The organism is Actinomyces johnsonii (assembly GCF_006546835.1).
GTDB lineage: Bacteria > Actinomycetota > Actinomycetes > Actinomycetales > Actinomycetaceae > Actinomyces > Actinomyces johnsonii.
In genome coordinates this window covers 1-57,139 of record NZ_VICB01000022.1, presented here as the reverse complement: position 1 = coordinate 57,139, position 57,139 = coordinate 1, and the positions used below count along the sequence as shown (strand labels likewise).

Genomic DNA, 57,139 nt, shown 5'->3' with positions numbered 1-57,139 from the left:
GGCTCCTGATGTTGACGCGACCAGCCGGGACGACGTCGTCGCCGGCCAGCGTCGCGAGGTCCGCGTGGTCTCCCAGATCCTGAAGATCATCACCAGCTACCTCGACGGTGACAACCTGAACCGTGACGGTATCGACGAGCTTGCCGGCCAGGGAGTCCAGTTCACCGCCCGCACCCTGCACACGCCGATGGCCGGCGCCGCCGGCATCACCGACGCACCGATCTGGTATGACCGGCAGCAGGACGGCGACCTGACCGCCCTGGACCTCGTGGACAGCCACGCTTCCCCAGCTAACGGGCTGGTTCTGGTCGAGGTCTACACCACCCAGGGTCACGAGGCGTGCCGGGCAACTGCCCGCCTCCTGGGCGAGGAGGGCATCGCATTCACCGAGATGTCCGCCGAGAGCCACCAGAGCCTGCTGCACTCCCGGGGCATCACCACCACGCCGGCGGTTGTCCTGCGGGCGCCGAGCTCAAGGCGGATCATCACCTCCTGGCAGGGCCATCGCCCAGACCTCATCACCCGCTACCTCACCGATGACGAGGGCCCGTTCGGGGGTGACGCGGCATGAGGATCACTATCCGTGTCGAGCTCGATCACCAGGACGGGATCGAAGCCACCCTGATCGCTCCCGCACACCCCATTGACGCCTCCTCCTGCTCCGACGTCGTGGACACCAAGGCCTGCGAGGTCGCCCAGGCATTCACCTTCCTCGGGTTCCTAACTGACGCGTTCCGGGGATATGTCCGGGGCGGTGACTCCATGGGGCAGTGGCTGCGCGACAACGGCATCCGGCTCGGTTTCAGCTCACTCAAGCCGGCCTCCACGAGTCAGGAGCAGCAGGAGGTGTCCTTATGAGCCCGGCACCTGTCTGGAAGGCGGTGATCCGCCTGGCCGCCAGCGACGTGCTGAACCTCAACGACCGGAACCACTGGTCGAAGGCCGCCTCCAAGCGCAGAACCATCCGTCAGCTCGCCGAGCAGACCGCACGGTTCTCTCGCACACCGCACCTTGAGCGCGCCCGCCTCGTCGTCGAGATTGCCTTCCCCGACCGCCGTCGGCGGGACCCGCACAACTACATGGCCACGGTCAAGCCCATCGTCGATGGCCTGGTCGACGCTGGCGTCCTGCCCGACGACGACGCCAAGCACCTGCTCGGCCCGGACCTACGCCGCCACCCAGCGGTTGCCGGGAAGCGAATGGGCAGCCCGATGTACGAGTTTCACCTCGCCCTCTACGACCGGGGAGGCACCACATGAGCACCACCTGGGCGCCAGTGACCTTCTACGAGATCCGCGTCGGCGACACCGTCAGGACCCTGGATCACCGCACCGGCGAAGTGATCGCCGCCGGACAGGTGGACCACATCATCCACTGCAAGGACCACGACCGCGCCGTCAGCCACTCCATGGGCCTGCTGGCCCGCTCCGACTACCCACACATTGAAAGGAGGGCTTCATGGTCACCAGTACAGCCCACCGCGCCCAACGGGTCCTGATCGATTTCTCCTCAGGACCGGTCCACTGCCGCTCCTGCGGCGCCGTCATGCGCCCCGTCGAGGGCATCACCAACGGATGGCCGGCCTCGACCATTCCCTACGGACGCGCCGGTGAGTGCAAGAGCTGCGCCACCCCAACGAAGGACGAAGGCAGATCTACTGGCGAGGGGGAGGCTGCCGTCGCCGTCGAGCAGCCCCTCTCCCCCACCAAAGCCGCTCCGACACCCAACGCGGTTCCTCGGCGTCGACCGCGCCACCGTTTCGACTACCGGCCCCCGACGGAGAACCTCTGCTTCTCCTGCGGACACCCCATCAACCCCCTCACCGGCGAGTGCCGGTGCTCCGACTGACCAGACAAGGAGACCTTCATGTCCACCTTCACCATCGAGACCATCAGCGCTACCGAGGTCCGCCCCGGTGACACCGTCCTCGCCGGAGGAGTTCCCGAGAAAATCAACCGTATTGCGGAGGTCGATGCCGCCGCGAACAACCTCCTCATGATGGGCAAGTCCACCCGGATCCGCCTCTACTCCAGGAAGGACCTAATCGCCGAGGTTCCGCTGTCGACGACCGTGTGCCGGCTCGTTGAGGACGTGGTCTGCGTCCCGGGGGCCGACATCGAGTACCTCCGCGACGCGCACCGCAAGATCACGGCCAAAAGTCCGGCACCGGAGCGAGCACTGGCGGCCGCCGTCTGGGAGTTTCTCCACGCCGCCGGCGCTGAGGACAAGGACAGCAAGGCGGAGGGCGAGGAGGAGACAGAGAAGGACGAGAAGGCATGAGCGTCGCCGTCATCGTCGCAGCCGTGGTCGTCCTGGGTCGCCGCCTCGCCCACCACCACATGAAGGGGCGCAGCTGATGGCCGGTGAGACCGTGCTGACTCTGGTCGGGAACCTCACCGCGGATCCCGAGATGCGCTTCACGCCCTCCGGGGCGGCGGTGGCCTCCTTCACGGTCGCCTCCACGCCGCGCACCTTCGACCGCCAGGCCGGCGAGTGGAAGGACGGCCAGACCCTGTTCATGCGCTGCTCGATCTGGCGCGACGCCGCGGAGAACGTGGCCGAGTCGCTGACCAAGGGCACGCGCGTCATCGTCCAGGGCCGACTGGTCCAGCGCTCCTACACCACCCGTGAGGGAGAGAACCGCACGGTGGTGGAGATGCAGGTCGATGAGATCGGCCCCTCTCTGCGCTACGCCAAGGCCCAGGTCACCCGCCAGCCGCGCGGCGGCGGCCAGGCCGGTCCCATGGCCTTCGGCTCCGGCATCGGCCAGCCCCAGCAGCAGGCCCCAGCCCAACCGCCAGCGACCGAAACCTGGCAGGCACCCCAAGGCGGCGCCCCGAACGACCCGTGGGCCACGGGCGGGCAAGCAGCCTTCCGAGACGAGCCTCCGTTCTGAGTGGAGTTCCCATGAGACGCCATCACGCTCGCGGCCGGGATCCGCCTGGTGCTGTAGATGTCCTGTTGTTTTGTGAGTAGAGAGAGCCCCGTTCCATGCCTTGGGCACGTTTGACTGATACTGCGGCCACGCACCCGATCGTGCTGGCAGTCGCGGAGCACCCGGATGCCGACGACAGGTCGGTCAACGAGGTGTTCGGGTTCATGCTGCGTCTGGCGGCGATGAGCGCGCAGTACCTGACGGACTACGTGTTCTGGTACTCGTCGGCGGTGCAGATGGCCGGCTCGAAGTCACAGGCCGATCACCTGCTCGAGCTGGCGGCCTTCGCCGGCTACGGAGTCCAGGACGTTGAGCCAGGGACTGGCAGGAGGTTCTTCCGTCTCGTGGCGGACCCGGACTTCATCCATATTAAGACCGCCGAGGAGGTCGCGTGGGAGCGCGACCGTAAGGCGAACAACGGGGATGTGTCGATCATCGTGCCGGTGCGCTGGCGCGATGGAGACGCGTGCCGCTACTGCGGGAAGGTCGTCAACTGGGCCGATCGCAAGGGCGGCAAGGGTGGTACCTACGACCATCGCCTGCCTGGCCAGTCGGGCACGTGGCACAGCGAGGTCGTGGCCTGCCGTTCGTGCAACTCGATCCGGGGCAACGCCTCCAAGGGACTGCCCTCATCGGAGGGAATGGCGGCGGCCGACCGTGTCCGACCGCTGCTGACTCCTCCGGACCGCCCGTATTACTCGCCTCGGACCCGGGAGTGGCTCAACAGCCATGCCGACGTCTTGGCGCTTCACGACATGCGCCCGCCTGAGCTCGCCGCGGAGGGGACCAAGCCTCTGCGTGCGGGTAGCGACGTGCGGACGTCCTCGCAGACCGTCGACGGAGTCGGGGCTGGCAGCCAGTCGCCCCGGCCTGGACCCGTCTCCGCATCCAGCCTGCCCGGCAGCCAGCCGGACCAGGCAGCTCATCACCGGCTCCCCGGGCGCGCCGACAGCCAGTCGGACCGCGTTGGTCGGGTTGAGCCCCTCACCGCCGGTGAGGAGAGGCCCGCCCAAGCGGCCGAGGCCTCCCGCGCGCCAGACACGTTCCCCAGCCGACCTGCCAGCCAGGTAGGGACACGGCCGGGTCGAGCGCCCCAGCTCCACTGGGGCAGGCCGTCCAGCAGCCAGTTGGGCAGCCCGTCAGCGCGCGGTGATGATGAGGCACACGTGGAGCCGGTTGACCCCGCCGGCGGGCCGCAGGACGCCGCACGCGCGGCCCCCGGGGCGCGGTCGGTCCCCTCGATCTGTCCGGATCTGCCAGATCAGGTCAGATCCGGACAGATCGAGACAGATCCGCCGGGTACGGAATCTGGATATGCCGGGTCGGGTAGGGACGGGCCGGGACGGGCCTCAGGTCCTGGGACGGGTCCTGGGAGGGGGCTGGCCGGGACTGGGCACGGGCTGGGAGGCGCTCCCCCTGGCACTGGTCGGAGAAGAGCACGACGACGGCGAAGGGCCAGAAGATGAACCGATTACTGAGCGTCCTCAAGGAGGGCTGGGCCGGGTTCCGTCGGGATCTGCGGCGGATACGGGATGACCAGAACCTCTCCGTGTCGGGTTCTCTCGAGGAAGCGGATCGTGAGCTGCGTCGAGCGTGGGCGGTGCTGGTGCTCACGGTGATCGGAGATGAGGTGATCCACCGATGAGTGCGTCGACGAAGCGAGTGCTTGAGGAGGCAATCGCTGCGCACGTGGCTGATGAGATGCCCGGGTCCCTGGGTGGTGCGTGGCTTGTGGCTGTCCAGCTGATCGACACGGCGGATGCTTCCGACCCTGGTAACGGTTTCTTGTTCGCGTCCAGTGGGTCGGTCATTACTCAGGCGGGGTTGGCTGCCGCGTTCATGATGAAGCTGCAAGGAGATATGCGATGAGTGAGTGCGCGTCGGGGTGTTCGATTCGCGGCCATCACCTGGCCGAATGTGACGGCTGGGCCTGGGGTAGGGGTGAGTGCGGGGAGCCGGAGAAGGTTGAGTGCACTGGGTGCTTGCCCCGTCGGGCTGAGTTCGGGGTGTTGTGTTCCTGGTGCTGGGGGCGCCTTCAGTCCTCGGTCCGTACCCTGCCATCCCTGGTTGAACACCTGTTCGACATGGGGACTCCCTCGCTGAGGAGCCCGCTCGGCCGGCCTGGTGGTGGCCGGTCGACGCCGGAGCCTGGGTGCTTGTACTCCGATGCGCTGGTGGCGGCCGATGAGCTGCACGCGATCCTGGGTACCTGGGCCCAGGAGGTCGCGGTGGAGCACCCGACTGCGGGCAGCCTGCCGGTGGGGCTGTGCCGATGGTCGGAAGGGCGTCCGGTGGCCGGGCCGTTGGACTGGGCTGACGTCGCTGACGGCGGCGCTGACCCGGTGATCCTTGGTCCCCGGGAGCCGGAGGACACGCGTCGTCTCGTTGCCTGGCTGGCCCCGCACCTGGAGTGGGTCGCCTCCCAGCACTGGGCCGCGGACATGATCGCCGACCTGGCCCCGGCTACTGGTAGGGCTCTGGCTCGTTGGCCGGTCCAGGAGCCGGAGCGCAGGGTCACCGATGTGCGCTGCCCGTCGTGCGGCGCCTGGTCGCTGGTGATCGTCCCGCCCTCGGTACCGGGAGCCGATCGCCTGGTGCGCTGCACTCTGCCTGCTTGTGGGAGCGTGCTCACCGAGGAGGACTGGGAGAGGACCCGGAGCTGGGCGCTGGCTGTCGCTCGGTCTGCTCAGGCCGAGGCGGCCGCGTCATGAGCGTGACCGGACCTGACGGGGTGGAGTGGGTGACTGCGGCTGAGGTCCGGGAGCGGATGCCGGGTCTGAGCTACCGCACTCTTCAGTCTTGGCGGCGTCGGAAGAGGGTGAGGAGTCTGCGCTCTGCGGGACAGGTGTGGGTGGCCTGGCCCGACGTCCTCGAGCGCGAGGCGGCCGCGAACTGTGCGGGCTGGAGGCGCGGCCGTCGCGCTACTTGTAGTCGATAGCCTGTGCTCGATATACGGTCCCCATGGCAGATGCAACGCCAGGGGACCGTGGTGTTTGAGGGCGAGAGGTCAGGGTCGGCGTCGCTGCTGCTCGATGTCGCCGATGAATCGCTGCGCCGCGCCGATGTTCTTCCGGGGGATCTCGATCGTCCAGAAGATGTCGGGGCTCTCGATGGTCAGGAACTTCTCGCCCCCGGTCTTCTTCTTGGCCGCCAGGGCGAATACCCCGAGGGTGACCAGCCGGGTCATCGTGACCCGGGAGGATAGCTCCTCCCCGTCTTCAAGACGTACCCCCTCCAGTTGGCTGAGGGGGAGGGTCTCAACGGACCCACCCCCCTTCTTCTCCAGCCGGTCGGGGTAGAGATGCAAGGCACCGTCCTTCACTGAGAAGAAGCTGCTGATAGGTCGTTCCTTCTTACGTCCGAACATTGTTGTTCCTTTCTCACCATTGAGCGGACCGGATGATTTTACGCTGCGCCTTGCGGCAGCACAGCGCTCCTTTGGTCTTGGTGTGACACGCCGTCCGCGCCACCGTCTGGACAGGCGTTCGATCGTATTGCATCCTTGGTGTCAGCGGGACACTTGCGCCCAGCCGCTTCAACCGAAGGAGGTTGTCATGGTGGCATGGCAGAGCAGTGACCGCTCTTCACGTCTTCCCGATGACTGGCAGTTGCGTCGCGCCTTCGTCGCTCAGCGCGCAGGCGGTCAGTGCGAAGGTGTCATGGGCGATGGAACAAGGTGCGTCGAGCCTGGCAGAGAGTGCGACCATATCGAGCGCGGAGACGATCACGATGTCTCCAATTTGCAGTGGTTGTGCTCGTGGCATCACAAGCGCAAGACGCAGCAGGAGTCGCGCGCCGACCTCGCGGCGCTGCGCGCGGCCCGAGCGCCACGCCGGCCACCGCATCCAGGGCTCATCCCGACCGTCGACGGGGGTGGGGACCCCGTACCCCGCCCGGCCCCAGCACCGTGAGATGCTGTCGTTTTTTCTGTGTACGGGTCTGGGGATTCTGGGAACGCGACTTTCTGCTGTGATTGCAACGAAATATGGCACCCTTGCCGCGTGGCTGGGAGGCCTTTGAGGCTGCGTGTGAGGCCGTTCAGAGGGGCAGCAGCGCCCCGGGGCGGAAAACTCGCCCGGTGACCGTCACGTAGCGGTCCTGGGAGTAGAACTCCACCGCTTGCCCCTTCCAGGTGCGTCGGAAACCGCGGCGCTCCGGGGCTGTGCCCCACACGTGTAACCCGTCTCCCGACGGCGAGACTTCGACGTAGGAGCCGGCGTAGAACTCGAGCAGCTCGGCCACCGCCTCGCTCGGGTGCCCATACGCGTCCAGGCAGTGGTCCAGGTCGATACACCCAATACCCCCGCCGAGCACGAAGCCGATTCGGCTGTCGCGCTTGCTCGCAGCCTCCCAGGTGTCCCAGGTCGATGGGTCGGTCACTGACGCCCACCGGCCGGTGGACGGGCAGATGGGGCGCTTGCGCTCGTCGTGATTGACCCACCGCGGCATCGTCAGCATCTCAGCGGGCACGGGACAGGCCTTGGCGGCGCGGCGGCGCTCGCGGTGCGCGGCCACGCGGCAGCGTGTCGAGCAGAAGCGGGTATCGGCCCGCTTCGAGCCGCTGATCTGGCGGCCGCACCCCGGCCTACTGCATGTCCTCATAGACTCAAGTGTAACGGATAATTCGTTGGAATAACAGGAATTCGGGGGTGTAGTGAGGTGGCAGGCAGGGGGCCGCAGCCCAAGGACCCGTCCAAGCGGGCGCGCCGTAACAAAGATCCGGAGCCGCTCAAGGTCCTACCCGCTGTGCCGGTCACCCAGCCGAGGTTGCCGACCATCTACGTCGACGTCACCGACGACGACGGGACGGTCCACAAGAAGCGCTTCCACTGGCCGGCCATCACCGAGCGCTGGTGGCGCATGTGGGCCGAGTCGCCGCTGTCGACTGACTACACCGACGTCGACTGGGCGTTCCTGATGGATACGGCTCTGCTCCACGCCCGCTACTGGAAGGGCGATGTCAGGCTCGGCCCCGAGCTGCGCCTGCGCGTCGCCAAGTTCGGCGCCACCCCCGAAGACCGCGCCCGCCTGCGCATCACCTTCGCTGTCGCCGACAGCGCCGAGGCCGGAGGCACTGTTGAGGTCGCAGAGCCCGCCGCCACTTCGGGATCGCGCTCGCGGGCTCGCTCGAAGGTGCTGCGCGTCGTCGACTGATAGAGGGGGTGCGGCCGGTGCCGTGGTCCCCGCTGGATGAGGATGATGAGTTCCCGACTCTGGGGTACGACGTCGCCGACTGGATGACTGCCTTTCTCCTGCAGCCTGACTGCGATGATGTGCTGCCCTTCGTCCCGACGCAGGAGCAGCTGGACTTCCTGGTGCGGCTCTACGAGCTCGACCCGCTTACGGGCAGGCGGGTGAAGTCCCGCGCGGTCATCTCTCGTCCTCGTGGATGGGGTAAGAGCCCGCTCCTGGCCGCGATCTGCTGCGCTGAGGCCATGGGGCCCGTGCTGTGCGATGGGTGGGATGCCGCCGGCCAGCCGGTGGGCGTCCCGTGGGCGACCAGACGGACTCCGCTGGTGCAGGTCACGGCCACCACCGATGACCAGACCGCGAACACTTGGATGCCGCTGCTGGAGATGCTGCGGGGCTCACCGGCCCAGGATGCCTACGACGTCGACCCGCTGGACTCCTTCGTCACGATGCGCTCCGGCAAGATCGAGAAGCGAACATCGTCGGCGACCTCGGTCAAAGGCGCCCGCGCCGTCATGGCTGTTCTGGACCAGACCGAGACCTGGGTGCCCAGCAACGGCGGCCCCAAACTCGCCAAGACGCTGCGCAACAACGCCACCAAGGTCGGCGGCGTCACGATCGAGACCCCCAACGCCCATACGATCGGCGAGAACTCGGTCGCCGAGACGACGGCCCGCTACGCCGAGCAGATCAAGGCCGGCAAGGTCAAGGAAGCCGCTGCCAGGCGCCTTCTATACGACCACAGGGCCGCGCCGCTGGACACCGACATCTCCGACCGCGACAGCCTCATCGAGGGCCTGCGCATCGCCTACGGCGACGCCTCAGCGGACCCCCGCGGGTGCGCCATCCACGAACCTCCCTGCTCACCGGGCTGGGTCGACATCGAGCGCACCGCCGACGACTTCTGGGAGACGGACAACGACCCCGCCGAGATGTGCGCCGATTTCCTCAACCAGGTCGGCGCCGCCTCCGACGCCTGGCTGACCATGCCCGAGCTGCGCGCCATCGAGGACCACAGCAAGACCGTCACCACCAACGAGCCCATCACCCTCGGCTTCGACGGCTCCGAGGGCCGCAAGATCGGCATCGCCGACTCCACGGTCCTCATCGGCTACTCAGTCACCCAGCAGCACCTGTTCAAGATCGGCATCTGGTCCCAGCCCGACGGCCCCAAGGGCGAGGGCTGGCAGCCACCGCGCCTCGAGATCGAGCAGACCGTCCGGGAGACCTTCGAGCGCTACAACGTCGTCGGCTTCTACGCCGACCCCTCAGCCGGGTGGGCGCAGGACGTCAAGACCTGGGAGGCCGCCTACTCGCGCCGCCTGCGTGCCCGCATCAGCGCCGCCGAGCCCATCCGCTACCCCCAGCGCAACGTCTCAGCCACCTGCGAGTCCTTCGCCCAGCTGCTCTCCGCCATCCAGCAGGGCCGTCTCACCTACGACGGTGACCCGCAGATGACCGCTCACTTCCTCAACGCCCGGCGCTCACCACGCCAGGCCGGCTACGTACTCACCAAGCCAGCCGACGACCAGGACTACTCCAAGATCGACGCCACCTGGGGCGCCATGTTCGCCTACCGAGCGGGCCTGGACGCCGTCGGCAAAGGCGCCACCCGCCCGCAGCGACGACGCAAACCCCGCCGGCTCTACGGATAGGGAGGACCATGAGCAAGACGCTCGACCAGTGGGTCACCTTCCTGACCTCCCGGATGGACGCCGCACGCCCCCGCGTGGACCGTCTACGCGGCTACACCAACGGGCACGCGCCCCTGCCGGAGATGGGCCCCAACCTGCGCAAGTCCTGGGAGGCCTTCCAACGACGCGCCCTGGCCAACGCCGGCGCACTCATCGTCGACACCCTCGTCGAGCGCCTCATCCCCAACGGGATCCTGATCGGAGAGTCCCCCGACGGGCCCCGAGCCGTCCAGGCCCGCCGCATCTGGCGGGATAACCGCCTCGACGTCGCCTTCAAGGACGCCGCCCGCGACGCCTTCACCGTCGGCACCGGCTACCTCCTAGTCACCCGCGACGACAACGGCGAGGCCGTCATCACCAGGGAAATGCCCGAGCAGCTCTACGCCGAGCCCGACCCCGTCCGCCCGTGGAAGGCGCTCGCGGCCGTCAAGGTCTGGCGGTCCGTGTCCGAGGGCGCCGACCACATGATCGTCTGGGTCGACGGCGTCAAGGCCACCTACTCCCGCAGCGTCTACAACGAGCGCAATCAGCTCATCAGCCGTGTGCAGGGTAAGTGGGACCTGGACGGCCTCGACGTCTACGACGGTGACCCGCCCATCGTGCTGCTGGGCAACAAGGACAGCATGGGGGAGTTCGAGGCTCACACCGGCCTCATAGACCGCATCAACACCGGGATCCTCTACCGCCTGGTCACGATGGCGATGCAGACCTACCGGCAGCGGGCCCTGCGGACCACCTCCACGGATCCTGGTACGGGACTGCCCGAGGAGGGGCCCGACGGCGACGACATCGACTACCAAGAGATGTTCGAGCCGGGCCCGGGGGCGCTGTGGGAGCTGCCTCCCGGCGTCGAGATCTGGGAGTCGCAGACCGTTGACCTGACCCCGATGCTCAGCGCGGTGAGGAACGACTGGCGCGAGCTCGCTGCCGAGACCCACACCCCGGTCTCGGCGATGCTTCCGGACGCCGCCAACCAGTCCGCCTCCGGCGCCGAGCAGCCTATGCAGCAGCTCGTCTTCAAGGCCCAGGACCGCATCCTGCGGTTCAAACCGGCCCTGGCGGTGATGCTCGTCAAGGCCCTGCAGGTCGAGGGCGAGTCCCTGGACGGTGACACGACGATCGAGGTCGCCTTCGCGCCGCCGGCCACCGTGACCATGACCGAGCGGTACGCGGCCGCGGCGCAGGCCAAGGCCGCCGGCGAGGCCCTGGAGACGATCCAGGAGAACATCCTGGGATACAGCCCCGAGCAGATCGCCCAGGACAAGCAGAGACGCGCTGAGGAGCAGCTCGCGCTGGCACTCAATCTGACCACCCAGCCGCCACCGACGACGTCGGAGGAGATGCAGCCGGTCGGGAACGCGGACACGCCCGGCACCCAGGACCGGCGAACCGCCTGAGCGACGACGTAGGGGGCGGGCATGGCTGACCTGGACCGCCTCGACGCTCTGGCACGCGCCTACGACACCGCGGTCCACAAGATCCGTCAGGACCTGACGGCCTTCGCCTCCCAGATGTGGGCGTCCATGCCCGACTACCGGGACGAGGCCGTCGAGACCATGGCGCGGGCCCTGGCCCCCAGGGTCCTCGCCGGCCAGCTCCAGACCGCCGAGCTGACCCGCGCCTATCTCCTCAGCTGCGCCAGCGAGCTCGGGCTCACGACCAGCGTGCCCGCGGTCAACCGTGAGGCGGTCACCAGGATGCGCGGTGTGGACCCGCTGACGGTCTACCAGCGTCCGGGCATGACCACGTGGACGGCACTGTCCAGGGGCAAGACACTCGACCAGGCCGTCTCAGCCGGCGGGCTGCGGCTGACGCAGCTCATCGGAGGGGATCTCCAGAACGCCAAACGCGTCCAGGCCCGCGACACGATGCAAGCCACCGGCGGCCGGTACTACCGGCGCATCCTGACCGGCCGGGAGAACTGCGCCCTATGCGTCATCGCCTCCACTCAGCGCTATCACGTCGAGAACCTGCTCCCCATCCACCCGGGGTGCGACTGCAACGTCGGCCCCCTGCCCGCGGGCATGGCCGTGGAACAGGTCATCGACGAAAAGACCCTGGAGGCCGCCCACAAGGCTGTCGAGGCCCGCACCGGAGCCTCCGACCGGGCTGGCCGCTTACCGGAGTACAAGGACATCATCCTGACCACCGAGCACGGCGAGTACGGGCCGGTCATCTCCTTCAAGGAGACGAGACAGGACCATCGCAGGGCCTCGGCACCGAAGGCGTCGACGACGGTCGCGCACGCCAGTCCCCGCGACGCCGGGGAGCCCAGGTGGCTTCGCCCCGGAGGCAGCGGGAAGGTCGACGTCCCGGAAGGAACGATCCTCCAGGACCACGAGGTACGCACTGCCCAGGCCCTGGCCGACCTCGGCCACACAGTTCGATTCCGCGTGGTCGACCACACCCCTGGGGTCAAGAACCCCGACGTCGAGATAGACGGCGAGATCTGGGAGTTCAAGGCCCCCAGGGGCGCCTCCGAGAAGAACACGATCTCCGACCAGTTCAAGAAGGCACGCAAGCAGGCGTCCCGCCTCGTCATCGACCTGCGCCGCTGCGGCCTCTCCGATGAGGTCGCGATCGAGCAGATCGAGCGCCGTTTTCGCGGGCAGACACGAATCACCCGCGTCATCGTCATCAGCCACGACGGCACGGTGGCGGCCTTCGAGCACCGGTGATATTCTGCTGCTGAAGGCGACAGGCGTCCCACCAGGGTGCGAAAGCACTGCGGGTCTCCCAGTCGCCTTCGTCGCCGCCTTGAGGCAACGCCGCCTCCAGCCGCTGAGCTCCATCTCGGCCCACAAGCTTGCCCGCGCTCGCGGGCGCCCACTACCGGCCCCTACCGAAACGGCAGGGGCCTTTGTCATGCCCGAAACGGGAAGGAACCACCATGCACGTCACCACCCCCACCCCACCTGCTGGTCAGACCACTAACGGCACGACCACGGAGCCCGCCGTCCAGAGCTCCGGCGAGACCACCGGCACCAGCTCCTCCGCTCAGGCGCCCCAGGAGACCGAAACGGTCGATTGGAAGGCCGAGGCGGAGAAGTGGAAGGCCCTGTCCCGACAGAACGAAGACCGGGCGAAGGCCAACGCGGACAAGGCCAAGCGCCTCGACGCGATCGAGGAGCAGTCCAAGAGCGAGATGCAGAAGCTCCTGGAGGCCAAGGAGGCCGCTGAGAAGCGAGCTGCCGCCGCTGAGACCGCTTCCCTCAAGGCCCGTATCGCGGCTTCCAAGGGCGTTGACGTGGATCTGCTTACCGGAACCACGCAGGAGGAGATCACCGCCTCCGCTGACCGTCTGCTCGCCTGGCGCGGCCCCGTCACCCCGCCGGCCTCCACGTCCTCGGCGGACGCCGGCCAGCGCGGGGATAACGTCGCCGGGCCCCGTCAGCTGACGCGCGAGGACCTCAAGGCGATGACGCCGGCCCAGATCAACAAGGCCCGCCGCGACGGGCAGCTCAACCAGATCATGGGCGTCTCCTGACGCCCCCCTTCCCGATAAAGGAGCCACAGTGTCCACCAGCCACTTCATCCCTGAGGTATGGGCGGCCTCCATCCTCGAAAACCTCCGCAACAAGGCGGTTCTGACCGGCCTGGCCAACCGCGACTACGAGGGCGATCTCAAGGCCGGAAACACCGTCCACATCCCCGGCATCGTCGACATCCAGGTCAAGGACTACAAGACGGGTGTGGTCACCAAGCCCGGTGGAGGCGGCACACTGCCGCGCACGACCGCGCCGGACGAGGTCTCCGACACCGGCATCGAGATCAAGGTCGACCAGGAGAAGTCCTTCGACTTCATCGTCGACGACATCGACGCCGCCCAGGCCAACCAGCCGGTCATGGACAAGTACTCCGAGTCCGCGGCCGCCGGCCTGGTCGAGGACGCCGAGACCTTCCTGACGACCATGACCCTGACCGGCGGCACCGCCGCCACCGGCCTGACCGCGCCGACCAACTGGGAGACAGCCTACGACGTCGTCCGTGGCCTGCGCCGCCGGCTGACGTCGGCCAAGGTCCCCCAGGCCAACCGGACCCTGCTGGTCAACGCTGCCTTCGAGGAGTTCCTCCTCTCCGACGGCTCGAAGCTCACCGCCTTCGACAAGTCCAACACCACCGAGGGACTGCGCGAGGCGATCATCGGCCGTCTCCTCGGCTTCGACGTGGTCGTCTCCCCCTGGGTCGACGACTCCAAGCCCACCGCGGCCGGCATCTACACGCCGGCGTTGGCCTTCATCTCACAGGTCAACAAGACCGAGTCCATGCGGGCGGAGAACAAGTTCGCCGACCGCGTCCGTGGCCTGCACGTCTACGGAGGCAAGATCACGCGCCCCACCGCCGTCCAGGTCTTCAAGGCGGCGTGATATGCGAGTCAAAGGAGACAACGGACTGACCTTCGACGTCGTCGACACCGTAGCCACTGGCCTCATCGCCGCCGGCTACGTCGAACAGGTCCCCGACGAGCAGGCGCAGTCCACCACCCCGGCCAGCGAGGACGAGCCCCCACCCGACGACCCAGACGCTGGCACCGACCCGGCCCCGCAGAAGCCGCCCAAGGGCGGCAAGACGACCTAACGAGGAGACGACGGAGAGGGGGCGGGGAAACCGTGAAGCTCGCGACCACCCAGGCCGTGGCCCAGGCACTCGGGCGGGACCTGACCGACGAGGAGAACAAGCGGGCCGAGCACCTGCTGACCATCCTGTCGGCCAAGTTCTGCCAGGAGGCCCGGACCACCTTCACCCCGGTCACCTACACCCACCGGGTCAAGGTCAACGGCCGTCACGCCCGCCCCCAACGACTCCCGCTCATCACCGTCACCTCCGTCATCGACGACGACGCCCAGCCCGTACCGTTCACCCTCCGCCACGGCTACGTCGACGTCGACCTCCCCTCGGACCGGTTCGTCACCATGACCTACCAGGCCGGCCACACCGAGGTCCCCGACGTCGTCGCTGCCCAGATCGCCGACTCCGTCGCCCGGATCCTCAAGATCGATCCCAAGGCCGCCGCCGGAGCCACCCAGGCCTCCACCACCACCGGCCCCTTCTCCCAGTCCGCGACCTTCGCGTCCTGGACCATCGGCGGCCAGGCGATGCTCTCCCCCGATGACATCGCCCTGGCCCGCCAGTACCGCCCCCGCCGAAACGGCAACGTCTGGGTGGCAGGCACACGATGAGCATCATCGACGCCTTCCCCCGCAGCTGGGTCGTCGATATCCAGGTCACCGGCCCCACCCACCGCGACGCCGACGGCTACCTGACCACCACGGGCGACCCGGTCACCATCGAAGGCTGCCTCCTGGCCCCCGGCACCTCCGACGCCACCGGCATGACCGACAGGGCAACCGTCGAGGCCCCCGACGACACCGCCACCCTCTACACCCCGCCAGGCGCCCGGATCCGCCAACGGGACACCGTCACCGTCCCCACCGCCCACGCGCTCGCGGGCAGGTGGACGGTCGAGGCGACCCCGGCCCCCTACCCCCTGGGCCTGGCCGTCCCCCTCGCAAGGAGATGACCCCGCCGTGGCCACCAGCTTCAAACCCAACAGCGCAGGCATCGCCGCCCTCCTGGTCTCCGGGCCGATGCAGGCAGCCATGCTCGCCGCCGGCCAGGACGTCGCCGCCGAGGCCGCCCGCCGCGCCCCCAGGGCCTCAGGAGCCCTAGCCGCCTCCTTCCACACCGAGCCCACAACCGCCACCATCAAGACCAGAGGCGGCACCAGCCGCCGCGCCTCCGGCCGAGTCATCGCCGACGTCCCCCACGCCGCCGCCACCGAGTTCGGCCACGCCACCCCGGCTGGCACCCCCGTACCCGGCGCCCACACGCTCGGCCTCCTCGCAGCCGCCAAGTCCGCCCGAGGCAGGAGACGCAGATGACCACCTTCACCGACCCCGTCGCCGTCCTACGAGCCGCCACCACCCAGGCCACCGCAGCCCCCACCACCAGGATCCTGGACGCCGCCTTCACCACCGGCCCCATGCCCCTAGCCCACGTCCACCTCCTCAACACAGGCCCCACCGACGACGTCGACCGCACCGACACCATCGGCATCGACATCTACGCCACCACCCCCACCAGCCCCCACCAGGAAGGCGCCACCGCGCTCGCGGAGCGTCTGCTGTCCGCCCTGGGTGAGTCGCCGGTGGTGAGTGGTGAGGGCTTCGTGGACTCCGTGGAGGTGACGAGCTGCTTGGGAGTGCGCCCTTACTTCGAGGCGGTCGAGGTCGTCTCGATGATCCTGTCCGTCACTCACCGTCCGCTCACCTGAACCCGCTCCGAAAGGAACCCGCCTCATGGCAACCACCACCATCGCCGCGCTGAAGAAGAAGCACAACCGGCGCGGCAATGTCCGCAAGGGTCTGAACGCCGTCTCATTCCTGGCTCCCACCTCCGTCGACCTGCCCGAGGCCCTGACCGATGCCGGTGGTCAGCTCAAGGAGCTCCCCGCCGGCTGGTTGCCGGTCGGCCTGTTGTCCAAGGACGGCGTGACGTTCTCCGCCGACGCCAGCGTTGAGGAGGTCGAGGCGCTCGGCTACGTCGAGTCCGTGCGCACTGACCTGGTCAAGGCGCCCAAGACCGTCAAGCTCAGTGTGCTCGAGCCCTACCGCAAGCACCTGCAGCAGCTCGTCTACGGCGTCGACCTCTCCCAGGTCAAGGCCAACAAGGACACCGGCGAGATTGTCTTTGATGAGGCCCCGCTGCCACTGCTCGAGGAGTTCCGGCTGCTCACCATCATGTCCGATGGCCCTGCCGACGACGAGTGGCTTGTCGGCCGAGGCTTCCCCCGCGTCAAGCTCGGCACGATCCCCGAGGAGGCGTGGAAGTCGTCCGACCCGGTCCAGTTCGACCTGGAGTTCTCCGTGTTCTCTGATGAGGTCCTTGGCACGCCCTGCCGCCACTACCTGGGCGGCACTGGTGCGATCAAGCACCTGGACGCCATTGGCTTCGAGAAGGCCGCCTGAGCTCGGTCTCTCGCCTCATCGTCGAGCCGGCGGCCGCTGATCTCCCCGGCCGCCGGCTCGACCACCACCCCACAGGGGAGATCCCGCACGCAAGGAGGACTCCGTGCCCACACTGACCAAGACCATCACGACCGACGACGGCGCTGACATCACCCTCGAGCGCGTCACCGACGACCCCGCCGAGATCACCACTCTGCGCGCCTCGGGCTGGGAGCAGGTCTCCGGCAACACCGATGACGCGGCCGGATCAGGCCCCAAGCCCACTCCGCCCGTACCGCCCGTGCCGGCAGCTCCGACCAAGGCCCTCACCACGCTGTCCTGACCACCAACCACACCAAGGGAGATCACCCATGACCACGAAGCCGACCCTGACCCTATCCGCCCTGGAGAAGATCGACGGCGCCGCCGACCCGGAACCCTTCACCCTCGGGCTCAAGTCCAAGGTCGTCACCTTTCCTGACCCTTTCGCGCTGAGCGTCGAGGAGAGCGAGAGGCTCATGGCCGACCTTGAGGGGACCACGTCGATCAAGGAGACCCTGAACCGGTGGCTCAGCCAGGAGGACGCCGAGCTCATCGTCAAGAGCCTCAGCGTCCGCAAGGTCCGTGTACTACTCGCGCAGGTCAAGAAGCACTACGCGGCATTCCTGGGCGACGAGGGGGAAGGCAACGCCTCCGCGACCGCCTGACCCGGTACCGGAGGCCCATCACCCAGGACCTCGCGGAACAGGGCTGGGACATGCCGGCCCTGTTCCGTGCGCGGCGCTGGACCTTCCTGCTCGACCTCATCGACGGACTGCCCAGCCACTCGCGCACCATCTCAGCCATCCTCAACGACACCGACCGGGCCGAGCTGATGGCCGAGGCCATCCTCGCCCAGGAGGACGAGGACGACGCCGAGGAGGAGAGCGCCTCTTTGGTCGGCCAGACCCCCGAGGTCCGCATCCTCCAGGACATCGCCGACATCCTCATCTCCACAGCCGGAGGCAAGGAGACCTACCCCCGGCCCGTCCCCGTCGTGACCGCTGTCGTCGAGGAGATGCGCACTTCCCAGACCCTGGCGGCCGCGAACGATGTCATCGCCGTCCTAACCCCCTGGGCACTCGAGTAACCCGCCCCATGGGGCACCACACAGCTCACGAGAGGTGGTGGTGCCCCATGGCAGGCTTCCAGGCAGGCACCGTCTTCGTCGACGTTGTCCCCTCCATGAAGGGCTTCCTCAAGGAGATCAACGCTGACGTTAAGTCTCAGATGCCCACAGCCGGCAATGAGGCGGCTCGTTCCTTCGCCGACGCCTTCAAGAAGACCACCTCCTCCACCGGCGCTGACATCGCCAACTCCTTCGCCGACCCGCTCGGCAAGACCACCGCCCGTCTCAAGCAGGAGGCCACCACCGCCGGTCAGGCGCTCGCCTCCGCCCAGAAGGAGGTCGCCGCCTCCTCGGGCAACCTGGCACAGGCCCGTAGCCGTGAGGAGGCCGCCGCCAAGTCCCTGGTCACCGCGGAGAACAGCCTCAACCAGGCCCGCGCCTCGGGAAACGCCGCCCAGATCGCGCGCGCCGAGGAGGGCTACGCCCAGGCCCTGGACCGCTCCAAGGCGGCCAACAAGGCTGCGGACCAGGCCGCAGCCGACCACTCCCGGGCCATGGGCAAGGCCGCCACCGCCGCCCGCGACACGGACCAGGCCGTCGGCGCTCTGGCTTCCAAGACGGGCCGGACCAAGCGTGAGGTCGCTGAGGCCAACCCCGCGCTGAAGACATACGCCACCAATCTCGGCCAGGTCGACGTAGCCGCGGAGAAAGCCGGCGTGGCCACCGCTCAGACGGGCGCCAAGGTCTCCTCCGTCGGCGCCCTGGCCCGCTCGGCGATCGCTCCTGTGCTCGCCCTCGGCGCGGCTGTCGGCATCGGAGGCTTTGCCTCGGAGGCTATTGAGGCGTCCGACGCCACCGACAAGTTCGTCTCGACGCTTCGGTTCTCCGGCCTGGACACCTCGACTATTGACCGGCTCAAGGAGTCGGCCCAGAAGTACGCCGACGAAACCGTTTACGATCTAGCGGATATTCAGCAGATCACCGCACAGCTGGCGTCAAATGGCGTCGATGGATTCGATAAGCTGGCAGAGGCGGCAGGCAATTTAAATGCTGTCGCAGGCGGGAATGCGGACACTTTCAGGTCCGTCGGAATGGTTATGACCCAGACCGCCGGTCAAGGAAAGTTGACGACGGAAAATTTTAATCAACTTTCCGATGCCATTCCTGGCGCTTCTGGGAAGATTCAGAAGGCTTTGCTCGATATGGGCGCCTACACCGGAAACTTTAGGGATGCGATGCAAAAGGGGGAGATTTCGGCTGACGAGTTCAACGCCGCGATCCTCCAGCTCGGCTCTGATGAGACGGCGGTCGCGGCCGCCAGGTCCACCAAAACGATCGAGGGCGCCGCAGGCAACCTTCAGGCCACCGTCGTCGGCGCGATCAAGGACCTCATTGACTATGTCAAGCCCGCCATCACAGGCCTGATGGGGTGGATGGCCGACGCCATCGGCGGCTCCGTCACCTGGATCAAGCAGCACAAGGACGAGATGCAGGCTCTCGCCATCGGCGTGGGCGTCGCCGTCGCCGCGTACGCGGGCTTCTCCATCCTCACCTCGGTCATCACCTGGATCAGAAACACCACCTTAGCCCAGCACGGTCTCAACGCCGCCATGAGGGCCAATCCGATCGGCTTCGTCATCACTGCGATCGCCCTACTGGTCACCGGCTTGGTGCTCCTGTACAAGAAGAATGAGGCATTCCGTCTCAAGGTGCAGGAGCTCGGCAGGACTGTCGTCGAGATATGGCAACAGCACATTCAGCCAGCCATCTCGGCTGTCTGGGACTGGATCTCCGGGACTCTGCTTCCTGGTATCCAGTCGGTCTGGAATCTTCTGACGAAGGGGGATTTCGACGGGAACCTGTTCGGCTTGGAGGAGGACTCCGCGTTCGTCGACTTCCTCCTTACCCTGCGGGAGGGGGCTATCGCAACCGGGGAGGCGATCTCGAACGCCTGGACCAACGTCATCCAGCCGGCCCTGTCCGCTCTCTGGTCGTGGGTCACGGGCACGCTAGCACCAGCGCTGGCGGACTTCTGGACTGGCGTGGTCCAGCCGGTCTGGAGCGGGTTCGCCACCGTGGTCTCCACGGCATGGACGAACGTCATCTCGCCGGTGCTGAGCGGCCTGTGGTCGTTCATCTCGAACGTGCTGATCCCGGTGCTCCAGTTCCTCTGGGTGAACGTGGTCCAGCCGGTCTGGAGTGGGTTCGGCGCCGTGGTCTCCACGGCGTGGAACTCTGTGATCTACCCAGCCTTGTCCGCCCTGTGGGGTTGGCTGACGACCTCTCTGGTGCCAGCGCTCCAGGGCCTGTGGAACACGGTGCAGCCCGTCTGGCAGTCGATCTCCTCGGTGATATCAGACGCATGGAACTCTGTGATCTACCCAGCCTTGGTGGCGTTCTGGGGGTGGATCAAGAACACGCTGGCGCCCGCGCTTCAGGAGTTCTGGACCACCGTGGTCCAGCCGGTGTGGACGTCCATCTCCACCTTCATCGCCTCGGCCTGGACCAACGTCATCCAGCCGGCCCTGTCGGCCCTGTGGTCGTTCATCACCGGGGTGCTCGTGCCGATCATCCAGTTCCTCTGGGTGAACGTGGTCCAGCCAACCTTTCAGCTCATTGGCGCTGCGATCCAGACCGCGTGGGAGTGGGTCATCAAGCCCGCACTCATGGGCCTGTGGATGTTCATCTCGACCGTCTTGGCCCCGATCTTCATGTTCCTGTGGACCAACGTCGTCAAGCCGGTCTGGCAGGGCATCTCCACGACCATCTCCACGGTCGTGGACTTTCTGTCCGGTACCGTCTTCCCGAAGATCAAGACTGCGATCGACAACGCCAAGTCCGGATTCGAGACCTTCAAGTCCGGCGTGCAGACCGCGATGAACGCCATCAAGGGTGCCGCCGCCACCCCGATCAATTTCGTGATCAACACCGTTTACACCGGGGGCATCAAGAAGATGTTCGACACGGTTGCGGAGAAGGTGGGCCTGTCCCTGCGCTTGCCGAGTGTCAGTGCAATCCCGGGGTACGCCTCGGGCGGCCAGTGGCGGACCATGATGCCCGGGTACACCCCTGGCAAGGACGTGTTTCACTTCTACTCGCCTGACGGCGGCGGCGCTATCCGCTTGTCGGGCGGCGAGGGGATCATCCGCCCGGACTCATTGCGGGCCCTGGGCGGCAAGGACTGGCTGGACCGGGTCAACGCCTCCAGGGGGCGGGGACTAGCTGACGTTGGCGACACCGGCACGAGGCGCGGCCAGGTCTCCTTCGCCAAGGGAGGCATCTGGGAGCGTGCGAAGGGATCGGTGTCGTCGGCTGCCAGTTGGGTGGCGAATGCGGCCTCTGCGGTCGCGGACATCGTTTCCGATCCGATCGGCGCGATCACCGACCTGGTGATCTCCCCGGCCAAGGCCCTTCTCAGTTCCACCGGCTCCAGCTTCTGGGCGCAGGCGGCGGCCGCGATACCGCCCCTGTGGTTCGAGTCGCTGAAGAACATCTTCAAGTCCAAGACCGAGGAGTCGGGCCTGTCCGGAGGCTCCGGCCTGGTCGGCGCCGCCCGCAAGGCGATCGGTGTCCCCTATGTCTGGGGAGGCAGCTCGATCCCGCCAGGCCTGGACTGCAGCGGCTTAGTGTACTGGGCCGCGCAGCAGCTCGGCCTGGGGTGGCCCCGGTTGACGGCGGCCGGATACCAGTCCGGGTCGACGCCGATCTCATGGAATGCGGCCGTGCCCGGCGATCTCCTGTTCTGGGGCTCGCCGGCGCATCACGTCGCCATCTTCGCCGGTGGCGGCAAGATGGTTGAGGAGCCCCGGGAGGGGCTGTCCGGTCGTGAGGTCTCCATCTGGGGCTCACCCACGGTGGGCCGCTACGGGGGTGCCCGGAAGTACGACGCCGGTGGCTGGCTGCCTCCGGGTGTGAGCACCGCGGTCAACCAGACCCGTAGCCGGGAGGCGGTCCTGACCTCACGGCAGTGGTCGGATGTCTCCGCTCTCGCCGTTCAGGGGGCCTCGAACGAGGCTCTGCTGGCAGGTCTGGATGGAACGGAGGTCCGCCTCGTGGTCGATGACTCCACAGCGCTGGACGCACATGTTGAGGTTATCGCCGCCGGGGTCCTGGATCGCCGCGCACGGACTCTGGGAAGGGGACGACGCTGATGGCACGGACGAACCTTTTGAAGAATGGAGCGTTCAATAGCCTGGCCGGGTGGGCCGCCGGCCAGGCCGCGCTCTCCGTGGACTCCGGGCAAGCGCGGGTGATCCCGTCATCGAGCAAGTGGACGCTGTCTTCCTCACAGCCGGAGGTGAAGCCGGGCCAGTGGGTTTCTTTCGCAGCGGATGTCACCACTGGCGGCTCCCCGGTAGACCTGTGCTTGTGGATCGTTGCCAACGCCGCGATGGAGGCGAGGGTCTCGGCTCCGGCTAGGAGCGCGGGCCGCGTCGTCGTCACTGCGCAGGCCCCGGCCGGCGCCAGCGTGGTACGGCCCGGCCTGGCCGCACCAGCTAGCGGGATCGCAGCCTATCCGCCGATGTCCTCCACGGACGCGTGGAAGTTGGGGGCGGCTGTCTCCTCGGCGGCGGGCTCGTGGACGGTGCCCACCGGAGCAGACGTGTCAGATGGGAGGGCGACCGTCACTGGGACCCTCCACCGGGGCATCCCAGCTGCGTCCGTCGCCGGTCACACCCTGACCCTGTCATGGAGCGCCGTATCGACCGTGGCCGGCACCCTCATCCAGAGGGGCGGCTTCCACGGCGTCACCAGTGACGGCGTCCTGAAGAAGGCCTACCTCGGGAGGGGATTCCAGAGCCTGACGGGCTCGCCAGCCGCCGACAAGGCCACCGTCACCATCCCGTCGGCCCAGACCCTGGCCGCTGACGGCATTGAGGTCCTCTATCCTGTCTTCTTCCTGGCCGCCGGGGTCAGAGCCACCCATGTCGAGGTAGTCGACGAGACAGCCCAGACCCTCTGGGTCGACAACGCGATCCTCCAGATCGGGGATACGCGGGAAGACGTGTCCAACACTGCGTTCTTCGACGGCGATACCCCTCCGGTCAGGATTGGCGACTCCGGGCGGGCTCTGGTCCACTCCTGGACCGGCGTCCCGGGAAGCTCCTCCTCGCGCGAGGAGGTCGGTCGGTGGCCGATCTTCACCCTGACCGCGATCATCCCCGACGGCGACGGCCCAGTCGTGCAGGTAGTCGTGCCGCCTTTACTCGCGCGCTCGGGGACCACGGTAAAAGTTACCGGTCACACACCGGACGGATTCTCCTGGACGGTGCGCGGCAGTGGCCGCATGGGCGAGAACTCTCAACTGGTGCTCGGTGACGCGTTGGCCCCCGTCAACACGCCACTGACGTACCGCATCGTGCAGTCCTGGGATGGGCAGACGGTCGAGTCAACGCCAGTCACGCGCCCTTGGTCGGGGCGATCCCTGATGACCGACGCCATCGGAGCCAGCCGCCTAGACCTGATTTGGCAGGGGGACGACGCCCGGACCCCGGACCAGCGGATCACCGCTCATGAGATCCCGGGACGCTCGACCCCGGTTATGGTTTTTGCGCCGGTCATGGGTGCAGGCACGGTCTCGCTGACGGCCCGTACGAGCGGGGCGCACACGCAGACGATGACGGCACTGGCGGCCCGCCCGACCGTCGCGCTCCTGTTCCACAACCCCGCTCACTGCGTCCAGTGCCGCCGCGGTGCCTGCGACGTGCCACTGACGACGGTCATGGCTCTGACCTCGATATCCCAAGCCCGCACATCCCGCCAAGACCGGGCGGAGCGGGCCTGGACCATCAAAGGCACCATCTGCTCGATCCCGGAGCCGCAGCGCATCGTCGGGGTCTCCACCTGGGACGACTTCGACGCAGCGTCCCTGACCTGGGCACGGCTCGATGCCATGGGCCTGGACTGGGACGACTTCGACACCACGATCTGGCAGGAGGTCAGGTAACCGTGCTCCAACGCCCCGACATCCCCGCCGACGCCATGACCAGCGTGTTCTCCTGGGAGGCCCGCGTGGACTCATGGCTCGGCGGGGCCTGGCTGGGGCGAGTGCCCGTCAAGGCCGGCTCAGTCACCTGGACGACAAGTCAGCAGGTCCAAGGCACCCTGAGCCTGACAGTCCCCAGGGTCGGGGCCGCCGACCAGGACGAGAACTCCCGCGACTGGACCCCGCTCGCACCAGACTCGCCGCTGGCGACCATGGGACAGGTACTCCACGTGCAGGTCACCGTCTCCTCCCTCGTCTCCACCGACCGGTGGGACGTCCCTCTTGGGCGTTTCCTCATCACCCAGTGGGAGGTCGGTGCCACAGATATCCGCGTCACGGGCAAGTCCCTACTCCACCGACTGGAGGAGGATCGCCTCACCTCCCCGACCGTCCCCTACTCGCGCGGCACGCTCGCCTCCGAGCTGCGCCGCCTGACCGGCGGCCACATGGGCGTCGTCATCAGCGACGACCTCATCAACCGTCCCTGCCCCTCCATGTCCTGGGGAGAGTCCCGAATCGACGCGATCTACGAGATCGCCGACGCATGGCCAGCACGACTGCGCGAAGGCCCCGACGGCGTCCTCTACGCCCTCCCACCCGTCCCAGCCATCACCGAGCGCCCCAAGACGACCCTAACCGACGGCGAGAACGGCACCGTCATCGGTATCACCCGCCATGGCTCCCGGAACGGGGTCTACAACCGCATCGTCGCCCGAGGCCAGGACCAGAACGACGCCGGGCAGCCCCGCTTCCAGGCCACCGTCGACCAAGCCGACGGCCCCCTACGGACCTCCGGCCCCTACGGCATCTCCACCAAGTTCTTCAGCTCTCCCCTCATCACCTCCACCACCGCAGCCTTCCACGCTGCCTCCGCGATGCTCGCCACTTCGGTCAGGCAGAAGACCACAGTCCCCGTCACCCACGTCCCCAATCCGAACCTCACCCTGGACACCCCCGTCGAGCTCACCGCCTCCAATGTTGACGGCGCGGCCACCATCAACCAGTGGGGAATCATTTCCTCCACCGAGATCCCCCTCATCTACAGCGGCACATCCCGCTCCGACGTCGAGGTGGCGACCACGACATGAACCTGCCCATCCTCGACCTCCTTAGCACCGCTCCAGCCGACGAGAGCCCCCGCACCGGCTCCGACCGCACCATGGTCGCCGTCGCCCGCGTCCTCGACGTCGCCGACGGCGGCACCACCGTCACCGTCTCTCTCCTCGGCTCTGCAGGCATCAGCCTGCCAGCCACCGCCTCCACCTGGACCGGCGTCGCCACCGCACACGTCCTCCTCGACCCCGACACTGGACGACCCATCCACGTCCTCGGCCCAGCCCCAGCCCCCAAAACCGCCCCACCCACATTCAAACCCCCCACACCCACCACACACACCATCACCTGCACCGCCCACCCCGCCTGGACCGGCACCCACGCCCCCACCGGCTGGGGCCGATTCAACGCCGCCGTCGTCGGCCACCCCCGCGACCTCAGCCAAGGAAACGCAGGAACCGGCACCCTGACCGGTCTGGCCACCTACGGCCAGCAGATCCCCGCCATCGGCGCCACAAAAATCACCCGAGCCACCCTCACCGCCACAGGAAACGCCGCCAACCCCGGCAACTGGAGCGCAGTCCTCCAGTGCGCCACCTACACCGACGCCGGTCCCCAACCCACCGGCCCCCAGACAGCGGCGATCATCGCCAACAACCAGACCACCACAATCGACGTCACCGCGCTCGCGGCTGGCCTTCTTGATGGTCAGGGGATTGCCCTGGTGGGCACGGTCTACGGCGGTCTCCGTGGCCTGGGGGACTCGATGGTGCTGTCCCTGGAGTGCGAGGTGCAGCTATGAGCGGAGGGTGGTCGGTGTGCGGCCTGTGTGGTGCCGTGATCGCGGATATACCCGGCCATGTTTATTGGCATGAGACGGGTGCGCTTGAGTTCATCTCCGAAATAGTTGATGAGCTCAGACGGACATCGCAATCCGGTCCTGGCCCAGGTGAGGCCGAGTCAACCGCCCTTAAGGCCGCTTCCGCGGCAGGAGAGGAGTAATCACATGCCTTCCATTGATGTTAGAGGTCATCAGGTGCCAAATGGGAGCGAGCCTGCGTCCAGGCAATCTATTCTGGAGTTCTCGCGCTCGGTCCCGTCAGTCAAAGCGTGCGCGTCAGAGGCTGCCGCAATCCAGCATGTCGCCGCTCTCAAGGCCGCGGGGGTCAAGATCTCTGAGGTCTACCCAGTGTTCGTGTGGCGCACGGATATCCATGCACTTCTGGTGTGGGATGGCCTCCATTGGTCAGGGACGAGCCGGCTCCGCATGGAGGCCCAGCAGTCCGGGGACCTGGGGCTCACATACACGCCACAAGGACCTCATGACCTCAGCATGTTCAAGATCGGTCGTATCGCCGGGTTCACCGACAGCCTGGAGTACGGCTCGGGTTGGCTGCCGTTCCAGACATTTGCCGAGCCGTTCCCAAATTCGTGCGTGGCGGTTGTCTTCCAGCCGATTTGGAACAACTCTGTGAAGTGGCAGTTCACGTCAATGACTCCGCCAGCGGTCTACGACCTCGATCGGACGGGATTCCGGGTCATGTTCCCTAATGAGAATGACAAGTCTCGCGCGCATGCACTTATGTACATCGCTGTCGGATTCTGACCATCCACCTTTCATGCTCCCCCCATTGGTGGGGTTTTTTTATACCTGAATATGGAAAGGAAACAACAGGCATGTCTGTTGCAACTGTTGCGGCTGGGCAAGCTCGCTACTGGGCCGAGGCCGGTCCGGAGAAGGCGCAGGGCGGCCCGTTCAGCGTGGGCTATTCGCAGCCTGCCAGGTGCACTGTCTTCAAGTACAGCGACGAGAAGGGGTGGCTGACTGCCGATGCGGCCGCCGACTGCTCCAGTCTCGTGTGCGGTGCCCTTAACTACGGGTTGCACGCCGTCTGCGGTGTCCCTTGGGGGCATCCCGCGCTGCTCGAAATCGATGCGTTCTGGACCGGGAATCTACGCGCCGGGATGGAGGCGCGGGGTCTTGAGGAGGTCCCCTGGGCTGACTCGGACCTGTACCCCGCCGGTGGTTTTCGAACCGGTGATGTGCTCCTGTCCTCCAAGCCCGAGGGTGGCGTCGGCCATGTCGTCATGATTACCGACGCCGCTGGCGGCATCTTGTCTGAGGCGTGGGAGGACTCTCAGGGCTCCGACGGGTGGGACGACCCGGATGAGCCCGTGGGCGACCAGACCGGGGGCGAGACCCGAAGTGTGGACTACGCTTCCCACCCGTATACGCAGCGGGGCGTCTGGACATCCTGTCATAGGTTCAATCCGGCTAAGTTCGCCCAGCAGTGGTCTGAGTTCGCCTCCACCACCCCGGTACCGGAGCCCCAACCCGCGCCTGCCGCGCCGTCCTCGAGCGCACTTACTCACGGCGTCGACGTCTCGAGCCACCAAGCCGGTATCAGCTTCTCTGCGACCCCCGCCGACTTCGTCATTGTCAAGGTCAGTGAGGATGATTTCTATGTCAATCCATCGCTGAACGACCAGGCGGCCAGCGCCGTGGAGAATGGGCGGCGGCTCGGGCTCTACCACTTCGCCCGCCCCGGCGATGCTGTCGCCCAAGCGGATTACTTCCTGGACAACGCCGGCGGTTGGGTCAGCGAGGCCACCCTCTGGCTCGACTTCGAGGACAACGCACTACCCCAGGGGCCCGGCTGGGCGCTCACCTGGCTCGAGCGGGTCAAGGTCCGCACCGGCAAGACCCCCGGCATCTACCTGAACGGGAATGGCTTGAACAGCAGCGACTGGTCCTCCGCCGCTGCTCAGTACCCCCTCTGGTATGCGGACGGCCGCTACTACAGCGACCGACACGACGGGTACGCGCCCCCGGATAACCCGGCCCTTCCCTACTGGGGCACCTGCCTGTGCCACCAGTACACCGATATGGGCTACCTGCCCGGCTGGGGCGGGAACCTCGACCTCAACCGCTGGAACGGCACGGCCGCCCAGTGGGACGCCATGGCCGGCACCCCGGCCGCAACCCCTACAGATACAGATGAGGAAGACAACATGAAGATTCTTGGCTTGGATTTCGGAGACGGCACCTACGGATATGCCCGTCTCACCCCCGGTCTGGGCGCTCATTCCATGACGCAGTCCACGGCCGATGCGTTCTACCGCGCCGGTTACCGGACAGTATGGGTCTCCGGCGAAGACTTCAACACTTTGGTGAAGGACTCGTGGGCTCAGTACAACGTATTGTTCGGCGGCCTGGCGGGCAAAAAGGATATTGAGGCGGCCACTGCGGCTGTTTTGGAAGCAGTCAAGGCGGCCGCTACGACCGAGAAGCCCGAGCCACAGGGAGGCGTCCTGTGAGCACGCTAGTCTCAGACCCTTTCGTCACTACCGTTGTCCTGGGGATCCTGTGGCCTCTGGTGCAGGCGGCGCTGGACCGTCCCTGGTGGACCCGGGGACGCCGCGTCGCCCTCGTGGTCGCTGCCGCCGTCGTCCTCACGGCTGGCGCGTGGGCCATCAGCGCCTACCCCCTGGCCGCCGAGACGCTGTCCGCCCAGGCTGTTCAGTTCCTCGGCTTCGCTTGGCTTGCTTTCCAGGCCTTGTCCCGCATCAAGATCGGTGGCGTTTCCATCCTGAGCTGGGCCGGGATCCTTACTCCCGGCGGTGAGACCCGGGAGGACTACACCCCCAGCCACGGGGACGACACCCGGAGCGGGACGGGACTCTGATGAGCACCGTCATGCCGTCGCACCCCCTCGTGGAGGTCTTCTCCTCGCAGGAGGTCGCGGCGGCAGCGGGGGTCTTCCTCTTGGCTGTCATCGGTCTGGCCACAATGGGCGTGCGCTGGGCGCGCGCCTGGGTCGAGTCCCAGATCGGGGCCCTGCACTCGCAAGTCGCTGAGGTCGGAGACCGAGCCAAAGGAGCCAGAGAGGCGGCAGAGCAGGCAGTGGATGCCACCACCAACAGTCACGGCACCCACATCCGTGACGACCTCGACGAAGTCCGAGCTGCAGTGGATACGATCCTCAAGCGAATGGATGCCGCCGAGCTCGCCCGCATTCAGGAGCGTGACACCCGTGAGAGACGGGACCGCCGCGCCGAGGACCAGATCGACGGGATGCGCGACGACATCCGCGCCCTGACAGCCTCGGCCGAGCATGCCCACACCCGTCTCGACGAGCGGATCGCAGCGTTGGAGACGGCCAGATGATCGCCGACGTCGTCGCCCGCACACTCGCCCAATGGACGCCAGAGGATCCGGCCTCCTGCGACCCTGCGTGGGCCGAGACTATGCGCCAAGACCTCGAGCAGGCCCAGGACCTGCTCACCGAGGCCATCGCCAGCCTCAGCCAGTCGGCCTCGATGGGCGGCTGACGCAGCGACACGATGGCGCCCCACCACCCTCGCTGGGTGGTGGGGCGCCATTCTGCGTTCCCAAGTACTGTACCCATCCTGTACCCGCAGCAGGCAATGATAGGAACTTTTCGTTGGAAAATCAGTTGCTTGTGGAGATGGGGGGAATCGAACCCCCGTCCGACGGACGCACAACAGGACTTCTCCGGGTGCAGCTCGCTAGCGATTTTCTCGGCCCCGGCATCTCACGCGAGCAAGGACGCCGACGGGCTCAGTCGATGAGAAGTCCCAAGAGCCCTACCGACACGGGCTCTCAGCAGTGGCTTCCTAGATGACGTCAGGAACCGGGGCGGAAGCGCTCCCCGGGCTGACGGACTTCGAGGCTCGCTCAGGCGGCGAGGGCGAAGTCGGTGCGAGTGTTATCGGCACCTATTGGTTCGCGCAGAGCGTTGACGAGATGACTGCGCATCCTCGACCCGCTTCTCCTGAACCTACGACCGTCGTCGAAACCGATCATCCCCTGTGGAGTTGTCACCGGTCTGCCGAAGCCTGACCGGAACGTGCTCTCAGCGAAGCCAGATGATCCTAGCAGACAGAGAGCGATCACCGTCGGAGGACTACACCACACAATATCTCGGCAACCTGGTCACCTGCGGCGATGGTGGGTCAGTGACTCGAACGAATATCATGACAGAACAGACCGGTTGCCTCGTGGTGGCCTCGGTCCTCCTCTGCACAGCGTCAAGGAGAGTGTCATGGACACACGCCTGTTTCCTGCCCTGGGCCGCGAGATCCGAGTCATCGGCACTGGTACGTGGCAACTGGGCATTGATCTGAGCGAAGTCGATCCTTCTCATGCCTTCAGCAATCTTGATGCTGCGTGCGCCTCGGGGGTCACCTTCATCGATACGGCCGACGCCTATGACCACGGCGCCTCAGAGAGGTTCCTCGGCGAGTTCTTCTCCGCTCGTCCTCGCACCGGACTCACGGTGGCCACGAAGATGGGGAGGAGCAGTGGAGAGAAGACGTATCCCACCGACGCCTTCAGTCGAGACCGTGTTCTTCACTGGAACGACCGCTCCCGGAAAAATCTCGGCACCGAGACCATCGACATTGTCCATCTGCATGCTCCTCCCATCGAGCTACTTCAACGCCAGCACCTGTGGGAGCTCCTCGACGAGCTGGTCGAGACCGAGCGGATACGCTGCTACGGAGTGAGCGTCCTCACCTGCGCCGAGGCTCTCGAGGCGATCCGGCACCCGGGTTGCGCGAGCGTGGAGATCATCGTGAACGTCTTCCGGCACAAGCCCCTGGAGGAAGTTCTCCCCGCTGCGCGCGAGTCCGGGACCGCAGTGATCGCGAGGGTTCCGCTACCTGATGGGCTGCTGTCCCATAACCGTCGTCGTGGTAGTACGCCCGCACCGCCCGGATCAGTGGCGGCCCTCGACGCCGGCTGGATCTACTCCGTGGTCCCCGACGAGGTGGGAATGCAAGCCGCCCACGAGTTCTCCGGCCTGTGCCGCCGGCTCGGCCCCGAGCATGTTCCACCGGTCCAGGTCGCCCTGCGGTGGCTCCTGGATCAGGAGGGCATCACCTGCATCCTGCCTGACGCTCATAGTCTCAATCAGATACGCTCCAACGCCCGTGCAGCCGAGCTGCCACCGCTGAGTCAGGAGATGCACACTGCGGTGAGAGAGCTCTACAACCGTCTCATCAGGCCCTACGTACACCAGCACTGGTAGGACCGGACGACACGAGGGAGGGCCGCGCAGGCTATACAAGCCGTGCGGATGATCACGGCGGTCTCAGCCCCGACGTCGGTTCGCGGCCGCCATGGCCCTGGCCGCCTCCCGCTTGTCCTGAGCCTCGCGCAGCGCCTGACGCTTGTCCCAGTCCTGCTTACCCCGGGCCAGGGCGATCTCCAGCTTGGCGCGCCCGCCGATGAAGTACAGCTCCAGCGGAACTACGGTATAGCCCTTGGCCTGAACCCGGCCGGCAAGACGCTCGAGCTCGCTTCGGTGCAGGAGCAGCTTGCGCTTGCGACGCGGGGAGTGATTGTTCCAGGTTCCCTGCAGGTACTCGGGAATGTGGGCGCCCTGGAGCCATGCTTCGCCGTGACGGTCGATCTCGATCCAGGCTTCGGTCAAAGAGGCCCGCCCCATGCGCAGTGCCTTAACCTCTGTGCCGGTGAGAACCAGCCCCGCCTCATAGCGGTCCTCGATGAAGTAGTCGTGGGTCGCCTTCCGGTTACGGGCCACCGTCTTGTGGGCGTCGGAGGCGGCCTTGGCCCTCTGCCCGGCAGTGGGCTTGGCGGCCCGGGCGGACTTCCCGGCGGGTGTCATCGGCCTGTCCTTTCACGAGTGCGAGCTGTTGGCGTGCACGACGACGCGCAGGAACAGGAGTCTACGGGGCCCGTCAAGGGCGACTCGACTAGAATCCGGGCAGGGACATCGGATCGATGTAGACCCCGTCCTGAGCCACCTGGAAGTGGACATGCGGCCCGGTTGCGTAACCGGTCGATCCGGTCGAGCCGACTACGTCGCCGCGATTGACGTACTGGCCGTCGGCGATGGTCCGCCCCGAAAGGTGGCACAGGGTGATGACATAGGAGTGTCCGTCGATGATGCCGCCGTTGATGTCGATGCCGATGCCGCAGGACTCGGAGTTCCAGTAAGTGGCCACCCCGGAGACGGCGGCGTACTGCGGCGTGCCCTCGCTCGCGGCGAAGTCAACCCCCTGGTGCCCGGTTCCGGTGCCGGTGACCGGGTGAACGCGGTAGCCGAAGGGCGAGGTCACCTCCAGCGGACCGGTGATCGGGTGGCCGATGTACCCGTCCCCTAGAGAGTCCGAGGCTATCGAGCTGGAGGGGACAGATGGCATCGTGCCGGCGCTGGCCGCAGCCCGGTTGGCAGCGTCGATCTCCGCGATGCGAGCCGCAGCGGCCGCCGCGTCGGCGTTGGCCTGGTCGAGCTGTGTCTGCAGGTCGCTCTTGCGGTTCTCCAGCTCTGTGGCGGCGGTCTGCTTCTCAGCGGTCAACTTGGCGACTTCATCCCGCTTGGTCTGGGCCGAGTCCCGGGCGGACTTGGCGTTCGTCTCAGCGGTATCGGCCTCGGTCTTGAGCGTGCCGACCCGAGTGGTGGCTGCGTTCTGCCTGGCCTCGCGGTTGGCGTTCTGAGCGCGCTCAACCTCAGCGGCGGAGAGTACCGCCTCCTGAACCCCGGAGCCGATCTCGACGGCAGAGGCGCGTTGGTTGAGATCCTCGACGTCCTGCGAGGCGAGAACGTAGCTCCATGAAGTAACCGAGTTGTCTCCCTGGTAGGTGGATACCACGATCTCCGCCACGGAGTCCGAGGTCTCGGAGGCGGACTTCTTGGATGCGTCGGACTCTTGCTTGACCGTGTTGAGGCTGTTCTGCGCAGTAGTCAGGCGGTCACTGGCGATCTGCTGCTCACGCTCCTTCTCGGCCAGCGTCGCCTCAGCACCGGTCAACTCGGTCTCCGCCTCGCTCAAGGAGGTCTGGGCGTTTTGCAGCGCGATGTAGGCCTGCCCCAGATCGGCACTGACCCCCTCGAGGGAGGAGATCACCTCCTGCTGCTTGCGCTGCGCCTCATTCTGGTTCGCAACGGCGTCATCACGTTCATCGGCCAGGGAGACGTCACCCGAGTAGAAGAAGGCCAGGCTGACGGCGGCGAGTGCGCATACCGCGGCGCGCCGACGTGAGCGGCGGAGGAGCAGACGAGACAACATGTGAGATCAGACCCTCGTGTACTTGGACAAGGAGAAGGCGGACGAGACCGCGGCCAGGGCAATGGCGGCCAGGATGAGCCAGGGCGATAGGAGGAGGACGTCCCTGGTGCTGATGAAGGCACTCGTGAAGGAGATCGAGGAGGCGAGCCATCCCTCCACGACATAACGGACCCCTACCCACAGGGTGACCACGGCGAGGATCGCGCCGGCGAGGGCAGCGATCACTCCTTCCAGGATGAAGGGCAGCTGGATGAAGAGGTTCGAGGCGCCCACCAGGCGCATGATCCCCGTCTGCCGGGAGCGGGACATGGCCGACAGCCTGATGGTCGTTGAGATGAGCAGGACAGCGGCCACCGCCATAATGGTCGCCAGTCCTCCTGTGATCCAGGAGGCCCGGTTCATCACGAGGAAGAGGGGCTCCAGGGTGGATCGCTGGTCGACCACACGTTCCACGCCGCTGTGTCCCTCGAACTGTTCGGCCACCAGTTTGTAGTTCTCCGCGTCCTTGAGCTTGATGCGGAAGGAGACGGGCATCATGTCCTCGGTGGCGTTGCGTCCCACGGCGGACTTGGCGTAGGCCTTCATGAAGTTCTTGTAGGCCTGGGCCTTGGTCTCCATCTGATAGGACTTGACGTAGCCGGAGGGGGCGCCGCTGGTGATGAGCCTCTGGACCTCACTGATCTGTGCAGCGGTGGCCTCACCGTTGGCGCAGTTGGAGGAGGCCGACGACTTCGGGCACATGTAGACCGAGACCTCGACCTTGTCGTACCAGTCGCCCTTCATAGTCGATATCTGGCTCTGCAGCAGCGATGAGGCGCCTACGAAGAGGAGGGACACGAAGGCAACAAGTATGACGGATACCGTCATTGCCAGATTGCGGGACATGCCCTTGGCGGTCTCCGAGAGGATGAAACGCAGTCTCACAGTTCTTCTCCTTCAGCGGTCCGAGCCGTAGACACCACGGTCCTGGTCGCGCACGACCTCGCCGCCCTTGAGCTCGATGACGCGCTTACGCATCTGGTCGACGATTTCGTCGTCGTGCGTCGCCATGACGACCGTGGTCCCCTGCCGGTTGATGCGGTCGAGCAGACGCATGATCCCGACTGAGGTTGAGGGGTCCAGGTTCCCGGTCGGCTCATCGGCCAGGAGAAGCTTGGGCCGATTGACCATGGCACGGGCGATCGCGACGCGTTGCTGTTCGCCTCCGGAGAGCTCGTGCGGGAGGCGCTTCTCCTTGCCCGCCAGCCCCACGAGATCAAGGGCCTCCGGCACGGCAGAGAGGATGTAGTGGCGGGGCTTACCGATGACCTGGGACGCCAGCGCCACGTTCTCCAGGACGTTCTTGTTCTCCAGGAGCCGGAAGTCCTGGAAGACGAAGCCGATCTCTCGGCGCAGCTGGGGCACCTTCCACGAAGAGATCTGCGACAGGTCACGCCCCAGGACGTGGATACGGCCCTTGGTGGGCCGCTCCTCCCGCAGGACCAGACGCAGGAAGGTCGACTTCCCGGAACCCGAGGCACCCACGAGGAACACGAACTCATCGCGGTTGACCTTGATGTCGACGTCGTCAAGCGCCGGACGCGCCCCGCGTTTATATACCTTCGAGACGTGGTCGAAGCGGATCATCTGCTCGTTGCTCCCCTGCTGCGCCCCGAGCACGGCGCCCGGGTTCATGGCGATATGGCCACCGTATGCGCCGACACGCCATTTTCCGTCCGTGACACGCCCAGCATCGATGTGGCTTGTTCTGGCAACGACAAGGTGTGATCCTCCTGTGATCGAAAGGCTCGTGGGCGACCACGTTCCAACAGCTCGCCGACCATGCGGCCTAGGCTTGCGCACATGAGTGAGATCTCCTTGTCCCACGCGTTGTCACGGACCTTCGAGGAACGCGTCGATCTGGGGTCCTGGGCGCGCTTCACGCCGTCGCTGGCCGGGTTCCTAGATGAGGTGTGCATGCCGGCTTCGAGGTCCGCCGCGCAGCGGGGAGAAGCACCCGAGTCCGTTGCCGAAGCCGTCTTCGATCCGGCAGGAGGGACCCTGCTGCTAACCGCCCCGACCCCCATCGTCAAGGCCGAGGAGCTGACCCAGGAGGGGAGATGGACACGACTGCTGTCACGGCTGACAATGGCCGCTCCCCCGACTCCTTCACCCGACTTGCCGGGCGTCGTCCTCGTCGGTCGCTCCGACGGGGTCGAGGTGTCTCTCCCGGAGCTCGATGCGCAGGGGCGAGTGCTCCTCGGCCCTACCGAGCGAAGAATCCTGGGAAGGATCGGATGGCAGGAAACCGGGCACGTCTTCAGCCGGTTACTGACCGACAACGATGAGACCGCCGAGTTGGTGACCCGCATTCTCATTGAGGTGCTCGAGGTCGCCCACCCCGCAGATCTCGACTATCTCCTTCGCGCACATTCCGACGTCAGCTGATCGGCGCCGCCTGTTCTACGAGGTCGTCGGCGAGCTCATACGCGGGCCACTGCTCCTCGGTCCGAGGGGAGACCGGGCCGACGACGAAGGGCTCGGGGCCCTCTGGCAGCGTCCCGCAGGAGTCGGGTGGGCTTGCAGGGGCTCCAACCTCCTGAGCGACGGATGCCACAATGCCGTCGGCTGTGGCCGGGGTCTCCCAGTGATCTGATGCAACGTGGTACTCGGGATCCGCCTCGGGCCCGGTAGAACCGGTACCGGCTGCCGAGGGGGCAGAAGGCGCTGACTCCGAGGCCCGGACTCGCGCGAAACGCGACTCTCCCCTAGTCAGATCGTGACCCGCAGCCTGCAGCGTGATGACGTTGGTCTCGTGCTTCCTGCCGTCGCTCTCCCATGACTCCTGAGAGAAGCGTCCAGTGAGCAGAACCGCATCGCCTTTGCGCACCGAGTGACTCAGATTAGCGGCGAGGCGGCCCCAAGCCTTGGCTGTGAACCAGATCGTTTCGGCGTTGTTCCACCCCTGATCGGTGCGGTAGGTCGGTGTAACGGCGACGCGAAAGCGGCAGTAGGGACGGGCCTTGTCCCCGACACGGGACAGGACCGGATTCGTTCCGACGACGCCTTGAACGGTGAGGTCGAGCTGACGAGTCATGAGAAGGCTCCTTGGTCGTGGGCGGGCGACTCTCTGCCGCCCCTGCACCACCACCGTGCTCGCTTCACCCCTCGGGTGCCCAGCGGTCCCTGCTCCCAGTCCCCGCCCGAATGCCGGTGAGTGCAGGACCGTCGCCTGTGGCCACCGGAAGGCTGCGGAGTCCCAGGGGCTACAACCCCAGGGAGGCCTGCAGCATCCGGTGCTTCTCCAGAACTCTGGCGGCAGGCCTGCTCAGCCCTCGCTCGACCACGGACTCCAGGCGGGCGCGCACCTGCTGCCCATAGCGTTCGGCCTCGCGACGCGCCCTGGAGCGACGGCGGACAGTGGCCACAAGCGCGGCCATGATCCCGAGGACGATGAGGCAGGCGGAGACGATCTCAACACTGTGACTCAGCGCCTCGATCCCCTCCCGGACCACAGAGGCGACCAGCCACGACACCCCGCCGATCACCAGGAGCAGACCGCCCCACCACAACAGATCGATCACCGGCTGGCGATGCCCCGGCAGCGGAACGGAGCCGACCGCCTCAGCGGTCTGTCCCGCCAGGGTCTCGGGCGGGATCACGGATGACTCCATGCTTCGCGCCCAGGCGGGCGGCAATCCCTGCGAGGTGCGGTGAACCCAGGTCGAGTGGGCCGAGGCCACGGCAGTGCGCGAAGGCGGCTCGGGGCGGGCCAGCGCCCTGGGCAGGACCTTGGACAGGCCGGCTCTGACCGAGTCCTCCACCGCCTGGGCACCGGAGGCCTGCAGCAGCACCTTGGTAGCGTCCTCGGTGAGGTCGGCATTGAGCTCCACCTTGTCCTTGGCCACCGTGGGACGCAGGCGACGAGTGATCGCATCGAGCTCGGCCGACGCCGTACGAGCCGCGTTGGACTCCCGTGCGACGCGCTGGCGCAGCAGGCCGCGCATGACGTCGAGATTGTCGCCGCGCACCGCCGATACCGGAAGCACCTGGACCCGGCTGAGGCCGTCCTCCTTGAGCAAGGATCCGACGTCGTCGAGCAGGCTCGCCAACCCGCTCTCCGGAAGGGTGTCCACCTGGTTGACCAAGACGAGCATGTCCTCCTGGCGGGCGCCGAGCCCGCGCAGGTAGCCGTCGTGAAGGGCGGCATCGGCGTACTTCTGAGGATCGACGACCCACACGAGGATATCGGCTAGCGGCACGAGCCGGTCCACCTGCAACGAGTGCTCTGTCGTCACCGAGTCGTAGTCGGGCACGTCGAGCAGGACCAGACCGCCCATACTCCCCTGGTCCTCGGCGTCGAGAATCGAGTCCCGCCGGATCCGTCTCTCCGAGGAGACCCCGAGGAAGTCCAAAAGGGGGCCGGCGTCGTCGCCCCAGGAGCAGGCCGCGGCTCGTGACGTCGTGGGCCGACGGGCACCGACATCCGCGAAGTTCAGCTGGGTCAAGGCGTTGAACAGGGATGACTTGCCCGAACCGGTGCCGCCGAACAGTGCCACGACGGTGTGGTCCACGCCCAGGGCAAGGCGCTGCGCCACGGCATCAAGCGCCTTGTGAGCGGGGATCGACAACGAGGCCGGTACCTCTGTGGGACACATGCGCAGGGCCTCGCGAACCGCGTTCAGGCGGGCGTCGAGGTGCTCGGCGTCGAGCACCTCGAAGTCCGTCTGCGCGGTGGACACGGATGTGCGGGGAGTGTCGGGTCGGCTCATGCTGTGGCTCCGGGGCGGGTGAAGGGCTTGAGCTCGCCAGAGCGCAGACGCAGCGCAGCGGCGAACCCGGGCGCGGGGGCGAGCGAGGTCGCAGCCCCCTTGGGGACGGTTGCGGTCAGCGCCTCCGTGACCGCCTCCACCAGGAGAGCACCGGCCTGGACGGTCTGCTCCTCCAGTCCCAGACGCCCGGCGGCTGAGACGACTCCGTCGACACCGGCGGCCGCGGAGATGAGGAGGTCGACGACGCTGGTGGGGCTCAGTCTACGAATATCGCGGGGAATCTCGATATTGGCCTCGAGGTAGCCGACCCAGGCATCGATGGTCACTGCCGCTTCATCACCCTGCTCCAGAATCTTGCGCGCCCGCTCGCCGGCTCCCACCTCGTCCCAGGCACGTTCCGCCTTGGTGCGCAGGGCAACGAGCGCGGCCTGAAGCTGGTTGGCGAGGGCCTCACGGGCGTCGGCGGCCAGCTGGGAGAGCCCTTCGGCACGGGCCTTGTCCGCCCGCCCCAGGAAGCCCCTCCGCAGCCTGCCCCCCTGAGCTAAGGAAGCCAGTGGGCCGCCCGAGGAGGCCAGAGTGATCCAACGGGTGGCGGTGGCCCCCTGACCTGCGGAACCCGTCTTGATGTCGGCGCTCAAGGACTCGATCGCCGCTTCCCTCAGCTCCTGGCACTTCTTCTCCAGGTCCCGCGCCACCGCCTCCTGGGCATCGACGTCGTCAGCCAGCCGCTCCAGCTCGGTACGCAGAGTGCTCCACACGCCCCTGCCCGTCCGACGCACGAGTCCGGCTGCGCGGTGACGGCCTGCCAGGAGTCGAAGCCAGTCCCGCAGCTCGGTTACTCCCTCACCCGACAGAAGCCCCTCATGCGGTCCGGCGTCCGGAACGACGAAGAAGGGTGCCTCCGACAGCCCCAACCCCTGCAAACGGGTGATGAGATCCCGGCGCACTTCGGCCAGGATCGTCGCCGGCACCCGATTGAGAACCACGCCGATGGGGGTCTCGCGTCGAGCGGCCTCCTCCAGGGTCATCCAGGGCGTCTGGTCGCCGTATCGCGCCGCGGTGGTGACGAAGAGCCACAGGTCGGCGGCCTCCAGCAGCCTGCCCGCCAGCGCCCGATTGGCCTCGTGAACGGAGTCCAGGTCAGAAGCGTCGATGAGCGCCAGACCCGCCGGGATGGCAGCGGACACCTCCTGACGACAGACCTCTGTCAAAGGGTGTTCGCTGAGCGAATCCATGTCCTCGGGGTTGGCCACCAGGACCGGGATCCGAGTGGTGGGCCGCAGTACCCCCGCGTCTGAGACCTCCTGACCGAGCACAGAGTTGACGAGTGTCGATTTTCCTGCGCCCGTGGAGCCCCCGATCACCACGATGGACGGGATGTCCGCGTCTTGAAGGCGGGGAATCACCTGATCTCGGACCTGTCCGATGAGACCATCGCGCAGCGTGCGCGCAGCCTCGACGCCGGGGGCGCTCAGGGCCAGGTCGAGACGCTCGAGGTCCCTGACCAGGTCAGAGAGGACATCGAGGAGCTGAGCGCGACTCAGCGAGGAGACGGGGGCGTCGTCCTCGGAGGGGCGCGAGGGGACAGGAGCGGGCATGTGCCAACACTATGAGCACAGCGCAGCGGAGTCGACGATTGATCTCGACAGTTCACACCACAGGTGTCGTGAGCCCGGTGAGAATCTTCTGTTACTCCGCTGTGACGATCGGAATCACATACTCACCCCCGAAGGAGGAAGAGCATTCCCCTCCACGGGCATGGCGGATGCAGCCACCGTCAACGGGCTCCACGACGAGCGCGACCACCGACCATCGGTACAACACCGTGATCGCGCCTCGTCGCCCCCAGCGACCGATAGTGCGCGGAATATCAACCTTTTCAAGGCCGCCGACCAGTGCCCCCGGCCGGACTCGAACCGGCAACCTGCGGATTAGAAGGCCGATGCTCTATCCATTGAGCTACGGAGGCGCGCGCAAGCGCTAGACCAGCCTACGCCATCAACCTGGCGAGCCAGACCCCACGGGCGGCCGACCCGACGTCGCCTTCGACCTCGACAGTCGGTCACGGCACGGTCGCACTACCATTACGAGAGCACATCGAACCGGGCGTGCGGATGATTCCGCGAGCCGCTCTCAGTCAGTATCCGAACCGCTCTCATCCGGGTCGCAATGCGGCCGCAACAGCACTGCAACCGCCCTGTGACCAGCCGGGATGATGAATCCAAGCGACACAGGTCCCGACGACGGACTTGACGTGTACGCAACATCACACAGGGGAGCGTTACTCTTAGCGGCGACGCCGAAACACCAGTATCGTGAGCGGCACCCCATTACAAGCCCCTGGAAGGACCGAGCCTTGCCCACTTCCGCACTCATTGTGCGTTCCCTCTCTGCTCAGGCCTCGCTGGAACCTCATACCTTCACCGCACCTTTCACTGTGGGGAGGTCGCCCGACAGCGATGTTCAGATCGTCCACCCTCTCGTGTCGCGAACGCATTTGCTGGTGACCCCCACCCCGACTGGCTGGACCGTGAGCTGCCAGGGACGCAACGGCATGCTCGTCAACGGAACCGTCACCCGTGAAGCGCTCATCACCCAGGGCACCCGAATCCAGCTGGGCGATGCCTCCGGACCGGCTCTGGGACTCACTCCGATCGTGTCCGGAGCCGCTCCTCACACAGGAGCCCCGGCTCAGCCACAGTCGGCGCCGAGCGCCCCCTTCATTCCCTCCCAGCCAAGTGCGGCCTCCGCGCCCCAGGTCGGCCCCCTGCCCCAGGCATCCTCCGGCCCGATTCCGACGACGGCCGCCCCAACGCAGGCCCGCCCCATGCCGCAGGCCATGGGATCGGCCTCATCGGCCGCCACCTATATCGCATCGGGTAGCCGGAGTCCCCAGGGAGCGCCATCGTCTAGCTCGGCGAACTCGGGAGCCTTCCCCTCCTCCCGGCACACGCTCAAGTCCTTCCGCATCAGCTCGTCGGGCACCATCGGTCGAGCGCCGGACAACACCCTGGTCCTGGACGACCCGCTCATCTCCAAACACCACGCCCGCATCGACGTCTCGACCAACGGCATGGTCGTCACCGACCTCGGATCCACCAACGGCATCTACGTCGGAGGTCAGCGAGTCCCCCAGGTCCAAGTGACTCAGCCCGTCCTCCTGGGTCTGGGCTCAACCTTCGTCGCCCTGAGCCCTGATGGGCTGTGCGAGGTCCAGGTCGCCGGCGGAGCCGGCGGTGAGCTGGTAGGCAAGGACCTGACCTTCCGCGTCAACAACGGCAGCCTGACACTGCTCGATGGCATTTCCTTCTCCCTGCCGGGCAACGAGCTCCTGGCCGTTGTCGGCCCATCGGGAGCGGGAAAGTCGACGCTGCTCAAGGCCCTCACCGGCGAGCAGAAGGCCCAGGAGGGCCAGGTGCTCTTCAACGGCCTGGACGTGTACGAGCACTATCCGGTCATGCGCAACAAGATCGGTGTGGTACCGCAGAGCGACGTCATCCACTCGGCGCTCACTGTCCGCAAGACCCTGGAGTACGCCGCCGAGCTGCGATTCGCCAAGGACGTCACCAAGGCCGAACGGCGTCAGCGCATTGCCGAGGTCCTGGAGGACCTCGACCTGACCGCGCACGTGGACAAGCGCGTCAAGAAGCTCTCCGGTGGGCAACGCAAGCGGGTCTCAACCGCCATCGAGCTGCTGACCCGGCCCAGCCTGCTGTTCCTCGACGAGCCCACCTCCGGACTGGATCCCCAACTGGACCGTGATGTCATGGACCTGTTGGCGTCCCTGGCACACGGGACTCGTCCCGGCGACAGTGGCCGCACCGTCGTCGTCGTCACCCACAATGAGAACCATATCGACAGAGCGGACAAGGTCCTCATCCTGGCCGCTGGGGGAAAGCCCGTCTACTACGGCTCCCCCCGCGAGGTACTCCCCTACTTCCGCCAACGGCTCAACGAGATCGCTTCCCAGGGCCGATTGCTGCTCAACACCCCCAAGGGCACACTGCCCGACCCGCCCGCGGTGGACGGTTACGCCGATGTCTACGCGCTCATTCGCAACCACACCGCGGAGCTGCGCCAGTACATGGAGGCCACAGTGCCCTCCACGCGCCGCGGTGGAGCTCCCGCGGCGGCGGCCGGACCGGCCACACAGGAGCGTCCGCCCAAGCAGCAGTCCGTACTCAGACAGGTCTCGACCCTGGTGCGCCGCCAGCTCAGAATCGTTGCAGCGGACCCCTCTTACCTTGCCTTCATGCTGCTGCTCCCCATCATCATGGGGCTGCTGACCAAGGCGATCGAGGGAAGCGACGGGTTTGCGGTCCCCCACTACCCAGAGCCCAAACCGCCCACGCCGGAGAATCCCACACCCACGATCGTCAAGTACTCCAGTCAGGCCCTACAGCTTCTGGTCATCCTCATCACCGGGGCGGCCTTCTCCGGGATGTCGGCCACGATCCGCGACCTCATCGGGGAACGCGATGTCTTTCTGCGGGAGAAAGCGGTCGGTCTGAGATCCGGCGCCTACCTCTTCTCCAAGGCGACCATTCTGGCTCTTATCACCACCGTTCAGACCGCACTGATGATGGGGATCGCCCTCGCGCTCAACAAGGGTCCCAGTGACGCCGTCATCCTCGACGGTTGGCCGGGGGTAGAGCTGGCCTTCTGCTGCTGGTCGGTCGCCTTCGTCTCCGGTCTTCTGGGGCTGGCGGTATCGGCGATGGTCTCCTCCTCCGAGCAGGTCATGCCGGTGCTGGTTGTGGTCATCATGGCTCAGCTGGTCCTTTCCGGTGGAATCATCCCGATCGCAGGACGTGCGGTCTTCGAGCAGCTGGCGTGGTTCATGCCATCTCGATGGGGCTATGCGATGGCCTCCTCCACCCTGGAGATGCTCGCTATCCTGCCCAACCGCGACGACGCGTTGTGGAAGCACGAGACCGCGCAGTGGTTGACGGACTACGGCATGCTCTCGGCCATCGGCCTGGCCTGCATGGTGACCTGCTACATCGCCCTGGCCCGCCGCGGGCGGCGCTGATCCCCTCGAACTCCTATACAGGTGCCGGGGTGCCAACCAGATACTGGTTGGCACCCCGGCAGCGTATCTCGGTTATCTGCTGGTAACGCTGGACACCACCAGGTCGTAGTTGTAGGTGCCTCCCTGCCCAAGCATCAGGCGGGCGCCGCTGCTGCCCCCGCCCAGCGGCGGCACCGTGGCGACGTAGGTCCCCTGAGTCTTCCACCCGATTTTTCCGGAATCCGGGGAGACGGCGACGACCAGAGCACCGGTCTCGTCGGATATATAACCCTGCTTGCCAACCTGCATGAGGAGCTGGCCGTCCCTCAAACCACCAATGGGCTTGATGACGCACTGTTCGCCCTTGGCGGGCTCCGGAAGCGCGAGCTTCTTGTCGCCGACCTTGGCCGTGCACGCCTTCACGTCGATCGAGACGTTGATGGTGCCCCGGGGACCGATGACAGGGGTGGTCGAGGACGACGCCTTCGCCAACGACGTGTAGGCCTCCTTGAGCGCCGATGCGTCCAGGGGAACCGACGCGGCCCACTGGTGCTTCTCAGTAAAGCTTCCCGATACGGTGCCCGTTTCACTGCCGTCAGCATCGTAGATCGTCGCGCCTGAGGAGGTGATGCGGGAGAAGGCCTCCGGGCCGGTCTGGATATTGACCCCGCCAGGCAATTGTGTGTCGCTGTCGAAGTTGGGCCTATCGCCGGTCTCGGACATCAGGACGGCACCATCCTTGGCGGACAGCACCTGGATTTGTTTGGACTTGCTCTCATAGGCGAGGACGAACCCGTTGCGCACCCGTCCCTTCTCATAGTGTCCGCCCGCACGCCACTTCTCCTTGCCGGCCGCGTCATAGGCGATCAGAGGGCCGTCTGAGGCCGTTCCCTCGCCGGAGGAGATCACTGCGACGTCGGTCGTGGCGCCCAGGAAGGTGGATCCCTCGGGGAACGGGGCCTTGGAGGTCTTGCCGCTGTCGCTGACCAGCGTGGCCTGCCCGCTTGTACTGCTGCACAGCAACGATGTGCCCGCCCAGAAGCGGGCCTCGTCGCATTCCCCGCTCCACACCTTGCTGGTGCCCTTCCGCGTCAGATCGAACAGGTGCACCTTGCTCATGTTGGAGTACAAGAGCCTGCTCCCGTCCGCGGAGAGATAGGGATCATCGACTTCGGTGTAGCGCTGGTCCTCTTGAACGCGGTTGCCCTCGGGCAGCGCCGCCGGCCATGTACTGTCGACACTCGGCCCGGAGAAGAAATACCACCAACCAGCCCCCACCACTGCCAGAACCGTGACGACCGCGGCCGCCGCCATCCACCACCGGCGACGCGGGCGCCTCGGGGCGAGAGCAGCCGCATCGGCAGGCGTGTAGCCCGTCCCCTGGGGACCGGTCTGGGGGAAGAAGGAAGCGGGAGGAGTCGTGCCTGCCGTATTGGCGGCGTAACCGCCGGGCATACTCGTCGCCATCGGAACAGGGGCTCCCGCACCTGCCTGAGCGCCGCCGACAGCAGAGGCCTGACCGAGGCCACCCGGAACGTTGACACTCTGTCCGGACACCAGAGTCGGTATGGCGGATGCTGTCACTGTGGCCTGAGTCAAACCAGAAAGCACCGTCGGAGCCGTCGCCGCATCCGCTGGCGACGGGGCGTCCCAGTCGTAAGGGACCACGGAAGCCGTCGACTGCGGTGGTGAGGCGAGCCTCGGAGCTGCGGGCATACCCGCCAACGCGGACTGCATCGCCTCCAGGCGCTGAGCGACCAATTCGATGGCGGGGCGCATATTGGGTTGCTTGGCCATCATCGAGGCGATGAGCTCCCACAGGACGTCGGGAAGACCGTCGGGGCGGCCTGCGTCTCGTCGAGCGTGCTGGCTGAGCAGCTGGGCGGGTTCTCCCACGAACGGAGCTGTCCCACAGCTCATCTCATAGAGCATGATGCCCAGTGAGTAGATATCGGCGGCGGAGGTCGGAGCCTGCATCGATAGGATCTCCGGAGCCATGTACAACGGAGTACCGATGACCCCTGTGAGGTGAGAGGCGGAGAAGGTGTCGCAGATCCGTGCCACCCCGAAGTCGGCCAGTCGAGGGACAACGGCCTCCGGCATACCCCATCCTGGAGCAACCCCGGTCGCCACCGTCTCAGCCGGATCGCCGCCTCTGCTCGGACGCGAGCTGAGCAGAACATTGGCGGGCTTGATGTCTCGGTGAACGACTCCAGCCCGATGGACCGAGGAAAGCCCCTGAGCGATACGCGTCCCCAGGGAGGCCACCTGCGCGGGCGGCAACGAACCGCGGGCCCTGAGAAGATCACGCAGGTCCCCGCCGTTGACGTAGTCCATGACGATGGCGAAGGTGGATCCCTCGATGACGACGTCGCGAATGGCGACGACATAAGGACTACGCACTCGCAGCAGCGTCGAACGCTCCTTGATGAAGCGATCGACGACGTCGGGATTCTCCACCAGATCGGCGCGCAGCACCTTGAAGGCCAGGACCTCGCGGGAGTCAGTGCGCCGACCTCGCCAGACCTCGCCCTGGGCGCCTGCCCCGATCCGGGACTCCATGATGTAGGAGCTTCCGAGGTGACGGGAGGCGGGGCTTTGGGTCGTCATGAGGGCTCCGTGTCGCTCAAAGGATGGCAGGTTCCAAAGAGACCTTATCGCGATATTCGCGCGAGCCGGGCGGCCCTGCCACGTGCTCGCCGTGAATCGCACCGCGTTCGCGATCAGCCCGCCGACCTGAAGACCGATAATGCCGACTAGAGTGGATCCCGTGAGCAAGCAGATGACAACCTCAGACCCACTGGTGTGGATCGACTGTGAGATGACGGGCCTGGAACTGAGCACTGATGCGCTCATCGAAGTCGCCGTCGTCGTCACCGACTACGAGCTCAAGCCTTTGGCCGAGGGAATCGATGTACTCATCAGACCTCCTGCCGACGCGCTAGAGCGGATGGGTGACTACGTGCGGAATATGCACACATCCTCAGGGCTGCTCACCGAGCTGGAGGGCGGGCTGACCATGGAGGCGGCTCGCAAGACGGTCCTGGACTATGTGACCTCCCTTGTGCCCGAGCCCCGGACCGCCCAGCTCGCCGGGAACTCGGTGGGCACGGACAAGGCGTTCCTGGCGCGCGACATGCCCGAGCTCATCGAGCACCTTCACTACCGGATCGTGGATGTCTCCTCCCTCAAAGAACTGGCCAAGCGCTGGTACCCCAGGACCTTCTTCCATGCCCCGAAGAAGGCCGGGGGGCACCGTGCGCTGGCGGACATCCTGGAGTCCATCGACGAGCTGCGCTACTACCGCGCAGTTCTGTTCCCGCACGGCGAGGGGCCGAGCTCTCAGGAATGCAAGGAGGCAGCCGAACGCATCCTGGAAGAACCAACCAGGTGAGAGGATCGATCACATTCACGACGTGACGCAGTGCACCGAGTTCGGTTTGGTGCACGAGGAGCTGAGCGGATACAGTACCGACTCGTTGCGGCTTTTGCCGTACACGGTGGCTGTAGCTCAGTCGGCAGAGCGCCTGGTTGTGGTCCAGGAGGTCGCGGGTTCAAACCCCGTCAGCCACCCCGCTCCTCGGTTTCGGGTAAGCCGTACGTCCCTCTCGTTGTCAAGGTTCCGTCTGACTGAGAGATTCGACGGACGCGATACCGCGAGCCCGGGGCAAATCCTGACAACGCTCCGGTGCCGACGCTGGAGACGCAACTCACCTGAGCACTTCTATCCCCTCTTGTGTTATTAGGCCCTCGGGTTGCTTGATGCTCTCGCAACCTGATGTTCGAGAAAGTCTCTCCCATGCAACGCCGTGACTTCCTGCTCGCCCTGGCCGCCGGAACCGCAGGCTGCCTCACCGCCTGTGCTGAGATGCAGCCGACATCCCGCTCCGCCTCGTCGACCCCGCCCCCTACGCAGGCCTCGCCCTCGGGGGCCGCGTCCCCCTCGCAGACGCCTTCCCCGACACCTTCGCTCAGCCCCCTGCACCTTCAGGACGGGCCACCCCCGCTACCCGCTCCCACCCCGGTGGATCCACTCATCACCAGCCTTCCGGAGAACGTCGGCAACGTCGTGGCCATCACCGTCGACGACGGCGTTGACTCCTCAGTCGTGGACGCCTATCTGGACTTCGCCAAGGATTCGGGAGTCCGCCTGACCTTCTTCGTCACGGGCGTCTACCCGAGCTGGACCGACAACCGGAACAAGCTGGCGCCCCTCGTGGAATCGGGGCAGGTTCAGCTGGCCAACCACACCTGGACGCACCCGGATCTGACGACGTTGTCAGAGGGGGAGATCATCGACGAGCTCACCCAGTGTGAGAACCTGCTGCGCAACACCTACGGCATCACCGGGGCGCCCTTCATCCGACCTCCCTACGGCGGTCGCAACTCCTTCACCGACTCGGCCTGCGCCAAAGCGGGTTACACGACCGCGACCATGTGGTACGGATCGTTCGGAGATTCCGGCCTGCTCACACAGGACGTGCTCCTCGGAGAGGCGCAGAAGTGGCTGCTCGCGCAGCACATCGTTATCGGTCACGCGAACTTCCCCACCGTCACCCAGCTCTACGGACAGATCATCGACATCCTGCGTCAGCGTTCCCTGCTGACCGCCACGCTCGACGACGTCTACTTCGGCCCCGGACACAGCCGTCGCGTCTGACGCGGCTCACAGCGCTCAATCCTCCTCAGCCTGGCAGCACTCCTGCATCCGCGAAGCATCGATCTCCGGGGTCCGCGGCAGATAGACGATCTCACAGCGCCCTTCGAGCTGCTCGTTGAAGGTGTCAACCCAGTCGTCTCCGATGACGAAGACATCGATGCCGTACTCGTCGATGTCCTGGCTCTTCTGACCCCATGTCTGCTCGGGGATGACCAGGTCCACGTAACGAATGGCCTCGAGCATCGCCTTGCGCTGTTCATAGGAGAAGTAGGCGCACTTTCCCTTGGAGACGCTGAACTCGTCGGTAGACAGTGCGACAATCAGATAGTCACCCATCGCCTTGGCTCGACGCAACAGCTCGATGTGCCCGTAGTGGAGCAGGTCGAAGGAGCCATAGGTGATCACACGTTTCATCAGAATTGTCCTCAGGATCAGAGCGATCGATTTTTGTGCGAATCATACAAAAACCGATCATGTTGTCGTTGATTGCGCGTATGGAGATTCAACGCGCTTGCCGTTAAGTCTAGGCAGTTCTCCCCCCTCAAAACCCCCTTGTTACTCCTCTGCAGCAGGCTGCCGACTATGGCAACCGTCACCCATTATCGTTTAACCCAATGAATGCGCCGAACTGAGAGCCAGGGCCAGAAGCGCACGAGAACCAGCTGAGGCCGTCATGTGACCGAACCCCGGTATTCCCTGGTATCACAACGATTACAGGGAGTTTCAGCCCAGTCACGGCAGGCCGTGAACGTCACATTCTGATTGCAGACAGCTCAATCATGACGACGGCCGCTTTTACAGTTGTCCGACACAACTAACGTTGTGAGAAAGCAAGTAAAGAAGGCCTTCCTCCCGGGCCTCACCCATCCCAGCGGTCTGGAGGTCGCCAGTGGTCGTCGTCACCCCCACTCGGACCTTCACGGGGCCCGCTCGCGCAACCTCAGGTTCCCCGTCCCTGTCCACCTCGGCGCCCTATCTCCTTACCGATTTCTCGGCAGCACGTCGAGACATGACCTTCCGGGCACTATGACTATGCCTGGCAAGCCTTATCAGGATGCTCATGTCAACGCATCGGTTTCTCCGCCCCCGCATGTTGTTGACAGGAATCACGGCCGCGGTTCTCATTCAGGTGACGGCACGGTGCGCGACATAGCAGCACTGACCGTGGGCGTCCACACGGGTCATGCCATTCATCGTTGTCGCAGGCGCGGGATTCATGGCCGAATCCTGTTACCGCTATCTCATCACGGAGGTGCACCTGCTGCCGCGGACGGCCAGTGTCGGTGGATCGGTTGTCGCCATGACGGACCAGTGGAGAGGCCGATAAAGGTGGCGGGCTGGAGCACGACGAACCCTGGAGCTGCAGATGCTTGCCTCATGAGCGTCCTGCTCTTGAGCGGGCTTGTGGCGACCGCTGTCATCTCCGTGCCCCCGACCGCAACCGCCATACCGATTCTGAGGAGGGCCCGCATCATGGGCGTGGCGAGAATCGACTCCCTTCACCACTGCCCTGTCCCCCGTGGCTACGGACTCACCGTCGTTCTAACAGCCTCGCTCGCTGCCTGGGCGGCCGTCCTCATGGCGACGCGCGATCGGAGCCCGGTCCGGGTCATAACGAAGTTCGACGTCGTTCTCACAGGTCTGGCGACGATGCTCACCTTCGCACTGGTTGGTCTCAGCGGGACCGTGTTCTCCCTGTCGGTCAACGCCCATCCCGTCCTCCGTCTCGCCCTGGGGATGGGGCCCGGTTGGACTGTATGCAGCGTCTTGGAGTCCTCCCTGCGGTGGGCGCCGGCATGCTCTGGAGATCGGTTCTTCTGGCGGATCTGGCCGCCGTCTCCTGCTCCCGCCGGCGGTGAACAGCCTTCCCACCCGCGGCCGGCTCTGGACGCTTCATCCCGCATAGCCATGATCCTGCTCCTCCATCTGCAGATACCCTCCGTCATCGGAGCACCAAATCTTGTCCCCACACCACACAGAGCGGGGTAAGGACATGCGGTTCCCTCTTCTCATCCACTACTGGGCTCCCGAAGTCGGCGCCACGCAGGTCATCGAGGAGATGCGCACCCGAGCACTATGGCTCATGAACGGTGAGCTCATCGAGGACGGCCCAGGCCCCCAGATCACTCATGACTACCGATGGCGGTCCTGGAACACCACCAAGAACAAGCCGGAGAAGGCCATCACGACCCTGACCGCGTGTCGGGAGAAGTGGAAACCGGCAGGGGTGCGGATCCAGCACTCAGAGAGTCGCACATCGCCTTACCGACACGCTCGAGGAGTATGACCATGTGCAGTACAAAAAGTACGCTGACAGGACGAATCACCGTCTACGGATCCTGCGTGGCCAGGGACGCGGCCCGCGAGATGGAGAAACGGGGCTGGAGCGTCGAACGTTATGTCGCCCGCCAATCCCTCATTAGTGCGGGAAGGCCGGCGGATGTGGGCGACGTCGATCTATCGTTACTGCCATCGCCTTTCGCCCGTCGCTCCTTTCTGTCCGACATGGTGGGGAACCTGGAGGCGCAGCTGACATCCGTCGCCGCACGCACGGATCTACTGCTGTGGGACCTGACCGACGAGCGTCTTGGCGTCCTGGAGACGGCTCCCGGGGCCTTCTTGACCCGTTCGGCAGAAGCTCTGACGGCGGGCCTCTACAAGGGACTCGCCGCCAGGTTTCTCGAGCTGGGGACAGCGGAGCACCTACACCTGTGGAGGCCTGCCCTTCTGCATTTCGGCAGTCTCCTGGATCGACTCGGCCTCACGGACAAGACGATTCTGATCAACGTGCCATGGGCTACGAGGACCACCTCCGGCGAGTCGATGGTCCCGAGCTGGGGACAGGCGGCAATGGAGGCCAACTGGGTGATGCCCCGCTACATCGACCTGGTCCGCAGGGAAACCGATGTGCGGATCCTGCACGTCCCCGACGAGCTCGTCATCGCCGATGACGCGCATCGCCGGGGTTCAGCCCCGTTCCACTACGTCGATTCCTTGTACTCCTGGATCGCCGACGAGCTGGAGATCGCTCAGGCTCCCCGCAGCCTCGCGCCGGTGCTCTGACCTCCATCAATCCTCCAAAACTTCGAGGACTCGTCCATGCCGCTCGAAGAACCGGCTCGGAGTTTTCCACAGGGCCGTGTCAAAGTCTGGCGGTCGGGGCGTGTGTGCAGGTAATGTCAATACACCGCTCGGACGGGCACTGCCGCCCGCCCAGGTGGCCTGAGGAGTTGTTTCGGTGGCGAGGAGGCTATCGGTGATGAGCACGTCCCTACGATCTCTGACTCGCGTACGAGCGCACAGGGCGGCCGCCGAGTGCGGTCGGTCCGGTTCTCGTCTGGGGCGCCGCCGGGCGGCCGCCGGTTTGGCGGTGGTATGCGTCCTGGCCCTGGGGGCGGCGGGCTGCGCGCTGAAGGACGCGCGGGCGGAGGCCAGTGCGAGCGCCAGTGCCAGCGCGTCTGCAGCCGTCGCCCGGGCCGAGAAGGGAATCGCCGACGCCAACGCCTCAGCGACCGCCTCCCGAGAAGCCGCCCTGACCCCCGAACTCAAGACCCAGCGCGACACCGCCCTAGCCGAACCCGCACCCATCAAACCCGACCAGATGAACGAGGAAACCGCAGAAGGCGCAGCAGCCAGCGTCGGCTACTTCCTCGACCTCTACCGCTACGCCTACGTAACCGGCAACACCACCGAACTCGCAGCCATGAGCGAAAACCAGTGCAAGTTCTGCCACTCAACAATCGATAACGCCACGAATCTACACAACGCAGGAGGGTGGGCTGACAAGTGGGAACAGGATGTCAGTAACATTAGGTATTATGAAAAGCTTGAGGGGTACGACTACAACAGGGTTGAAGCCACCGTAAGTCATCAAACGATCACATCCCATCCAGGAGGAGAGGAAGCCGCCGAAACATCAAGTCCAACTGAGGATGAGGTACTTGACTTTGCTGTACGTTACAGCAATGGTCGATGGATGATTGGTGGAGTGAGGGTTGAATCAGAATGATCTACCGTGCTGTCTTACTGAGTTTCGTTATGGCCACCCACCTCCCACTATGCACTGAAAACAATTACGGAGACAAATCTTCACAAGGCGATATCTCCTACTCATTCCAGACACAAGATAACACCCCTAATGTTCGCGGAGAAAAAAGCGAGACCATCACCGAGGAAGGCCCCTCTGACTCTGGTGACGCCGCGTCGCCGCCTCGTCCGAAGGTGACGGCCTCTGACCCGTCGATGTGGGACGAGAAACCCCACCAAAAATGCACCGACAACGGCGACGAACACCCTGAGATTCACTGCGTGAACAACGGGCTGCTCCAGCCCTCCGGACCCGAGGAGCCCAACGGCGGCCCCCGCACGATCACGATCACCACCCGCCAAGCCGCCACACTCATCGCACAGGGCTCGGGCATCACCCGCCAACCACCCGGCCCGAAAGTCATCATCTCCAAAGCCTTCATCGTCTACACCGACCCCACCCCCCGCTACCAGACCACCACCATCCTGGACACAGCAATCGAGGTCGAGTTCACCCCCATCTCCTACACCTGGAACTGGGGAGACGGAACCACCACAACCACCACCGACCCCGGAGCCCCCTACCCGAACCACACCGTCACCCACCACTACAAACACACCGACAAGAACATCACCACCACCCTAACCACCACCTGGACAACCAGATACCGCCCCACCGGCCACACCAACTGGCACACAATCGAAGGCACCATCACCACCACCGAAACCTCCACCCCCTACGACCTCGTACGCATCATCACCTACCTCACCGACGACGCCGAAGAAGCCCAAGGACACTAACTCAGCCCTCCCGTGTCGACCGTGGCCGTCTCGGCAACAGGGGAACCCGGGGAGCGTCGCCTCCGGACTAGCGTTGCCCGCCGTGATTCCAGTGGGGAGCCGGCCGATATCGTTCGCGGCACAGCGTGCAGGCTCGGCCTGCGCACCGGCGAACTCGCCGGTGCAGAGCTCCACGACCTCGCCGTCGCGCACCACGGCGACCTCCAGTAGGTCCGTCCGTAGCGGGATGCTGGCCCGCCCCCTGACACCGAGGTGCTTCCACGGGTTGCGGAGGATCCGGGCGACGTAGCGCCCCGGCTCTGACCAGGCGGTCCGAGCCGGGGAACCGCCGGAGGCCCACTTGTCATGGCGGCAGACGGCACCGGGCGCATCGACGATCCGGCCGGCGAAAGGAATGGATTCGGACGGTTCCGTCCCAGAACCGGAAGTCGAGCGGGTGCGGAGCTCGTTTCCCGTGGTGGACGGGGGCAAGCGCGTATCAAATCGTGTTGCGACGGAGCTGCTTGGTGAGGCGAGCACAGGCTCCGGCGTCGAGCAGGATGAGGTCCTCGGGGGCGAGGACCCGTCCGGATACGACATCCTCCACCGCCTGGTACACCTGCGCGGAGGTGTCAGCGCCGATGGCGCCTATGGCCTCGTGCCGGGCTCGGTAGTGGTCCGTGTCCGATCGGCCGCGGGGGTCCCAGACGATACCGACGCAGCCGGCGACCATGCCCTCGTCGAGGACGGAGGACCGGTCGGAGACAACTGCCCACGAGCGGACGAGCTGGTCGGGAAGTCCTCGTCCAGTGACCGCCGGGATGCCCAGGGCCTTGAACCATTCAGGAGCGCTCAGCGCGAGCTTGGGGTGGGCGAAGAGGACGGCACGGTGTCCTGTACGAGTCAGACCTGCGGCCAGCTCGAGCCAGGGCCGGTAGAGATCGTTGAGAAGCCCGACGGCGCCAGGATCGGTCTTCAGAGCACGTGCGACCTCCGGGTCCCAGGTGGGGGCCAGCAGGATGCGGTCCCGCTTCTGTCCCAGCAGACTGTAGAGGTGGTCATGGCGGGGAAATCCAGTGCGCCAGACCTCTCGGTCAGTGAGCGTGTAGGAGGTGTGGTCCGCGGTAAGACCCGTCTGCTCGGGTGTGGTGGCGCATATGACGACGTCCAGGCGGATACTGTTGAACCAGCGCCACATGTCGCGCATGGTCATGCCGTGCTGGAGGAAGACGACGCGCTGATCGGAGCCCGTGCCCGAGCCGGTGGTGAGCCGGTGTTCGATGAGGGGGTCACCGATATCGGACAGGAGGATGGTCTCGGCGCCGGTCCAGGCGGCGTCGAAGCCCGGACCGGTGGGGTCGATGAGGACGAAGCCGTCCTGCGCGAGCCGGTCCCAGTCCGGGCAGGTGCGTTCGATGACGAAGATGTGACGGACGCTGGGGGCGTGGGTACGGGCATGGCGGTACAGCGGCTCGGCGTTGTCACCGGCGCTGTCGTGGCGGTCCATGTATAGCCAGGTTCGGGGCCAGTCGGTCGGGGACGAGGCCGTGTACGGGGAGGGTGCCGCGGACGAGACCGAGGAAGACGCTGAGGACGACGGTGGCGAGGGCGCCGTCGAGGCCGATGACGCAGCAGTCTGCCGTCCCCGGTCCTCCGTGGTGCCGCGGCTGAACATCCTGGCCAGACGCCGGCGCAGTCCGGGCGATGACGAGTTGCGCCTGCGGTGACCAGGCACAGTTTCGGGGGGCTTGGGGTCGCCCTGGTAGGGGGCGACGGGAAGTTCCTGACCGTTGATGACGGCGGAGATCTTTCCCTTGGGCAGCCAGACGATGCGCTCGTGGAGCACCACCTCGTCGAAGTAGCGGAGGTCGACCGTCTTGGCGCTGGTGGGGCTGACCCAGGCGCCGTCAACTCTCCACTGCTCCGTCGGCTTGGCACCGGTATAGAAGTAGGTGGCCTTCTGGTCGCGGCGGAATCTGCGGCTCGGAGGAAGGACCGGAGCAGGCATGGGGCCCCCGGCCATGGCCGCCAACGCGGTACGGCGCCCCACTGCCAGTGGCGTGGAGCAGTACGCCTCGATCTGGGCGGCGGGAACGCGTTGGGCGACGGCACGCAGAAGCCGGGCCACCTCGGTGCGCTCAACGGCCGTAAGCCCGGCTGAGGGGTAGCGCAGCCCCCGGTCGGCCTCGGCGACCTGGATGAGGCGATGGATGACGAGCTGGTGGACCCAAGCGGGGAGAGGGTCGTCGGCCTGAAGCCATGTCGGGAGGATCGTGCCCAGCAGGTGGCGGTAATGGTCGGCCTCGCCCCAGGCACCGGGGGGAGGCGAGGCATGGCGGATGACAGCGGGGCCGTCGTGGAGGCCGAGGCGGTTGCCGTTGGCCGCAATATGGGCGATGAGCCCGCTCAGGCCAGCATTCTCGTTATCACCGCCGGAACCATCGGCGTCGTCGACATTGCGAAGAGGGCCCGTACTGCCCCAGTCCGGCAGACCTCGCCGGGGAACGGTGAGCACGACACCGCTGATGGTGTCGGGAAAGATGTAAGGCTCGGCGGTCAAGTCCACAATGCGACTGCCGTGGTTGAAACGCCACTGAAGACGGTCATCCCGGGTGCCGTCGGGGCGGATCACCGCTGACGGCGTCAAGAGGGGCCCGACGGCGTCGCTCGATCCGCGCTGGGCCAAAGAGGTGAGGTAGCCCGGCTCAACCCTGTCACCGGCCTTCAGGAACAGGATCCGGCTTCCGGCGGGCAGCGGTCTGAGGGCCTGGGCCACGACTGTCGGATCGGGGCAGCCGATGGGAGCGATCCCGGTTTCGGGAAGGTCCCGCTGAAGAGAGTCGAGCGTGTCCTGACCACCTGCGGAACCGATGATGATGACGTGCATGGTCTCGGTGCTGCGGGTGTTCATGAGGTGGGCATCTCCATTTCGTGGGGCGGTCCCCAATGACCAATGGTGGACGTCATAAGCAGCTCCATGGTGGAGATATCCCAGGTGTGTCCGAAAGTCGCTCCGCGGCGCTGGACATACCCGAACCGGGAGGCCGAATAAATACGGACCCCAGCACCTACGCACTCGTTAAGGAAACCGACGCCCTCCCCGAGGGTCTTCTCGGGAAAACTGACGTCGCACGCCAGATCTGTACGGGCCACCAGCGTAAACCCGGAGACGGAGGCCGTATAGCGGTGTCCCCAGTCGGCGAAGCACAGCACCAGCAGATCCGGGCCTCTCAGGTGCAGGTAGTGGGAGCGCTTGCCGACGACCTCGGCGCAGGCGTACTCGGCTACGGCGAGGGACTCGACGAGGCAGGGTCGCCACGGAGGCCGTCACCGATTCTGGCGATGCAGTCGGCCTCCACACGGGTGAGCACAAGGTTGTAGCAGCTCCCAGAGGGTTACTGGTCTTCGCCTCACCCCAGTCCTCAAGGCCCAGCTCGCGTGCACGAATCTGCTGCCTGCGTGCGGGCTGAAGCTATGGGTGAGGATGACCGGCGCCATCGTGGCCCGCTGCCGGCAGGGGGCGTGTGCGGCGCCGAGTACGGGCAGGCCTGCTCCGAGCGCAGGGGTCGGCGCAACGGCTGCCGCCACCGGGCCCCGGCACCCGGTGAGGCACGATCGACGTGGCTGTCCCCAAGCTGCGGACCGGCTCGTACTTCCCCGACCACCACTCCAACATCCGTCTGGTCGGCGCCGTCCCGACCGAACAGGCCGACAAGCGGACCGAAGTGAAGGCCGCCGTTACCTCAGCCTGGAGACTCTCAAACAGTGCAGTCGATGCTTCTGAGGACAGCGTCCTCGGCACCCATAACTGTCTTCATTCTCCTGTAGATTTCGCTCTGCATCGGCTCGTATTGCCGTTTCAGGTTCTTCACTTTCCCACATCAAGACGTCTCTGTTCAGCGCAGACGCATATCTTTCTTGATCCGATTCGTCGATACTTCGGGGGTACGGGGAAAGTAGACGATCTCACACAGCCCCTTGAGCTGTTCGTCGAACTCTCCGCTCCAGTCGTCACCCATGACGAAAACATCAATATCGTACTTGGAAATGTCCTCGATCTTCTGCCCCCAGGTCAGCTCTGGAACCACGAGGTCCACGTATCGAATGGCCTCGAGCATCGCCTTTCGTTCCTCATATGAGAAGTAGGCCCGTTTCCCTTTTCCAGCGTTGAACTCATCACTGGAGAGCGCCACCACCAGAAAGTCACCCAGCGCTCGTGCGCGCTTCAGCAGTGCAATATGACCATAGTGGAGCAGGTCATAAGTGCCGTAGGTGATCACACGTTTCATCGAATTACTTCCTGGTCGGGTGTTCGAGGGCCACCCATATGATGGCGCACAGGACAAACCACCATGAGTATTACCTGGTCGCAAGCCAGCATCGAAGGCGTCACAGAACCGACGCAATACTGATATATGACTGAAATACGCTGAGCCTCCACGGTCAATCCGTCACAGTCTCATCAGTTCGAATACCACGCACCCTCATCATATTCTTCTTAGAGGTTCTTTTTCAGGACACGGATACTATTCATGGGGTGCCGCCTCTGGCTGTCCGCAGAGCGTCCCGCACCTGCGGTCGGTGCGGTCATGAACTCGATGTCGGCGTCCTTCAGGCGACGCCCGTTACCTTGTTGGTGGTCCCGGGTGGTCCGGGGCTGGGCCAGCTGCTGTGGGCATGATGTCTTGCCCCTGTCCTTAGATGATCCGGGGGGGGTGTTGTCACCCGCAGCAGCCGGGCGCTGGTGACCGCTGATAAGGGGAACGGCCCGCAGTGTGTGAGGTCTTTCGTAACGTGGGTGCGGGACCTGTCGTCCACCGGCTGGCCCCGCACCCATACAGCGAGAGGCGGCACGAAGATGAATATCGAGGACATCGAGGTCTTCATCGGCACCGGGCGTCGGCAAGGAGCGAGCACTGGGCCACTGCCCTGAACCGGGA

The 57,139-nt window shown here is 65.9% G+C and carries 57 protein-coding genes, 2 tRNA genes and 1 other RNA gene (1 of these 60 cut by a window edge); 44 read left to right on the top strand and 16 right to left on the bottom strand.

All coding sequences use genetic code 11. The annotated features are described in order from the left end of the window. From FK256_RS12415 to FK256_RS12380, 9 genes are all read left to right on the top strand, one after another. Positions 1–571 carry the 3' portion of a hypothetical protein gene (locus FK256_RS12415; protein ID WP_021606557.1) on the top strand. Its footprint begins 65 nt before the window's first position, so only the last 571 of its 636 coding nucleotides appear in the window; its start codon lies off the left edge, out of view; the stop codon is at positions 569–571. After that, positions 568–858, top strand: a complete 291-nt coding sequence (locus FK256_RS12410) for a hypothetical protein (RefSeq protein ID WP_021606558.1) — start codon at positions 568–570, stop codon at positions 856–858. Before FK256_RS12415 ends, FK256_RS12410 begins: the two co-directional genes overlap by 4 nt. Next, positions 855–1,259 carry a hypothetical protein gene (locus FK256_RS12405; RefSeq protein WP_021606559.1) on the top strand — a complete coding sequence of 135 codons (405 nt, stop codon included), beginning with the start codon at positions 855–857 and terminating at the stop codon, positions 1,257–1,259. Before FK256_RS12410 ends, FK256_RS12405 begins: the two co-directional genes overlap by 4 nt. Further along, on the top strand, positions 1,256–1,498 hold the full coding sequence (locus FK256_RS12400) for a hypothetical protein (protein ID WP_021606560.1): 243 nt from the start codon (positions 1,256–1,258) through the stop codon (positions 1,496–1,498). Before FK256_RS12405 ends, FK256_RS12400 begins: the two co-directional genes overlap by 4 nt. Continuing rightward, a complete protein-coding gene (locus FK256_RS12395; protein ID WP_034471758.1) occupies positions 1,459–1,848 on the top strand; it encodes a hypothetical protein in 390 nt (129 codons plus the stop codon). Before FK256_RS12400 ends, FK256_RS12395 begins: the two co-directional genes overlap by 40 nt. Before the next feature lie 18 nt (positions 1,849–1,866). Continuing rightward, positions 1,867–2,280, top strand: coding sequence for a hypothetical protein (locus FK256_RS12390; protein WP_141424962.1), 414 nt, complete (start codon positions 1,867–1,869; stop codon positions 2,278–2,280). A 76-nt stretch (positions 2,281–2,356) separates the two neighbouring features. Further along, positions 2,357–2,896: a single-stranded DNA-binding protein gene (locus FK256_RS12385; RefSeq protein WP_141424961.1), complete on the top strand. Its 540-nt coding sequence runs from the start codon at positions 2,357–2,359 to the stop codon at positions 2,894–2,896. Between the two features lie 140 nt (positions 2,897–3,036). After that, the gene (locus FK256_RS14355; protein ID WP_034471788.1) at positions 3,037–4,401 is read left to right on the top strand and encodes an HNH endonuclease; all 1,365 of its coding nucleotides are present in this window, start codon (positions 3,037–3,039) and stop codon (positions 4,399–4,401) included. Positions 4,402–5,091: 690 nt separating this feature from the next. Next, the gene (locus FK256_RS12380) at positions 5,092–5,646 is read left to right on the top strand and encodes a hypothetical protein (RefSeq protein ID WP_021608045.1); all 555 of its coding nucleotides are present in this window, start codon (positions 5,092–5,094) and stop codon (positions 5,644–5,646) included. A 296-nt stretch (positions 5,647–5,942) separates the two neighbouring features. Here FK256_RS12380 and FK256_RS12375 read toward each other — a convergent pair whose 3' ends face one another. From FK256_RS12375 to FK256_RS12365, 3 genes are all read right to left on the bottom strand, one after another. Then, on the bottom strand, positions 5,943–6,242 hold the full coding sequence (locus tag FK256_RS12375; RefSeq protein ID WP_150387393.1) for a hypothetical protein: 300 nt from the start codon (positions 6,240–6,242) through the stop codon (positions 5,943–5,945). A gap of 277 nt (positions 6,243–6,519) precedes the next feature. Beyond that, the gene (locus tag FK256_RS12370; protein WP_021608044.1) at positions 6,520–6,780 is read right to left on the bottom strand and encodes a hypothetical protein; all 261 of its coding nucleotides are present in this window, start codon (positions 6,778–6,780) and stop codon (positions 6,520–6,522) included. A gap of 193 nt (positions 6,781–6,973) precedes the next feature. Beyond that, positions 6,974–7,537, bottom strand: a complete 564-nt coding sequence (locus FK256_RS12365; RefSeq protein ID WP_034471786.1) for a hypothetical protein — start codon at positions 7,535–7,537, stop codon at positions 6,974–6,976. A 57-nt stretch (positions 7,538–7,594) separates the two neighbouring features. Here FK256_RS12365 and FK256_RS12360 point away from each other — a divergent pair, with 57 nt between their 5' ends. The 24 genes from FK256_RS12360 to FK256_RS14340 all read left to right on the top strand — a co-directional run bounded on the left by FK256_RS12360 (position 7,595) and on the right by FK256_RS14340 (position 29,245). Next, entirely contained in the window at positions 7,595–8,089 is a 495-nt protein-coding gene (locus FK256_RS12360; RefSeq protein ID WP_141424960.1) for a phage terminase small subunit, read from the top strand. A 17-nt stretch (positions 8,090–8,106) separates the two neighbouring features. Further along, a complete protein-coding gene (locus FK256_RS12355; RefSeq protein ID WP_021606574.1) occupies positions 8,107–9,780 on the top strand; it encodes a hypothetical protein in 1,674 nt (557 codons plus the stop codon). Positions 9,781–9,788: 8 nt separating this feature from the next. Next, entirely contained in the window at positions 9,789–11,216 is a 1,428-nt protein-coding gene (locus tag FK256_RS12350) for a phage portal protein (protein WP_021606575.1), read from the top strand. Between the two features lie 21 nt (positions 11,217–11,237). Next, on the top strand, positions 11,238–12,497 hold the full coding sequence (locus FK256_RS12345) for a CdiA C-terminal domain-containing protein (RefSeq protein ID WP_141424959.1): 1,260 nt from the start codon (positions 11,238–11,240) through the stop codon (positions 12,495–12,497). A gap of 212 nt (positions 12,498–12,709) precedes the next feature. Further along, a complete protein-coding gene (locus tag FK256_RS12340; protein ID WP_021606577.1) occupies positions 12,710–13,306 on the top strand; it encodes a hypothetical protein in 597 nt (198 codons plus the stop codon). A 28-nt stretch (positions 13,307–13,334) separates the two neighbouring features. Then, entirely contained in the window at positions 13,335–14,186 is an 852-nt protein-coding gene (locus FK256_RS12335; protein WP_021606578.1) for a phage major capsid protein, read from the top strand. Position 14,187: 1 nt separating this feature from the next. After that, positions 14,188–14,397, top strand: coding sequence for a hypothetical protein (locus FK256_RS12330; RefSeq protein WP_021606579.1), 210 nt, complete (start codon positions 14,188–14,190; stop codon positions 14,395–14,397). Between the two features lie 32 nt (positions 14,398–14,429). Further along, positions 14,430–14,999, top strand: a complete 570-nt coding sequence (locus FK256_RS14350; RefSeq protein WP_021606580.1) for a hypothetical protein — start codon at positions 14,430–14,432, stop codon at positions 14,997–14,999. Beyond that, complete coding sequence (locus tag FK256_RS12320; RefSeq protein ID WP_021606581.1) at positions 14,996–15,340, top strand: hypothetical protein; 345 nt, start codon at positions 14,996–14,998, stop codon at positions 15,338–15,340. The genes FK256_RS14350 and FK256_RS12320 overlap by 4 nt, the downstream gene beginning before the upstream one ends. Before the next feature lie 7 nt (positions 15,341–15,347). Continuing rightward, positions 15,348–15,701, top strand: a complete 354-nt coding sequence (locus FK256_RS12315; protein WP_021608042.1) for an HK97 gp10 family phage protein — start codon at positions 15,348–15,350, stop codon at positions 15,699–15,701. Next, entirely contained in the window at positions 15,698–16,093 is a 396-nt protein-coding gene (locus FK256_RS14345) for a hypothetical protein (RefSeq protein ID WP_021604836.1), read from the top strand. The genes FK256_RS12315 and FK256_RS14345 overlap by 4 nt, the downstream gene beginning before the upstream one ends. 25 nt (positions 16,094–16,118) lie before the next feature. Continuing rightward, positions 16,119–16,787: a hypothetical protein gene (locus FK256_RS12305; RefSeq protein WP_021604835.1), complete on the top strand. Its 669-nt coding sequence runs from the start codon at positions 16,119–16,121 to the stop codon at positions 16,785–16,787. Between the two features lie 103 nt (positions 16,788–16,890). After that, positions 16,891–17,109, top strand: coding sequence for a hypothetical protein (locus FK256_RS12300; protein ID WP_021604834.1), 219 nt, complete (start codon positions 16,891–16,893; stop codon positions 17,107–17,109). A gap of 28 nt (positions 17,110–17,137) precedes the next feature. Further along, on the top strand, positions 17,138–17,473 hold the full coding sequence (locus FK256_RS12295) for a hypothetical protein (protein WP_141424958.1): 336 nt from the start codon (positions 17,138–17,140) through the stop codon (positions 17,471–17,473). A 50-nt stretch (positions 17,474–17,523) separates the two neighbouring features. Then, complete coding sequence (locus FK256_RS12290; RefSeq protein ID WP_021604832.1) at positions 17,524–17,895, top strand: hypothetical protein; 372 nt, start codon at positions 17,524–17,526, stop codon at positions 17,893–17,895. Positions 17,896–17,942: 47 nt separating this feature from the next. Then, positions 17,943–22,025 carry a tape measure protein gene (locus FK256_RS12285; RefSeq protein WP_141424957.1) on the top strand — a complete coding sequence of 1,361 codons (4,083 nt, stop codon included), beginning with the start codon at positions 17,943–17,945 and terminating at the stop codon, positions 22,023–22,025. Then, complete coding sequence (locus tag FK256_RS12280) at positions 22,025–23,821, top strand: hypothetical protein (RefSeq protein WP_141424956.1); 1,797 nt, start codon at positions 22,025–22,027, stop codon at positions 23,819–23,821. Before FK256_RS12285 ends, FK256_RS12280 begins: the two co-directional genes overlap by 1 nt. A gap of 2 nt (positions 23,822–23,823) precedes the next feature. Next, positions 23,824–24,948, top strand: coding sequence for a hypothetical protein (locus tag FK256_RS12275; protein ID WP_141424955.1), 1,125 nt, complete (start codon positions 23,824–23,826; stop codon positions 24,946–24,948). After that, a complete protein-coding gene (locus tag FK256_RS12270) occupies positions 24,945–25,715 on the top strand; it encodes a hypothetical protein (protein WP_141424954.1) in 771 nt (256 codons plus the stop codon). The genes FK256_RS12275 and FK256_RS12270 overlap by 4 nt, the downstream gene beginning before the upstream one ends. A 204-nt stretch (positions 25,716–25,919) precedes the next feature. Continuing rightward, positions 25,920–26,519: a hypothetical protein gene (locus FK256_RS12265; RefSeq protein WP_141424953.1), complete on the top strand. Its 600-nt coding sequence runs from the start codon at positions 25,920–25,922 to the stop codon at positions 26,517–26,519. Positions 26,520–26,590: 71 nt separating this feature from the next. Further along, entirely contained in the window at positions 26,591–28,231 is a 1,641-nt protein-coding gene (locus FK256_RS12260; RefSeq protein ID WP_141424952.1) for a GH25 family lysozyme, read from the top strand. Then, positions 28,228–28,599 (top strand): hypothetical protein, encoded by a 372-nt coding sequence (locus tag FK256_RS12255; protein ID WP_021604823.1) that lies wholly within the window; start codon positions 28,228–28,230, stop codon positions 28,597–28,599. Before FK256_RS12260 ends, FK256_RS12255 begins: the two co-directional genes overlap by 4 nt. Before the next feature lie 11 nt (positions 28,600–28,610). Further along, the gene (locus FK256_RS12250) at positions 28,611–29,081 is read left to right on the top strand and encodes a hypothetical protein (RefSeq protein WP_141424951.1); all 471 of its coding nucleotides are present in this window, start codon (positions 28,611–28,613) and stop codon (positions 29,079–29,081) included. Further along, on the top strand, positions 29,078–29,245 hold the full coding sequence (locus FK256_RS14340; RefSeq protein ID WP_021604821.1) for a hypothetical protein: 168 nt from the start codon (positions 29,078–29,080) through the stop codon (positions 29,243–29,245). Before FK256_RS12250 ends, FK256_RS14340 begins: the two co-directional genes overlap by 4 nt. A gap of 129 nt (positions 29,246–29,374) precedes the next feature. Here FK256_RS14340 and ssrA read toward each other — a convergent pair. Next, positions 29,375–29,745: a transfer-messenger RNA gene (ssrA, locus tag FK256_RS12245) on the bottom strand. A gap of 234 nt (positions 29,746–29,979) precedes the next feature. On the opposite strand from ssrA, the gene FK256_RS12240 reads away from it, so the two are divergent. Next, positions 29,980–30,966 (top strand): aldo/keto reductase, encoded by a 987-nt coding sequence (locus tag FK256_RS12240; protein ID WP_141424950.1) that lies wholly within the window; start codon positions 29,980–29,982, stop codon positions 30,964–30,966. A gap of 63 nt (positions 30,967–31,029) precedes the next feature. Here the strand turns inward: FK256_RS12240 and smpB are convergent, their stop codons facing one another. The 4 genes from smpB to ftsE form a co-directional block, all read right to left on the bottom strand. Then, complete coding sequence (gene smpB, locus FK256_RS12235) at positions 31,030–31,566, bottom strand: SsrA-binding protein SmpB (protein WP_009233732.1); 537 nt, start codon at positions 31,564–31,566, stop codon at positions 31,030–31,032. A gap of 88 nt (positions 31,567–31,654) precedes the next feature. Beyond that, positions 31,655–32,971 (bottom strand): M23 family metallopeptidase, encoded by a 1,317-nt coding sequence (locus tag FK256_RS12230; RefSeq protein ID WP_009233733.1) that lies wholly within the window; start codon positions 32,969–32,971, stop codon positions 31,655–31,657. 6 nt (positions 32,972–32,977) lie between these two features. Further along, positions 32,978–33,895, bottom strand: a complete 918-nt coding sequence (gene ftsX / locus FK256_RS12225) for a permease-like cell division protein FtsX (protein WP_009233734.1) — start codon at positions 33,893–33,895, stop codon at positions 32,978–32,980. A gap of 12 nt (positions 33,896–33,907) precedes the next feature. Then, positions 33,908–34,597: a cell division ATP-binding protein FtsE gene (gene ftsE, locus FK256_RS12220; RefSeq protein WP_009398449.1), complete on the bottom strand. Its 690-nt coding sequence runs from the start codon at positions 34,595–34,597 to the stop codon at positions 33,908–33,910. Positions 34,598–34,813: 216 nt separating this feature from the next. On the opposite strand from ftsE, the gene FK256_RS12215 reads away from it, so the two are divergent. Further along, a complete protein-coding gene (locus FK256_RS12215; RefSeq protein WP_009233736.1) occupies positions 34,814–35,398 on the top strand; it encodes a TY-Chap domain-containing protein in 585 nt (194 codons plus the stop codon). Here FK256_RS12215 and FK256_RS12210 read toward each other — a convergent pair. The 4 genes from FK256_RS12210 to FK256_RS12195 all read right to left on the bottom strand — a co-directional run bounded on the left by FK256_RS12210 (position 35,391) and on the right by FK256_RS12195 (position 39,691). Then, positions 35,391–36,047, bottom strand: coding sequence for a single-stranded DNA-binding protein (locus FK256_RS12210; protein WP_141424949.1), 657 nt, complete (start codon positions 36,045–36,047; stop codon positions 35,391–35,393). The two genes, FK256_RS12215 and FK256_RS12210, sit on opposite strands and share 8 nt — an antisense overlap. A 169-nt stretch (positions 36,048–36,216) precedes the next feature. Beyond that, a complete protein-coding gene (locus tag FK256_RS12205; RefSeq protein WP_021608033.1) occupies positions 36,217–37,722 on the bottom strand; it encodes a GTPase in 1,506 nt (501 codons plus the stop codon). Continuing rightward, positions 37,719–39,320 (bottom strand): ABC transporter, encoded by a 1,602-nt coding sequence (locus FK256_RS12200; protein ID WP_141424948.1) that lies wholly within the window; start codon positions 39,318–39,320, stop codon positions 37,719–37,721. The genes FK256_RS12205 and FK256_RS12200 overlap by 4 nt, the downstream gene beginning before the upstream one ends. 298 nt (positions 39,321–39,618) lie before the next feature. Then, a tRNA-Arg gene (locus FK256_RS12195) sits at positions 39,619–39,691 on the bottom strand. 387 nt (positions 39,692–40,078) lie between these two features. Between FK256_RS12195 and FK256_RS12190 the strand changes: the two genes are divergently transcribed. Beyond that, positions 40,079–42,754: an ATP-binding cassette domain-containing protein gene (locus FK256_RS12190; protein WP_141424947.1), complete on the top strand. Its 2,676-nt coding sequence runs from the start codon at positions 40,079–40,081 to the stop codon at positions 42,752–42,754. Between the two features lie 72 nt (positions 42,755–42,826). Here FK256_RS12190 and FK256_RS12185 read toward each other — a convergent pair whose 3' ends face one another. Continuing rightward, complete coding sequence (locus FK256_RS12185) at positions 42,827–45,343, bottom strand: serine/threonine-protein kinase (RefSeq protein ID WP_141424946.1); 2,517 nt, start codon at positions 45,341–45,343, stop codon at positions 42,827–42,829. 172 nt (positions 45,344–45,515) lie between these two features. Here FK256_RS12185 and orn point away from each other — a divergent pair, with 172 nt between their 5' ends. The 3 genes from orn (at position 45,516) to FK256_RS12170 (ending at position 47,393) form a co-directional block, all read left to right on the top strand. Continuing rightward, on the top strand, positions 45,516–46,127 hold the full coding sequence (orn, locus tag FK256_RS12180; protein ID WP_039892408.1) for an oligoribonuclease: 612 nt from the start codon (positions 45,516–45,518) through the stop codon (positions 46,125–46,127). Between the two features lie 106 nt (positions 46,128–46,233). Beyond that, a tRNA-His gene (locus tag FK256_RS12175) sits at positions 46,234–46,306 on the top strand. 226 nt (positions 46,307–46,532) lie between these two features. Next, positions 46,533–47,393 (top strand): polysaccharide deacetylase family protein, encoded by an 861-nt coding sequence (locus FK256_RS12170; protein WP_141424945.1) that lies wholly within the window; start codon positions 46,533–46,535, stop codon positions 47,391–47,393. 15 nt (positions 47,394–47,408) lie between these two features. On the opposite strand, the gene tagD (FK256_RS12165) is transcribed toward FK256_RS12170, so the two are convergent. Continuing rightward, complete coding sequence (tagD, locus tag FK256_RS12165; RefSeq protein WP_141424944.1) at positions 47,409–47,807, bottom strand: glycerol-3-phosphate cytidylyltransferase; 399 nt, start codon at positions 47,805–47,807, stop codon at positions 47,409–47,411. Between the two features lie 963 nt (positions 47,808–48,770). Between tagD (FK256_RS12165) and FK256_RS12155 the strand changes: the two genes are divergently transcribed. From FK256_RS12155 to FK256_RS14910, 5 genes are all read left to right on the top strand, one after another. Then, a complete protein-coding gene (locus FK256_RS12155; protein WP_141424943.1) occupies positions 48,771–49,382 on the top strand; it encodes a hypothetical protein in 612 nt (203 codons plus the stop codon). 4 nt (positions 49,383–49,386) lie between these two features. Further along, the gene (locus tag FK256_RS12150; RefSeq protein ID WP_244936422.1) at positions 49,387–49,680 is read left to right on the top strand and encodes a hypothetical protein; all 294 of its coding nucleotides are present in this window, start codon (positions 49,387–49,389) and stop codon (positions 49,678–49,680) included. A 2-nt stretch (positions 49,681–49,682) separates the two neighbouring features. Then, a complete protein-coding gene (locus FK256_RS12145) occupies positions 49,683–50,456 on the top strand; it encodes a DUF6270 domain-containing protein (protein WP_141424942.1) in 774 nt (257 codons plus the stop codon). Positions 50,457–50,652: 196 nt separating this feature from the next. Further along, entirely contained in the window at positions 50,653–51,402 is a 750-nt protein-coding gene (locus tag FK256_RS12140; protein WP_244936420.1) for a DUF6318 family protein, read from the top strand. After that, positions 51,399–52,220: a zinc transporter gene (locus tag FK256_RS14910; RefSeq protein ID WP_425321595.1), complete on the top strand. Its 822-nt coding sequence runs from the start codon at positions 51,399–51,401 to the stop codon at positions 52,218–52,220. The genes FK256_RS12140 and FK256_RS14910 overlap by 4 nt, the downstream gene beginning before the upstream one ends. Positions 52,221–52,698: 478 nt before the next feature. Here the strand turns inward: FK256_RS14910 and FK256_RS12130 are convergent, their stop codons facing one another. Continuing rightward, complete coding sequence (locus FK256_RS12130) at positions 52,699–55,110, bottom strand: hypothetical protein (RefSeq protein WP_141424940.1); 2,412 nt, start codon at positions 55,108–55,110, stop codon at positions 52,699–52,701. Between the two features lie 985 nt (positions 55,111–56,095). Beyond that, positions 56,096–56,488, bottom strand: a complete 393-nt coding sequence (gene tagD, locus FK256_RS12120; protein ID WP_141424939.1) for a glycerol-3-phosphate cytidylyltransferase — start codon at positions 56,486–56,488, stop codon at positions 56,096–56,098. Between the last annotated feature and the right edge of the window lie 651 nt (positions 56,489–57,139).

Bases quoted from the DNA above. Each gene is read 5' to 3' on its own strand.
- FK256_RS12370 (WP_021608044.1), bottom strand. From the start codon at position 6,780: ATGCGGTGGCCGGCGTGGCGCTCGGGCCGCGCGCAGCGCCGCGAGGTC.
- FK256_RS12280 (WP_141424956.1), top strand. From the start codon at position 22,025: ATGGCACGGACGAACCTTTTGAAGAATGGAGCGTTCAATAGCCTGGCC.
- FK256_RS14345 (WP_021604836.1), top strand. From the start codon at position 15,698: ATGACCACCTTCACCGACCCCGTCGCCGTCCTACGAGCCGCCACCACC.
- FK256_RS12330 (WP_021606579.1), top strand. From the start codon at position 14,188: ATGCGAGTCAAAGGAGACAACGGACTGACCTTCGACGTCGTCGACACC.
- FK256_RS12150 (WP_244936422.1), top strand. From the start codon at position 49,387: ATGCGGTTCCCTCTTCTCATCCACTACTGGGCTCCCGAAGTCGGCGCC.
- tagD (WP_141424939.1), bottom strand. From the start codon at position 56,488: ATGAAACGTGTGATCACCTACGGCACTTATGACCTGCTCCACTATGGT.
- FK256_RS12410 (WP_021606558.1), top strand. From the start codon at position 568: ATGAGGATCACTATCCGTGTCGAGCTCGATCACCAGGACGGGATCGAA.
- orn (WP_039892408.1), top strand. From the start codon at position 45,516: ATGACAACCTCAGACCCACTGGTGTGGATCGACTGTGAGATGACGGGC.
- FK256_RS12400 (WP_021606560.1), top strand. From the start codon at position 1,256: ATGAGCACCACCTGGGCGCCAGTGACCTTCTACGAGATCCGCGTCGGC.
- tagD (WP_141424944.1), bottom strand. From the start codon at position 47,807: ATGAAACGTGTGATCACCTATGGCTCCTTCGACCTGCTCCACTACGGG.
- FK256_RS12205 (WP_021608033.1), bottom strand. From the start codon at position 37,722: ATGAGCCGACCCGACACTCCCCGCACATCCGTGTCCACCGCGCAGACG.
- FK256_RS12320 (WP_021606581.1), top strand. From the start codon at position 14,996: ATGAGCATCATCGACGCCTTCCCCCGCAGCTGGGTCGTCGATATCCAG.
- FK256_RS12145 (WP_141424942.1), top strand. From the start codon at position 49,683: ATGTGCAGTACAAAAAGTACGCTGACAGGACGAATCACCGTCTACGGA.
- FK256_RS14910 (WP_425321595.1), top strand. From the start codon at position 51,399: ATGATCTACCGTGCTGTCTTACTGAGTTTCGTTATGGCCACCCACCTC.
- FK256_RS12405 (WP_021606559.1), top strand. From the start codon at position 855: ATGAGCCCGGCACCTGTCTGGAAGGCGGTGATCCGCCTGGCCGCCAGC.
- FK256_RS12350 (WP_021606575.1), top strand. From the start codon at position 9,789: ATGAGCAAGACGCTCGACCAGTGGGTCACCTTCCTGACCTCCCGGATG.
- ftsE (WP_009398449.1), bottom strand. From the start codon at position 34,597: ATGATCCGCTTCGACCACGTCTCGAAGGTATATAAACGCGGGGCGCGT.
- FK256_RS12395 (WP_034471758.1), top strand. From the start codon at position 1,459: ATGGTCACCAGTACAGCCCACCGCGCCCAACGGGTCCTGATCGATTTC.
- FK256_RS12385 (WP_141424961.1), top strand. From the start codon at position 2,357: ATGGCCGGTGAGACCGTGCTGACTCTGGTCGGGAACCTCACCGCGGAT.
- FK256_RS12345 (WP_141424959.1), top strand. From the start codon at position 11,238: ATGGCTGACCTGGACCGCCTCGACGCTCTGGCACGCGCCTACGACACC.
- FK256_RS12240 (WP_141424950.1), top strand. From the start codon at position 29,980: ATGGACACACGCCTGTTTCCTGCCCTGGGCCGCGAGATCCGAGTCATC.
- FK256_RS12340 (WP_021606577.1), top strand. From the start codon at position 12,710: ATGCACGTCACCACCCCCACCCCACCTGCTGGTCAGACCACTAACGGC.
- FK256_RS12185 (WP_141424946.1), bottom strand. From the start codon at position 45,343: ATGACGACCCAAAGCCCCGCCTCCCGTCACCTCGGAAGCTCCTACATC.
- FK256_RS12250 (WP_141424951.1), top strand. From the start codon at position 28,611: ATGCCGTCGCACCCCCTCGTGGAGGTCTTCTCCTCGCAGGAGGTCGCG.
- FK256_RS12295 (WP_141424958.1), top strand. From the start codon at position 17,138: ATGACCACGAAGCCGACCCTGACCCTATCCGCCCTGGAGAAGATCGAC.
- FK256_RS12130 (WP_141424940.1), bottom strand. From the start codon at position 55,110: ATGAACACCCGCAGCACCGAGACCATGCACGTCATCATCATCGGTTCC.
- FK256_RS12260 (WP_141424952.1), top strand. From the start codon at position 26,591: ATGTCTGTTGCAACTGTTGCGGCTGGGCAAGCTCGCTACTGGGCCGAG.
- FK256_RS12140 (WP_244936420.1), top strand. From the start codon at position 50,653: ATGAGCACGTCCCTACGATCTCTGACTCGCGTACGAGCGCACAGGGCG.
- FK256_RS12200 (WP_141424948.1), bottom strand. From the start codon at position 39,320: ATGCCCGCTCCTGTCCCCTCGCGCCCCTCCGAGGACGACGCCCCCGTC.
- FK256_RS14340 (WP_021604821.1), top strand. From the start codon at position 29,078: ATGATCGCCGACGTCGTCGCCCGCACACTCGCCCAATGGACGCCAGAG.
- FK256_RS12230 (WP_009233733.1), bottom strand. From the start codon at position 32,971: ATGTTGTCTCGTCTGCTCCTCCGCCGCTCACGTCGGCGCGCCGCGGTA.
- FK256_RS12285 (WP_141424957.1), top strand. From the start codon at position 17,943: ATGGCAGGCTTCCAGGCAGGCACCGTCTTCGTCGACGTTGTCCCCTCC.
- FK256_RS12290 (WP_021604832.1), top strand. From the start codon at position 17,524: ATGCCGGCCCTGTTCCGTGCGCGGCGCTGGACCTTCCTGCTCGACCTC.
- FK256_RS12390 (WP_141424962.1), top strand. From the start codon at position 1,867: ATGTCCACCTTCACCATCGAGACCATCAGCGCTACCGAGGTCCGCCCC.
- FK256_RS12215 (WP_009233736.1), top strand. From the start codon at position 34,814: ATGAGTGAGATCTCCTTGTCCCACGCGTTGTCACGGACCTTCGAGGAA.
- FK256_RS12155 (WP_141424943.1), top strand. From the start codon at position 48,771: ATGAGCGTCCTGCTCTTGAGCGGGCTTGTGGCGACCGCTGTCATCTCC.
- FK256_RS12265 (WP_141424953.1), top strand. From the start codon at position 25,920: ATGCCTTCCATTGATGTTAGAGGTCATCAGGTGCCAAATGGGAGCGAG.
- FK256_RS12305 (WP_021604835.1), top strand. From the start codon at position 16,119: ATGGCAACCACCACCATCGCCGCGCTGAAGAAGAAGCACAACCGGCGC.
- smpB (WP_009233732.1), bottom strand. From the start codon at position 31,566: ATGACACCCGCCGGGAAGTCCGCCCGGGCCGCCAAGCCCACTGCCGGG.
- FK256_RS12270 (WP_141424954.1), top strand. From the start codon at position 24,945: ATGAACCTGCCCATCCTCGACCTCCTTAGCACCGCTCCAGCCGACGAG.
- FK256_RS12365 (WP_034471786.1), bottom strand. From the start codon at position 7,537: ATGAGGACATGCAGTAGGCCGGGGTGCGGCCGCCAGATCAGCGGCTCG.
- FK256_RS12170 (WP_141424945.1), top strand. From the start codon at position 46,533: ATGCAACGCCGTGACTTCCTGCTCGCCCTGGCCGCCGGAACCGCAGGC.
- FK256_RS12210 (WP_141424949.1), bottom strand. From the start codon at position 36,047: ATGACTCGTCAGCTCGACCTCACCGTTCAAGGCGTCGTCGGAACGAAT.